58 protein-coding genes and 2 tRNA genes (1 of these 60 running past the window's edge) are annotated in these 57671 nt (G+C 44.4%); 4 read left to right on the top strand and 56 right to left on the bottom strand.

Features of this window, described 5'->3' with window-relative positions; all coding sequences use genetic code 11:
* The 19 genes from lysS to spoIIE all read right to left on the bottom strand — a co-directional run.
* Nucleotides 1-1499: the 5' portion of a lysine--tRNA ligase gene (gene lysS / locus ACTHRG_RS20765; RefSeq protein ID WP_035333329.1), read on the bottom strand. The gene continues 1 nt to the left of window position 1, outside the view; only the first 1499 of its 1500 coding nucleotides appear in the window; it begins with the start codon at nucleotides 1497-1499; only part of the stop codon is in view: it crosses the left edge, with 2 bases visible at nucleotides 1-2.
* 200 nt (nucleotides 1500-1699) lie between these two features.
* Nucleotides 1700-2701 carry a tRNA dihydrouridine synthase DusB gene (gene dusB / locus ACTHRG_RS20760; RefSeq protein ID WP_440231883.1) on the bottom strand — a complete coding sequence of 334 codons (1002 nt, stop codon included), beginning with the start codon at nucleotides 2699-2701 and terminating at the stop codon, nucleotides 1700-1702.
* A 37-nt stretch (nucleotides 2702-2738) separates the two neighbouring features.
* Nucleotides 2739-2954, bottom strand: coding sequence for a helix-turn-helix domain-containing protein (locus tag ACTHRG_RS20755; RefSeq protein WP_035333327.1), 216 nt, complete (start codon nucleotides 2952-2954; stop codon nucleotides 2739-2741).
* The gene (gene folK, locus ACTHRG_RS20750) at nucleotides 2906-3433 is read right to left on the bottom strand and encodes a 2-amino-4-hydroxy-6-hydroxymethyldihydropteridine diphosphokinase (RefSeq protein WP_076262429.1); all 528 of its coding nucleotides are present in this window, start codon (nucleotides 3431-3433) and stop codon (nucleotides 2906-2908) included. The genes ACTHRG_RS20755 and folK overlap by 49 nt, the downstream gene beginning before the upstream one ends.
* Complete coding sequence (gene folB / locus ACTHRG_RS20745; RefSeq protein ID WP_076262427.1) at nucleotides 3430-3792, bottom strand: dihydroneopterin aldolase; 363 nt, start codon at nucleotides 3790-3792, stop codon at nucleotides 3430-3432. Before folB ends, folK begins: the two co-directional genes overlap by 4 nt.
* Complete coding sequence (folP, locus tag ACTHRG_RS20740; RefSeq protein ID WP_076262425.1) at nucleotides 3785-4621, bottom strand: dihydropteroate synthase; 837 nt, start codon at nucleotides 4619-4621, stop codon at nucleotides 3785-3787. Before folP ends, folB begins: the two co-directional genes overlap by 8 nt.
* Before the next feature lie 11 nt (nucleotides 4622-4632).
* Nucleotides 4633-5490 (bottom strand): aminodeoxychorismate lyase, encoded by an 858-nt coding sequence (gene pabC, locus ACTHRG_RS20735; RefSeq protein WP_076262423.1) that lies wholly within the window; start codon nucleotides 5488-5490, stop codon nucleotides 4633-4635.
* 3 nt (nucleotides 5491-5493) lie between these two features.
* A complete protein-coding gene (gene pabA, locus ACTHRG_RS20730; protein WP_076262421.1) occupies nucleotides 5494-6087 on the bottom strand; it encodes an aminodeoxychorismate/anthranilate synthase component II in 594 nt (197 codons plus the stop codon).
* Nucleotides 6084-7499, bottom strand: coding sequence for an aminodeoxychorismate synthase, component I (pabB, locus tag ACTHRG_RS20725; RefSeq protein ID WP_076262419.1), 1416 nt, complete (start codon nucleotides 7497-7499; stop codon nucleotides 6084-6086). Before pabB ends, pabA begins: the two co-directional genes overlap by 4 nt.
* Nucleotides 7500-7613: 114 nt before the next feature.
* On the bottom strand, nucleotides 7614-8543 hold the full coding sequence (gene cysK, locus ACTHRG_RS20720) for a cysteine synthase A (protein WP_076262417.1): 930 nt from the start codon (nucleotides 8541-8543) through the stop codon (nucleotides 7614-7616).
* A 195-nt stretch (nucleotides 8544-8738) separates the two neighbouring features.
* The gene (locus ACTHRG_RS20715; RefSeq protein WP_076262415.1) at nucleotides 8739-9605 is read right to left on the bottom strand and encodes a peptidyl-prolyl cis-trans isomerase; all 867 of its coding nucleotides are present in this window, start codon (nucleotides 9603-9605) and stop codon (nucleotides 8739-8741) included.
* Nucleotides 9606-9759: 154 nt separating this feature from the next.
* Nucleotides 9760-10638 carry an Hsp33 family molecular chaperone HslO gene (hslO, locus tag ACTHRG_RS20710; protein WP_076262413.1) on the bottom strand — a complete coding sequence of 293 codons (879 nt, stop codon included), beginning with the start codon at nucleotides 10636-10638 and terminating at the stop codon, nucleotides 9760-9762.
* 52 nt (nucleotides 10639-10690) lie between these two features.
* Nucleotides 10691-11470: a type III pantothenate kinase gene (locus tag ACTHRG_RS20705; protein WP_175609169.1), complete on the bottom strand. Its 780-nt coding sequence runs from the start codon at nucleotides 11468-11470 to the stop codon at nucleotides 10691-10693.
* Nucleotides 11471-11624: 154 nt separating this feature from the next.
* On the bottom strand, nucleotides 11625-13616 hold the full coding sequence (gene ftsH, locus ACTHRG_RS20700) for an ATP-dependent zinc metalloprotease FtsH (RefSeq protein ID WP_076262409.1): 1992 nt from the start codon (nucleotides 13614-13616) through the stop codon (nucleotides 11625-11627).
* Nucleotides 13617-13758: 142 nt separating this feature from the next.
* A complete protein-coding gene (hpt, locus tag ACTHRG_RS20695) occupies nucleotides 13759-14304 on the bottom strand; it encodes a hypoxanthine phosphoribosyltransferase (protein WP_175609168.1) in 546 nt (181 codons plus the stop codon).
* Between the two features lie 23 nt (nucleotides 14305-14327).
* Nucleotides 14328-15716, bottom strand: a complete 1389-nt coding sequence (gene tilS, locus ACTHRG_RS20690) for a tRNA lysidine(34) synthetase TilS (protein WP_440231882.1) — start codon at nucleotides 15714-15716, stop codon at nucleotides 14328-14330.
* A 161-nt stretch (nucleotides 15717-15877) separates the two neighbouring features.
* Nucleotides 15878-16855, bottom strand: a complete 978-nt coding sequence (locus ACTHRG_RS20685; protein ID WP_076262405.1) for a serine/threonine protein kinase — start codon at nucleotides 16853-16855, stop codon at nucleotides 15878-15880.
* The gene (locus tag ACTHRG_RS20680; protein WP_061793575.1) at nucleotides 16824-17561 is read right to left on the bottom strand and encodes a VWA domain-containing protein; all 738 of its coding nucleotides are present in this window, start codon (nucleotides 17559-17561) and stop codon (nucleotides 16824-16826) included. Before ACTHRG_RS20680 ends, ACTHRG_RS20685 begins: the two co-directional genes overlap by 32 nt.
* Nucleotides 17562-17651: 90 nt before the next feature.
* Nucleotides 17652-20132 carry a stage II sporulation protein E gene (gene spoIIE, locus ACTHRG_RS20675; RefSeq protein WP_076262403.1) on the bottom strand — a complete coding sequence of 827 codons (2481 nt, stop codon included), beginning with the start codon at nucleotides 20130-20132 and terminating at the stop codon, nucleotides 17652-17654.
* A gap of 356 nt (nucleotides 20133-20488) precedes the next feature.
* Here spoIIE and ACTHRG_RS20670 point away from each other — a divergent pair.
* Together ACTHRG_RS20670 and ACTHRG_RS20665 are read left to right on the top strand one after the other, a co-directional pair.
* Nucleotides 20489-20562: transfer RNA gene (locus tag ACTHRG_RS20670), tRNA-Met, on the top strand.
* Nucleotides 20563-20603: 41 nt separating this feature from the next.
* Nucleotides 20604-20675, top strand: a tRNA-Glu gene (locus ACTHRG_RS20665).
* A 125-nt stretch (nucleotides 20676-20800) separates the two neighbouring features.
* Here ACTHRG_RS20665 and ACTHRG_RS20660 read toward each other — a convergent pair.
* From ACTHRG_RS20660 to metG, 26 genes are all read right to left on the bottom strand, one after another.
* Entirely contained in the window at nucleotides 20801-21256 is a 456-nt protein-coding gene (locus ACTHRG_RS20660) for a S1 domain-containing RNA-binding protein (protein WP_076262401.1), read from the bottom strand.
* Between the two features lie 83 nt (nucleotides 21257-21339).
* A complete protein-coding gene (locus ACTHRG_RS20655) occupies nucleotides 21340-21750 on the bottom strand; it encodes an FtsB family cell division protein (protein WP_076262399.1) in 411 nt (136 codons plus the stop codon).
* Between the two features lie 15 nt (nucleotides 21751-21765).
* Nucleotides 21766-22398 (bottom strand): spore cortex biosynthesis protein YabQ, encoded by a 633-nt coding sequence (gene yabQ / locus ACTHRG_RS20650; protein ID WP_076262397.1) that lies wholly within the window; start codon nucleotides 22396-22398, stop codon nucleotides 21766-21768.
* On the bottom strand, nucleotides 22395-22697 hold the full coding sequence (yabP, locus tag ACTHRG_RS20645) for a sporulation protein YabP (RefSeq protein ID WP_076262395.1): 303 nt from the start codon (nucleotides 22695-22697) through the stop codon (nucleotides 22395-22397). Before yabP ends, yabQ begins: the two co-directional genes overlap by 4 nt.
* Nucleotides 22698-22951: 254 nt before the next feature.
* Nucleotides 22952-23218: an RNA-binding S4 domain-containing protein gene (locus tag ACTHRG_RS20640; RefSeq protein ID WP_076262393.1), complete on the bottom strand. Its 267-nt coding sequence runs from the start codon at nucleotides 23216-23218 to the stop codon at nucleotides 22952-22954.
* 17 nt (nucleotides 23219-23235) lie between these two features.
* Nucleotides 23236-24690, bottom strand: coding sequence for a nucleoside triphosphate pyrophosphohydrolase (mazG, locus tag ACTHRG_RS20635; RefSeq protein ID WP_076262391.1), 1455 nt, complete (start codon nucleotides 24688-24690; stop codon nucleotides 23236-23238).
* Nucleotides 24691-24698: 8 nt separating this feature from the next.
* Entirely contained in the window at nucleotides 24699-26306 is a 1608-nt protein-coding gene (locus tag ACTHRG_RS20630) for a putative polysaccharide biosynthesis protein (protein WP_440231884.1), read from the bottom strand.
* A 533-nt stretch (nucleotides 26307-26839) separates the two neighbouring features.
* Entirely contained in the window at nucleotides 26840-27376 is a 537-nt protein-coding gene (gene spoVT, locus ACTHRG_RS20625; RefSeq protein WP_009336655.1) for a stage V sporulation protein T, read from the bottom strand.
* 299 nt (nucleotides 27377-27675) lie between these two features.
* Complete coding sequence (mfd, locus tag ACTHRG_RS20620; RefSeq protein ID WP_440231881.1) at nucleotides 27676-31215, bottom strand: transcription-repair coupling factor; 3540 nt, start codon at nucleotides 31213-31215, stop codon at nucleotides 27676-27678.
* A 425-nt stretch (nucleotides 31216-31640) separates the two neighbouring features.
* Entirely contained in the window at nucleotides 31641-31871 is a 231-nt protein-coding gene (locus tag ACTHRG_RS20615) for an anti-sigma-F factor Fin family protein (protein ID WP_048009787.1), read from the bottom strand.
* 130 nt (nucleotides 31872-32001) lie between these two features.
* Nucleotides 32002-32562, bottom strand: a complete 561-nt coding sequence (pth, locus tag ACTHRG_RS20610; RefSeq protein ID WP_076262385.1) for an aminoacyl-tRNA hydrolase — start codon at nucleotides 32560-32562, stop codon at nucleotides 32002-32004.
* A 700-nt stretch (nucleotides 32563-33262) separates the two neighbouring features.
* A complete protein-coding gene (locus tag ACTHRG_RS20605; protein ID WP_076262383.1) occupies nucleotides 33263-33913 on the bottom strand; it encodes a 50S ribosomal protein L25/general stress protein Ctc in 651 nt (216 codons plus the stop codon).
* 160 nt (nucleotides 33914-34073) lie between these two features.
* Nucleotides 34074-35030, bottom strand: coding sequence for a ribose-phosphate diphosphokinase (locus ACTHRG_RS20600; protein WP_035332965.1), 957 nt, complete (start codon nucleotides 35028-35030; stop codon nucleotides 34074-34076).
* 44 nt (nucleotides 35031-35074) lie between these two features.
* Entirely contained in the window at nucleotides 35075-36448 is a 1374-nt protein-coding gene (glmU, locus tag ACTHRG_RS20595) for a bifunctional UDP-N-acetylglucosamine diphosphorylase/glucosamine-1-phosphate N-acetyltransferase GlmU (RefSeq protein WP_440231880.1), read from the bottom strand.
* Nucleotides 36449-36720: 272 nt separating this feature from the next.
* Nucleotides 36721-37011, bottom strand: a complete 291-nt coding sequence (spoVG, locus tag ACTHRG_RS20590; RefSeq protein ID WP_009336662.1) for a septation regulator SpoVG — start codon at nucleotides 37009-37011, stop codon at nucleotides 36721-36723.
* A 166-nt stretch (nucleotides 37012-37177) separates the two neighbouring features.
* A complete protein-coding gene (locus tag ACTHRG_RS20585) occupies nucleotides 37178-37552 on the bottom strand; it encodes a RidA family protein (protein ID WP_440231879.1) in 375 nt (124 codons plus the stop codon).
* Between the two features lie 24 nt (nucleotides 37553-37576).
* Nucleotides 37577-38395: a pur operon repressor gene (gene purR, locus ACTHRG_RS20580; protein ID WP_076262377.1), complete on the bottom strand. Its 819-nt coding sequence runs from the start codon at nucleotides 38393-38395 to the stop codon at nucleotides 37577-37579.
* A gap of 59 nt (nucleotides 38396-38454) precedes the next feature.
* Nucleotides 38455-39324 carry a 4-(cytidine 5'-diphospho)-2-C-methyl-D-erythritol kinase gene (gene ispE / locus ACTHRG_RS20575; protein WP_076262375.1) on the bottom strand — a complete coding sequence of 290 codons (870 nt, stop codon included), beginning with the start codon at nucleotides 39322-39324 and terminating at the stop codon, nucleotides 38455-38457.
* Between the two features lie 318 nt (nucleotides 39325-39642).
* Nucleotides 39643-39816 (bottom strand): small, acid-soluble spore protein, alpha/beta type, encoded by a 174-nt coding sequence (locus ACTHRG_RS20570; RefSeq protein WP_026041722.1) that lies wholly within the window; start codon nucleotides 39814-39816, stop codon nucleotides 39643-39645.
* Nucleotides 39817-39937: 121 nt separating this feature from the next.
* Nucleotides 39938-40201, bottom strand: a complete 264-nt coding sequence (gene veg, locus ACTHRG_RS20565; RefSeq protein WP_009336667.1) for a biofilm formation stimulator Veg — start codon at nucleotides 40199-40201, stop codon at nucleotides 39938-39940.
* 309 nt (nucleotides 40202-40510) lie between these two features.
* A complete protein-coding gene (yabG, locus tag ACTHRG_RS20560) occupies nucleotides 40511-41395 on the bottom strand; it encodes a sporulation peptidase YabG (protein ID WP_076262373.1) in 885 nt (294 codons plus the stop codon).
* Nucleotides 41396-41785: 390 nt separating this feature from the next.
* Nucleotides 41786-42664 carry a 16S rRNA (adenine(1518)-N(6)/adenine(1519)-N(6))-dimethyltransferase RsmA gene (rsmA, locus tag ACTHRG_RS20555; protein ID WP_076262371.1) on the bottom strand — a complete coding sequence of 293 codons (879 nt, stop codon included), beginning with the start codon at nucleotides 42662-42664 and terminating at the stop codon, nucleotides 41786-41788.
* Nucleotides 42657-43217 (bottom strand): ribonuclease M5, encoded by a 561-nt coding sequence (gene rnmV, locus ACTHRG_RS20550; RefSeq protein ID WP_076262435.1) that lies wholly within the window; start codon nucleotides 43215-43217, stop codon nucleotides 42657-42659. Before rnmV ends, rsmA begins: the two co-directional genes overlap by 8 nt.
* 550 nt (nucleotides 43218-43767) lie before the next feature.
* Nucleotides 43768-44961 (bottom strand): G5 and 3D domain-containing protein, encoded by a 1194-nt coding sequence (locus ACTHRG_RS20545; protein WP_076262433.1) that lies wholly within the window; start codon nucleotides 44959-44961, stop codon nucleotides 43768-43770.
* A 634-nt stretch (nucleotides 44962-45595) separates the two neighbouring features.
* Nucleotides 45596-46363 carry a TatD family hydrolase gene (locus tag ACTHRG_RS20540; RefSeq protein ID WP_076262369.1) on the bottom strand — a complete coding sequence of 256 codons (768 nt, stop codon included), beginning with the start codon at nucleotides 46361-46363 and terminating at the stop codon, nucleotides 45596-45598.
* A gap of 212 nt (nucleotides 46364-46575) precedes the next feature.
* Nucleotides 46576-48543 carry a methionine--tRNA ligase gene (metG, locus tag ACTHRG_RS20535; RefSeq protein ID WP_076262367.1) on the bottom strand — a complete coding sequence of 656 codons (1968 nt, stop codon included), beginning with the start codon at nucleotides 48541-48543 and terminating at the stop codon, nucleotides 46576-46578.
* 610 nt (nucleotides 48544-49153) lie between these two features.
* Between metG and ACTHRG_RS20530 the strand changes: the two genes are divergently transcribed.
* On the top strand, nucleotides 49154-49438 hold the full coding sequence (locus ACTHRG_RS20530) for an AbrB/MazE/SpoVT family DNA-binding domain-containing protein (RefSeq protein ID WP_048009776.1): 285 nt from the start codon (nucleotides 49154-49156) through the stop codon (nucleotides 49436-49438).
* Between the two features lie 38 nt (nucleotides 49439-49476).
* Here ACTHRG_RS20530 and rsmI read toward each other — a convergent pair whose 3' ends face one another.
* The 10 genes from rsmI to ACTHRG_RS20480 all read right to left on the bottom strand — a co-directional run bounded on the left by rsmI (nucleotide 49477) and on the right by ACTHRG_RS20480 (nucleotide 56988).
* On the bottom strand, nucleotides 49477-50355 hold the full coding sequence (rsmI, locus tag ACTHRG_RS20525; protein ID WP_076262365.1) for a 16S rRNA (cytidine(1402)-2'-O)-methyltransferase: 879 nt from the start codon (nucleotides 50353-50355) through the stop codon (nucleotides 49477-49479).
* Entirely contained in the window at nucleotides 50333-50617 is a 285-nt protein-coding gene (locus tag ACTHRG_RS20520; RefSeq protein ID WP_076262363.1) for a GIY-YIG nuclease family protein, read from the bottom strand. The genes rsmI and ACTHRG_RS20520 overlap by 23 nt, the downstream gene beginning before the upstream one ends.
* A complete protein-coding gene (locus ACTHRG_RS20515; protein ID WP_076262361.1) occupies nucleotides 50607-51347 on the bottom strand; it encodes a tRNA1(Val) (adenine(37)-N6)-methyltransferase in 741 nt (246 codons plus the stop codon). The genes ACTHRG_RS20520 and ACTHRG_RS20515 overlap by 11 nt, the downstream gene beginning before the upstream one ends.
* Nucleotides 51348-51710: 363 nt before the next feature.
* Nucleotides 51711-52085: a DNA replication initiation control protein YabA gene (gene yabA, locus ACTHRG_RS20510; protein WP_076262358.1), complete on the bottom strand. Its 375-nt coding sequence runs from the start codon at nucleotides 52083-52085 to the stop codon at nucleotides 51711-51713.
* Nucleotides 52086-52097: 12 nt separating this feature from the next.
* On the bottom strand, nucleotides 52098-52925 hold the full coding sequence (locus ACTHRG_RS20505) for a PSP1 domain-containing protein (protein ID WP_076262356.1): 828 nt from the start codon (nucleotides 52923-52925) through the stop codon (nucleotides 52098-52100).
* The gene (holB, locus tag ACTHRG_RS20500) at nucleotides 52918-53925 is read right to left on the bottom strand and encodes a DNA polymerase III subunit delta' (protein WP_440231878.1); all 1008 of its coding nucleotides are present in this window, start codon (nucleotides 53923-53925) and stop codon (nucleotides 52918-52920) included. The genes ACTHRG_RS20505 and holB overlap by 8 nt, the downstream gene beginning before the upstream one ends.
* 13 nt (nucleotides 53926-53938) lie before the next feature.
* Nucleotides 53939-54379 (bottom strand): YaaR family protein, encoded by a 441-nt coding sequence (locus tag ACTHRG_RS20495; RefSeq protein WP_076262351.1) that lies wholly within the window; start codon nucleotides 54377-54379, stop codon nucleotides 53939-53941.
* Between the two features lie 42 nt (nucleotides 54380-54421).
* Nucleotides 54422-54751: a cyclic-di-AMP receptor gene (locus ACTHRG_RS20490; protein ID WP_009336682.1), complete on the bottom strand. Its 330-nt coding sequence runs from the start codon at nucleotides 54749-54751 to the stop codon at nucleotides 54422-54424.
* Between the two features lie 153 nt (nucleotides 54752-54904).
* Entirely contained in the window at nucleotides 54905-55531 is a 627-nt protein-coding gene (gene tmk / locus ACTHRG_RS20485) for a dTMP kinase (RefSeq protein WP_076262349.1), read from the bottom strand.
* Nucleotides 55532-55551: 20 nt separating this feature from the next.
* Nucleotides 55552-56988: an aminotransferase class I/II-fold pyridoxal phosphate-dependent enzyme gene (locus tag ACTHRG_RS20480; protein ID WP_076262347.1), complete on the bottom strand. Its 1437-nt coding sequence runs from the start codon at nucleotides 56986-56988 to the stop codon at nucleotides 55552-55554.
* A gap of 258 nt (nucleotides 56989-57246) precedes the next feature.
* Between ACTHRG_RS20480 and ACTHRG_RS20475 the strand changes: the two genes are divergently transcribed.
* Nucleotides 57247-57450, top strand: a complete 204-nt coding sequence (locus ACTHRG_RS20475; protein WP_076262345.1) for a sigma factor G inhibitor Gin — start codon at nucleotides 57247-57249, stop codon at nucleotides 57448-57450.
* Between the two features lie 26 nt (nucleotides 57451-57476).
* Here the strand turns inward: ACTHRG_RS20475 and ACTHRG_RS20470 are convergent.
* Nucleotides 57477-57671: hypothetical protein (locus ACTHRG_RS20470; protein ID WP_440231877.1), on the bottom strand; the 195-nt coding region annotated here is incomplete at its 5' end.

The following is a 57671-nucleotide window of genomic DNA, read 5'->3' as shown; positions in this document are numbered from 1 at the left end:
TAACGATGACGCATTAACGGGAATAATAGTACATCTCTGATAGAAGGTGAATTTGTCAGCAGCATGACAACCCGATCGATTCCGATGCCCAGTCCGCCTGTTGGCGGCATGCCGTATTCAAGAGCTTCAATAAAATCATCATCCATCATATGAGCTTCATCATTGCCCTCTTCACGTTCTTTCAGCTGTGCTTCAAAGCGCTCGCGCTGATCAATCGGATCATTTAGCTCAGTGAAGGCATTTGCATGTTCACGGGCTACAATAAATAATTCAAAACGATCAGTAAAACGCGGGTCTTCGTCATTTTTCTTCGCGAGCGGCGAGATTTCAACAGGATGTCCATAGATGAAGGTCGGCTGAATTAATTTCTCTTCAACCTTCTGCTCGAAGAATTCATTAACAATATGACCATATTCCATATTGTCTTTGATTTCAACACCATGCTCCTTCGCAAGCTGCTGGGCTTCTTCCTTACTTGTTTCTTTCCAGAAGTCTACCCCAGTGTATTCCTTAATGGCATCTACCATATGAAGCCTTTTCCATTCAGGCTTTAAATCCACTTCGTACTCGCCGTATTGCACAGTAGTTGTTCCAAGCACTTCCTGGGCGATATGGGCAATTAGGTTTTCAGTAAGGCTCATGATATCTCTATAGTCAGCATATGCTTCGTATAATTCAATCATAGTGAATTCAGGATTGTGACGTGTAGATACACCTTCATTACGGAATACCCGGCCAATTTCATATACCTTTTCAAGGCCGCCCACAATCAGACGCTTCAGATGAAGCTCAATGGCGATACGCATATAGAGTTCCATATCCAGCGCGTTATGATGAGTGATAAATGGACGTGCAGATGCTCCCCCTGCAATGGAATGCATCATAGGTGTTTCAACTTCAAGGTAGCCATGGCTGTCAAGGTAGCGGCGCATGGATTGGATAATGCGGCTTCTCGTGACGAAAGTCTTTTTGCTTTCCTCACTCATAATGAGATCCAGGTAACGCTGGCGGTAGCGCTGCTCAACGTCCTTCAGCCCGTGGAACTTATCCGGCAGCGGACGAAGGGATTTTGTCAGAAGGACAAATTCCTCTGCTTTAACAGACAGTTCGCCTACTTTTGTTTTAAAGAGCTTGCCGCTGATTCCAACAATATCTCCCAGATCCGCAGTTTCGAAGATGGCATAGCTTTCTTCTCCAACAGCATCTTTGCGGACATAAATTTGAATTTGCCCTGATAAATCCTGTACATGGGCGAATCCGGCTTTCCCTTTTCCGCGCTTTGTCATAATGCGGCCTGCCAGTGTAACAGAAACATCCTTTTCCTCAATTTCTTCCTTCTCAAGCTCACCGTACTGCTCAATTAATTCATTGCTTTGATGTGAACGGTCGAAACGTTTCCCGAAAGGATCCATTCCCTGTTCGCGCAAGCTGTTCATTTTCTCGCGTCTTACTTTCAACTGGTCATTTAATTCTTCATGACTCTGGCTCACTGAAATCATCTCCATTTTGTAAATCTTTTTATGTACGCACAATTCTGCGGTCCTTCAAAAATGTATATCTCTATTATTTTACACAAAGCGGGTAAATCAGACATCCTAAATAGTTAAATAGAATAAAAACTGCCAGTTCATGCACTGGCAGTTTCCATTTATCAAAAGTATTATAGGCAAAGATTGTCAGCCTGTCAAACTTTACGCAGTTATACAGCCTGTATCTGGCTTCTTTCTTTTTCTTCTGCATCAATGACAAGAGCGTTAAGAACGCTTACCAATTCTTCTCTTGTATTGGATTCATTGATTCCATTGCGGACCTTCGCATTGCCGCGGATTCCTTTCAGGTACCATGCAGCATGCTTTCGCATTTCGAGTACAGCGATATGTTCACCCTTTAATGAAATCAGACGGTCCAGATGGAGGATGCACACATCCATTTTCTCGCGTACAGAAGGCTCGCCCATTAATTCGCCAGTCTCCAGGTATTTAACTGTACGGTAAATCATCCATGGGTTTCCCAGTGCAGCCCGTCCGATCATGACACCGTCACAGCCTGTTTCATCCAGCATGCGCTTGGCATCCTGCGGTGTTTCCACATCACCATTTCCGATTAACGGAATGTTAATGTTCTGCTTTACTTCGCGGATAATATCCCAGTTCGCTTGTCCTTCATACAACTGGACACGCGTACGGCCGTGAAGAGCTACAGCTTTGCCGCCTGCCCGTTCAACTGCCTGCGCGTTTTTAACAGCGTAGATGTGGTCTTCATCCCAGCCCATCCGCATTTTTACAGTAACCGGCTTTTCAACAGCGTCTGTTACAGCTGAAACCATTTCATAAATTTTATCCGGGTCAAGAAGCCACTTGGCACCCGCATCACATTTGGTGATTTTAGGGACAGGGCAGCCCATGTTAATGTCGATGATATCTGCATTCGTATTTTGGTCTACAAATTTCGCCGCTTCTACAAGCGTTTCTTTTTTACCCCCGAAAATCTGCAGGCTTAGCGGCTTTTCTCTTTCATCAATATAAAGCATGTTCATCGTCTTTTCGTTCTGGGAGACAATGCCTTTGTCGCTGACCATCTCCGCACATACAAGTCCGGCACCGAATTCTTTTACAGTCAGTCGGAAAGCGGAATTGCATACTCCGGCCATCGGAGCCAGTACTACACGGTTTTTCAGCTGGATATCACCTATTTTGAACATAATTGCACCTCCCTCTGTAATTATTCAAACTTATATATTAATCCTGCTCCTGTCTGGGAGCCAATTCTTCCTGTGTCACTTTAAGCGCCAGAGCGATCTGCTCGATTAAAGCCGGTGCTGGCATGCGGTTTCCTCTTTCAATTTCACCTAAAATTGAAACCGATACACCGAGCTCTCTTGCAAATCCTTCTTGTGTAAATCCTTTTAGCTTTCGAAAAGCGCGAATACGTCTTCCCCATTTTTCTGCTTCCATATCCGTACTCCCTCTCTGTCAGGTATATCTTCCAGTATTGAAATTAAAGGCCGCTCCATCTTCGGAAGCCTGATGCTGGAATCAACCTCTAAAAGAGGAACAAGGACAAACGCTCTTTCATGCATCCGAGGATGAGGAACTATTAGCTTCTCTGTTTCAATATTTTCGTGACTATACAGCAAAATGTCAAGGTCTATTGTCCGCGGGCCCCAATGAATTTTCCTTTTTCTCCCAAGTTTTAATTCGATATCAAGGCACGCATCCAGCAATTCAAAAGGATCTAAGCCGGTAGAAATTTGGATTGCCATATTCAGAAATTGTTCTTGATCTTCATAACCGACAGGATCTGTTTCATAAACAGATGAAGTATTTACCACTTGGGTTTCCGGTAGCTGATCAATCATCTCAACTGCTTTCTTCAAGTGGTCAAACCGGCTGCCGATATTTGAGCCAAGCGCAATAAAAGCGGTGTTCCTCATGATCTGCCTCTTGTAATTTCGATGGCTACTGATTGATAGTGGCCCGGAATAGGCGGATCAGGCTTGATGACTTTGACCGTCAGCTGCAGAATCAGCGGGAACCGGGAAAGAAGTTCGGCTGCCAGCTTTTCTGCCACAGCTTCAACCAGCTTATAGGGCTTACCTTCCACCACCTCTTTGCACACTGCATACAGCTCACCATAGTTAATGGAATCGTCAAGATTATCGGTTTCCCCCGCCTTTTTCAGGTCTGCTTCGACAGTAAGGTCTACAGCAAAGCGCTGGCCAAGCCGTGTTTCTTCCGGGAAAACACCATGGTAGCCGTAAAACTCCATTCGGTTCACATAAATTTTATCCATTGTAATCACCTTTTCCCATTAAAGCGTCCATCATTTTAGCCATTCGGCTCATTTCCTTTACATCATGAATGCGGATCATCTGGCAGCCCTTTTGGATGCCGTAGCACACCGTCGCTCCCGTTCCTTCTGTCCGCTCCTCAACCGGAAGGTCCAGGATGGTTCCGATCATCCGCTTCTTCGATGTGCCAAGCAGCACAGGATACCCGATAGCCACAAGCTTGTCCAAATCCCTCATCATTTCCAGGTTATAGTTCAAGTCCTTAGCAAAGCCGATGCCCGGGTCAAGGATAATATTCTCGTCTTTAACACCTGCAGACTTTACTAGCGCAATGCTTTCGTACAGGTCATTCATGACATCCCGGAAAAAGGATGTGTATTCCATATCCTTGCGGTTATGCATTAAGATGATCGGCGCTCCTGTTTCTGCTGCAGCTGCCGCCATTTCATTATCCGCTTTGGCTCCCCACACATCATTGATAATGTGGGCCCCGGCTTCAATGGCCTGCCTGGCGACTTCCGCTTTATAGGTATCAATGGATATCGGAACATCCACTTCCTTTGAAATTGCCTCGATAACTGGAAGAACACGTCTCAGCTCTTCGTCTGCAGGCACCGGATCAAATCCCGGACGGGTTGATTCTCCGCCAACATCGATGATATCTGCTCCGTTTTCAACCATTTCAAGAGCATGCTTGACTGCCAGATCCTGCTGACTGTATTTGCCCCCATCCGAAAAGGAGTCAGGGGTTGCATTTAAAATTCCCATCACAATGGTTTTCTTCCCGTAATCTAGCGTATATGGCCCACACTGAATTGTTGTTTTAGACATTATGAATCCTCCTACAGTTCATTCCTGCTCCATAAGTGTTCACAGCGGTTTTCATAGTGCACCTGGAGCTCCGATGTTTTCTTCCCGGATAACCCTGGCATGAAATGGCCATCAAACGAGGAAATCGGCACAATTTCCTGGATGGAGTTCGTGACAAAAACTTCATCCGCATCCTTTACAGCTTCTGCTCTGTACAGGCCTTCCTGCACATTCATCCCCAGCTTTCCGGCAAGCCTGATCACAAATTTCCGGGTAATGCCGTTTAGTATGCCGGTTTGAAGCGACGGGGTAAATAAATGGCCATCACGAATCCAGAATAAATTCGAAGTGACCCCCTCTGCCAGATAGCCATCCCTGGTCAAGAAGATCCCTTCAATGCCTGGATCGTCCCCCGCTTCCTTTTTAGCCAGAATGTTATTTAAATAATGGTGGGACTTCAGCCGTTCGGCCCCTTCAGGTGTATTGCGGGGAATCTCAAGCAATACTGCCTGCTTTTCTGCACCGGCACTTCTTGGCAGAAGCGGTTTGCAGAAAATGATCGTATTCGGGTTAGTGTACGGTGCTGTCTGCAGGCCAATCTCCCCGTTCCCCGCTGAAACATTCATCCGGATATAGGCATTATGGTATCCATTTTTTCCAAGCAGCAAATCCAGCGCCGCGAGCACTTGTTCCCTGGCATAAAATGCTTCAATATTTATCGCTTCAAGGCTTCTGTTCAGCCTCTCCAGGTGATCATCCAATAAAAAGGGATGCCCATTATAGATACGGAACGTCTCAAACAGCCCCATCCCATATATAAAGCCATGATCAAAAGGAGAAATCCTGGCCTCCTCTTTCCTGACAACTTCCCCATTCATATAAATATACAAGGTTTACAGCCCCTCTGCCTGCAGTGAGGCTTTGTAATGCTTAATAAAATTTTGAAGGAGTTCCTTTCCGGCCGTAGTCATAATCGACTCCGGATGGAATTGGACACCTTCTACAGGCAGTTCCTTATGGCGGATGGCCATAATCTCTCCCTCAGCTGTCCATGCTGAAACCTCAAGACATTCCGGAAGTGTTTCCTTTTTGACAATCAGCGAATGGTAGCGGGTAGCAGGAAAAGGGTTGGGCAGGTCTTTAAATATGGTTTTCCCATCATGAAAAATGTCAGAAGTTTTTCCATGCATCAGACGCTCTGCCTGCACCACATCCCCTCCGAATACTTGAGCAATCGACTGATGTCCCAGACAAACACCAAAGACCGGGATTTTGCCTGCAAAAGCTTCAATGGCTTTCAGGCTGATGCCTGCTTCATTCGGACTGCACGGCCCCGGAGAGATCATCAGGAACTTCGGCTGCATACTGCCTATTTCAGAAATCGATGTTTCATCGTTTCTTTTGACAACCAGCTCTTCGCCTAATTCACCGAGATACTGCACGAGATTATACGTAAAAGAATCGTAATTATCGATCATATAAATCATAGCTGATCCCCTTTTGCCTGTTCTGCGAGTTCTTTTGCTTTCCATAGAGCAATCGCCTTTTTCAGTGACTCTTTGTATTCATTTTTCGGATTGGAGTCAATGACAATGCCTGCACCTGCCTGCACATGAGCCTGTCCATCTTTAACGAGCATAGTGCGGATGATGATATTCAGCTCCAGATCACCGCTGAAATTGATCCAGCCAAGAGAGCCGGTGTATGGTCCCCTTGTGACCGGTTCAAGTTCTTCAATGATTTCCATAGTGCGCACCTTAGGGGCACCTGTGATCGTCCCCCCGGGAAATACAGCGTCAATGATATCAACCGCATTCTTGCCTTCTGCCAGCTCGCCTTTTACATTGGAAACGATATGCATCACATGTGAGTATTTTTCAATGACCATGAACTCATCCACTTCAACAGTCCCATATTCGCATACTCTTCCCAGGTCATTTCTCTCTAGGTCAACCAGCATTACGTGCTCTGCACGCTCTTTCTCATTTTCAATCAGTTCACTGGCGAGCTTGAGGTCCTCCTCATGATCCTTCCCGCGGGACCTTGTCCCGGCAATCGGCCGCGTGCTGACGGTGTTTCCTTTTTTCTTAATCAGCAGCTCCGGTGATGCGCTCACAAGCTGGTATGCAGGTGTGTGGAAATACCCCATGTATGGAGACGGATTTAACACTCTCAGCTGCTCGTATACATCCATAGCCTGAATATGCATCGGGCGGCTTTGTCGTACGGAGAGATTCACCTGAAAGACATCTCCCTGTGAAATATATTCCTGAACACTCCGTACAGCAGACTGGAATTCTTCTTCGTTCATGGATACCCTAAGTGTTTGTTCCGCCTGACTGCATCCCGCTTCCTCAGAAGGCTCTCCGCTCTCATTCTTCCATCTCTGCTCCCAATTCTCTGCCCGTTCCTCGATCGAGTGCTCTTCCCCTTTTTCATATAAGAATAGAAGCCAGAGCTGTTCCGTTTCATGATCAAAGACAAAGCAATCTTTATAAATAAAAAAGTGGATATCAGGTATTTGCAGATCATCCCGGGCTTCATCTGGAAGCTTTTCGATATATCGTGCGTAGTCATAGCTGATGAACCCGATGGCCCCTCCCTGAAAATCCGGAAGTTCTTCAAGCTTATCTGCTTTATATCGATTCAGCCATTCCTGCATCAGGTGAAGGGGGTTGCCTTCGAGCACTTGTTTTTCACCGTCTGCAGTGATTTCAAGCTGTGAATTTTTGCCTGTTAAAATGGCTTCAGGCTCAAAAGCTGCAATACTGTACCTGCCGCCCCGTCCGCTTTCCAGTAAAACATGATGCGGCAATCCCTCAGACAGCGAGCGGTATGTGCGGAAAAACCGGTTATATGTATATGGTATTTTTTTTGCATGAATCTGAAGATGCTTCACTAAAAGTCACCCCTATATAGTTCTCTTTTTTCATCATACATGATACGGGGCATGCTTTCATAATTTTTATTGTACGCAAAAAACAGCGGCCAATGTAGACCGCTGTCCTATCAATTATTCAGCTTCAAATTGATATAAAGGAGTACTTAAATAACGTTCGCCGTTACTTGGGAGAATGGCCAGAACTTTTTTGCCCTTGCCAAGCTCTTTGGCAACCTTCAAGGCCGCACTGATTGCCGCACCGGAGGAAATCCCGCCCAGGATTCCTTCTTCCTTGGCCGCACGGCGGGCATAATCAAATGCCTCATCATTCGTAATTTGGATCACTTCATCATAAATCTTTGTATCCAGTGTATCCGGGACAAATCCCGCTCCAATTCCCTGGATCTTATGCGGGCCCGGCTTTCCGCCTGATAGTACAGGTGAATCAGTTGGCTCCACTGCGTAAATTTTGATGTTTTTATATTTTTCTTTAAGCACCTGACCGGCACCAGTAATGGTTCCGCCTGTTCCGATTCCGGAGATGAAAGCATCCAGCTGGTCGCCCATTTGCTCAGTGATTTCAGGTCCTGTTGTTAAACGGTGAATTTCAGGGTTCGCAGGGTTTTCAAACTGCTGAGGCACGAAATAGCCATGTTCCTTTGCCAGCTCCTGCGCCTTGCGGATTGCACCGTTCATTCCTTCCGGTCCAGGTGTGAGGACAAGGTCAGCCCCGTAAGCACGCAGCAGGTTGCGGCGCTCCATACTCATTGTCTCCGGCATCACAAGAACTGCTTTATAGCCTTTGGCTGCGGCAATCATCGCTAATCCGATTCCTGTATTTCCGCTTGTCGGTTCAATGATGGTATCACCTGGTTTAAGACTTCCATCTTTCTCTGCAGCCGTGATCATTGCCAGGGCAATACGGTCTTTTACGCTGCTCCCCGGATTCATGTATTCCAATTTCAGATAAACATCTGCGCTATTATCATCAACTAGACGGTTTAGTTTCACAATTGGCGTATGGCCAACAAGATCTGCAATTGAATTTGCTACACGTACCATTTTCCCCACTCCTTATTTCCGACTATTTTTATTGGTTTAATATAAATTTACCAATTTCCAATGGGAATGTCAATGAATTTGACTGCCATTTAAAAGAAAATTCATACTTTTGTCATTATAGATAATTACCCATCTCTATTCATGATACTCAATTTAGGCAGAAAAAAACACGGAATTCGCTCCGTGTTTTTATATTTACTGCTCACCGTAAAACCATTCTACATCCGTCTCTTTCCAAAACGGCTTGGCTGAGACAGGAACATCCATCTGCTCAAGAGCAATCTGGCGGCGAATCATGTTCTTCACCTCTTTAAAGGAATACTGCTCTCCCTTTAAATGCTCATGAAGCATGACAACAGCATAGCCATCTTCTGTTTTAACCGGTTTGGTCCATTTGCCGGGCTTCAGGTCTTTGACCTGTTCCAGGACTTCTGCCGGTACGTGCTCATCATCTTCACTGACATACCCTGCATTTCCCCCAAGGTTGGCAGTGAATTCATCAATGGATCGCTCCATCGCCAGCACAGAGAAGCTGGAGCCTTCTTCCAGCTCTTTCACGGTCTGTTCTGCTTCTTCTTTTGTTTTTACAATGATTTGAGAGATGTGATAGGTGTCAGGAACATGAAATTGGCTGCTGTTCTCTTCATAATAGCTCTTCATTTCCTCTTCTGAGACAGAGACATCAGCCGTCAGCAGCTCTTCAAGAATAAGATTGTTCTTGATTTGCCTGCGCCACTTGTCTTCACTCATCTCATCAGTGATATTGCCGCCATACATCGTCTTGACCATTTTCAGCTCAAGATCTACTGCCTTATTAGAGATTTTCACCCCGTATCTTTTCCCGGCTTCTTCAATGACCTTCTGATCGATTAATTCGCTTAAGGTGCTTTTTCCGTACTTCGTTTCCATCTCACTCATCCATTCCTGGCGAGTGATTTTTTCTCCGCCGATTTTGGCTACTGCTTCCCCGTTGCCATCGCCTTTAAAAAGCAAAAAGGTCAATGTGATAAGATTCAGCAGCACTAAACCGGCAATGATCATTAAAAGCTGTCTCTTTTCCAAGTGCTCCTCCCCCTAAGAAAAGCGCAAGCACCTGTCCCCCGACACTCGAGGGGGCAGGCACTGAAGCTGGACATTTCTCTAAGTTCAAAAAACAAAAGCGTTTGGCCCCGGCCTAAAGGGCGAACCTTAAGGAGACCGGCAAACGCTTATTTTATCACTTTACTTCGTTTTTCAATTCTTCCAGTTCTTCTTTTGTGTAATGATATTTCTCATTGCAGAAGTGACAGGATGCTTCAGCCTGTCCGTCTTCATCGATCATCTGCTGGATTTCGTCTTCACCGAGGCTGATAATCGCATTGGCAAAACGCTCTTTTGAACATGTGCAAGTGAAGGATACAGGAAGCTTCTCAAGGAACTTCACATTATCTTTGCCAAGAATCGTTTCCAAAAGCTCTTCAGGTGTTAAGCCCTGCTGAATCAATTTGGATACAGGCGGGATTTCTTTCAGTCTGTTCTCAATTAAAGTAATCGTCTCTTCATCTGTTCCCGGCATAAGCTGAAGAATGAATCCCCCTGCAGCAAGAATAGAGTTATCAGGATTAACAAGAACCCCCACTCCAACGGAAGAAGGAACCTGTTCAGAAGTAACAAAGTAATAAGTGAAATCTTCCCCAAGTTCTCCAGAAATCAGCGGAACCTGTCCTGTGAAATGTTCTCTCATGCCAATGTCCTTCACGACAGTCAGGGTTCCTTCAGTGCCGACCGCACGGCGCACGTCAAGCTTGCCCTGCTCATTAAGATCGAAGTGCGTCTGCGGGTTTGTTACATATCCGCGCACCTCTCCATTTGCATTGCTGTCTACCAGAATGGCGCCAATTGGACCGCCGCCTTCGATTTTGATCGTCAGTTTGTTATCGCCCTTCAGCATGGCACCCATCATCACGCCTGCCGTCATGGCTCTTCCTAAAGCAGCTGAAGCGGTTGGCCATGTATAATGTCTGCGCTGGCCCTCCCCAACTGTTTCGGTAGTGCGGGATGCATAGGCACGGACTTGTCCATCATATGCAAGTGCTTTTACTAAATAATCGCTCATTTTTTGCTCCTTTCCAGAGTACTGCTTTAATGGCAGCAGCTGATTAAGCTTACTATTTTTTTATGTTCTCCATATTTCGTTTATAAATAATCTGCAGGCCCTTTAAAGTTAAAAATGGATCCACAACATCGATGATATCCGACTCTTGCGCGATGAGCCCCGCAAGTCCTCCCGTGGCAATGACAGTCGGCTTTTCATCTGCCTGATCTTTCATTCTTTTAACTATACCTTCCACCTGGCCGACGTAACCATAAAGAATTCCCGCCTGCATGGCAGATACAGTATTTTTTCCGACAATATGATCAGGACGGGCAATTTCTATTCGTGGAAGCTTCGCTGCACGGGAATAAAGAGCCTCTGTTGAAATTCCGATTCCCGGGGCAATGGCGCCGCCCATATATTGTTTACTTTCATTGATATAGCAGTAGGTAGTAGCTGTTCCAAAATCGACAATGACTAACGGGCTTCCATATTCATGAATGGCAGCTATAGCATTGACGATTCGGTCTGCCCCCACTTCTCTCGGGTTATCATACTTGATGTTTAAGCCTGTCTTGATGCCAGGACCCACAACAAGAGGCTTCACATGGAAATATTTCTGGCACATTCTTTCAAGCGAAAACATGATTGGCGGCACTACTGAGGAAATGATAATGCCATCTATATCTGAAAAGGAAAGATTCTCATGCTCAAACAGAGACTTCACAATCATTCCATATTCATCTTCTGTTTTATTCCGGTTGGTTTCAATTCGCCAATGATGCTTTAATTCATCTTGGTCATAGACACCCAGAACGATATTGGTATTCCCTACGTCGAAAACAAAGATCAACATTCTCACCACTTTATGATTATTTAAAACGCTTTTTTCACTGAAAACATCATATCACAACTGCTGTTGTTTCGTGTAATCGAAAATTCCGGGCGGTCTGGGAATTGATATTTTTCGTCAAAAAAAAAGCGCCCCTGGAGGCGCTTTTCGATTATTATTTGTCTTTGCGTTCTTCGTCGATGGCAGGAGGCACATCCGCTTCTGCGGGGCTTGAGCCTTCCCTGGTTTCAGGGATTTCGCCTGTTTCAGCAGGATCCTCTTTTTTGATGCTGATGTTTACTTTCACATCTTCATCCGTTGAAATGGAAGTTGCTGGACGGTCAGGCAGTCTGCCATGGTCTGATAAGTGCTTGATTTGTTCCGCATCAAGCGTTTCAACTTCAAGCAAAGTATTGGCGATCAGATTCAGCTTATCGCGGTTTTCTGTTAAGAGCTTTCTTGCTCTTTCATAGGATTCCTTGATAATGCGCTGGATCTCAAGATCGATTTCATATGCGATTGCATCTGAATAATTCTGTTCATTATGGAAGTCACGTCCAAGGAATACCTGGCCGCCCTGAGACTGTCCAAACTGCAATGGTCCAAGCTTGTCGCTCATTCCGAATTCGGTTACCATGCGGCGGGCAATGCCTGTCGCACGCTGGAAGTCATTATGGGCACCTGTGCTTACTTCACCAAAGACGATTTCTTCAGCCACACGTCCGCCAAGCAATCCGACAATTTTGTCGAGGAGCTCAGGCTTCGTCTGGAAGTAGCGGTCTTCTTTCGGAAGCATTACTGCATATCCTCCGGCCTGGCCGCGCGGCACGATTGTAACCTTATGAACCATTTCTGCTTCATCAAGCACTAAACCGATGACTGTATGACCTGCTTCATGGAAAGCAACGATGTTTCTTTCTTTTTGGGAAATAACACGGCTCTTCTTGGCTGGTCCCGCAATCACGCGGTCTGTTGCTTCATCGATATCTTCCATATCGACTTTTTTCTTATTGCGGCGGGCAGCTACAAGCGCTGCTTCATTCAATAGATTTTCAAGGTCTGCACCCGAGAATCCAGGAGTACGCATCGCAATGCTCTTTAAGTTAACCGACTCATCTAAAGGCTTGTTGCGGGCATGCACTTTAAGCACCGCTTCACGGCCTTTAACATCCGGGCGATCAACCGTAATCTGTCTGTCAAAACGTCCCGGACGCAATAATGCCGGGTCAAGAATATCCGGACGGTTAGTGGCAGCAATGATGATAATTCCTTCATTTGCTCCAAATCCATCCATTTCAACAAGAAGCTGGTTTAGGGTCTGCTCGCGTTCATCATGTCCGCCCCCAAGGCCGGCACCACGCTGACGCCCTACAGCATCAATTTCATCGATAAAAATAATACATGGTGCGTTCTTTTTCGCATTTTCGAATAAGTCGCGGACACGGGAAGCACCCACACCGACGAACATTTCAACGAAGTCAGAACCGCTTATAGAGAAGAACGGAACGCCCGCTTCACCGGCAGCTGCCCGTGCAAGCAAGGTTTTACCTGTTCCCGGAGGTCCCACAAGAAGAACCCCTTTGGGAATTCTGGCTCCCAATTCAGCAAACTTGCGCGGGTCTTTAAGGAATTCAACGACCTCAACAAGCTCCTGCTTTTCTTCATCGGCGCCTGCAACATCTTTAAAGCGCACTTTCTTTTTGCTTTCATCATACAGCTTGGCTTTGCTTTTGCCGAAGTTCATCACACGGCTGCCTCCGCCCTGCGCCTGGTTCAGCAGGAAGAAGAATAGTATGAAGATGATGATGAAAGGAATGATTGACGTAAAGAATGTAACCCAGCCGCTTGTTTCTTTAGCCGGCATAACATCGACATCCGATGTCTGGGCTAATTGATCCACACGGTCAAGGATATTATCATTGTTCATGATATAAGTCAGGAAGTATTTGCCTTCCTCATATCCCTCAAGCTGACCCCGTACTTCAAAAACACCTCTCTCAGGCTGAAGGGAAATAGACGTGATATCGCCGCTTTCCAAGTGATCAACAAATTTATTATAAGAGATGTGCTCCGTTGGTTCATTGTTGCCGTTAAAGAAGCTGACAACTCCAATAATGACTAAAAATATTAATAAATAAAAGATGGTATTCCGGAAGATCCGATTCATCCCTTACCTCCTCCCACGGTAAACAAACTATAGTGTATAGTATCATAGAAAATTGTGCCAATACAAGGAATTAGACTTCTTAAAACCGGGTGATTCTTGTTTCAGTAAAGGGCTTTAATCCAAGATCATACTTAGGATTTCCTTAATCGTTATTGCTGTATACTTCCGGCTTAAGCACTCCAATATATGGAAGGTTGCGGTACTTTTCCGCATAATCAAGGCCATAGCCGACTACGAACTCATCAGGAACTATAAATCCTACATAATCAGCTTTGATATCAGCCTTTCTTCCAGTTGGCTTGTCAAGCAGTGTTACAATCTTAATGCTTTTCGCTTTTCTGTAGCGGAAAAGCTCAACCAGGTAGCTGAGTGTCAAACCGCTGTCAATGATATCTTCAATGATCAGAATATCTCTGCCTTCAACAGAAGTATCAAGGTCTTTCAGAATTTTTACTTCTCCTGAAGATACCATGGAATTTCCATAGCTCGATACATCCATGAAATCCATCTCAAGATATGTATCCACACGCTTTAAAAGGTCGCTCATGAAAGGCATTGCCCCTTTTAAAACTCCAATGGCAAGCGGGAATCGGTCCTGGTATTCTTCAGTAAGTTCGGCAGCAAGGGATTTAATCTTATCCTGCAGCTCCTCTTCTGAAATCAGTACTTTTTCAATGTCATTTTTCATCATTTAATGTGCCCCCTAGAAGATCATTGCTTTATGTATTTTAAAATAATATAGCTGGTGCAGGATTGCTGCTGCCTATCATCATGCGATTTCTTCAAACCAGGCACCCATAGGATCCTGCCTTGTGCATCTGTCACGATTGGCCAGGTTTTCCGATCATGCAGCGGAATTTTATGATCGATGAAAATGTCCTTAATCTTCCGCGACCCCTGCATTCCTTTAAGCGTCATGCGGTCTCCCTTTTCTCTTGTCCTGATAATGATTGGAAAAGAAACACTCTCCCTGTCTATTGCCAGGGTATCATTATTTAGAATTCCATCAGGACAGTCAGCATATTCAAGGATAATCGATCCGCCGTTTGGGAGTTTAATGCTTGCAGGTTTGAAGATTTCATATCGATAGGATTGTACAGGTTCCTTCGGGAATAAAAAGTGGCATTGCCGGTAGGAGCGTACAATATGTAAACCGCCTGGAAAATCTAAATTTCCCGATGGATGAGGACTTTTCATTAAGGAAAAAATACTCTCTATATGAGATGCCGCTAACGATGCCGGCCTTTCCTTATAAAGATAGTTTAATATTAGTTGAATCCCTCTTCTTTGTAAAGGCATTGGCATTGCCTCAAAAGCATCGATATCCACACTAATTTCCTCATTGGCATTCTTTTTCATTACTGTATTCATTTTATGGACGGTTAATTCCTGCAGATATGCTTCATCACTTTGCAAATCTTCACTAAATCTTTGAAAATGCTCATGCACCTGAGGGTTTTCTTTTCTCAGGAATGGGAGCACTTCCTGCCTGAAACGGTTGCGGCTGTATATGCCTTTTTCATTGCTTGGATCCCGCCTGGGGTTCAGGCATTCTTTCAGGCAGAAGCTTTCGATTTCAGCTCTATTCAAGCACAGGAAAGGGCGGATGATCGTATAATCGCCAAATGGACGCTTGAAGGGGATCCCTGCTCTTGCGCTGCCGGCGCTTCCCCTTGTGAGACGCATTAAGATGGTTTCAACCTGATCGTCGCCATGATGTCCAAGCGCTATATAGTCTGCCCCATATTTCTCGGCTGTTCTTTGAAAGAAGCTGTAGCGGCAATCCCTGGCAGCGGTCTGTGAACTCTTCCCGGACTTCTCCATATACTCAGGCACATTCACTCTTTCCATTTCAAACGGAATGGCTTTGTCCCTGCAGTAATCCTTCACAAACATGGCGTCCTGAAGGGATTCTTCGCCTCTGAACATATGATCGACATGTGCGGCAATTACTTCTGTCTGATAATGCCGCTGCCTGCTCCAAAAATAATGGAGCAGGGCGATGGAATCCGGCCCTCCTGATACACCGATTACTATTTTTTTGTTTTTTAAATCTAATCCCTTTTTCTTAAGGAAAGCACTCACTTTCTCTTCGAGCATAGGCTTCTTCCTTATCCAAATTAAATATATTTACTACTACCCCTGCAAAGGGCAGCATAATCCTTCCTATAGAAAAGCATATCATTATTAAAGGGTAAATATCAAAAGGGATTAAGCTTATAATACGGATCAACGAAAAGAAAGTTTCATTTATTTCATTTTCAAAGCAGCTGCCCATAAATATATAAGAAATATAGCAGGCTTACAATAAGGGTAATCAGCAGGGTTTCAAAGAAGCTCCCTTTCTTTTTTTTCTGCCTTTGTCTGTGCCTGCTGGCAGGCTGAGGGCTGGCGGTTTGTCCGGAATTCCTGCTTACCGTCGTCCTTTGCGCCGGATTTGCACGTGTGAGCTGGAGCATATCGTTTCTCATTTCACCGGCTGAGCTATAATGGCCCTGCAATGCATTCAGAATAACATCCTCGTATTTAAGCAGTTCTTTCTTTTGGCGGATCATCATTTTTAGCTGTTTAAGGTCACCTGTTGTCTTGGCAAACCTTTTTGGATAGGCCGTATTGATTAAAATCATAGCTGCAGCAAAGAGATCATAGGCTGGATCAGCCTTTCTGGTGCCGAGCCCCCAATAGCCGCGATCATAAAACTCGGTAAATTCCTTTATTGCCCTGCCCTGAATGGTGGTGCCGCCCACATCAATGGTGCGTATTTTCGATGGAGGGCCTGTTACAATCAAATTATCCGGCTTTAAATCACCGAACACCCAGCCCGCTTTATGCAATGCATCCAGATCATTCAGGAGCTGTACAATTAATACACCAGTCCAGGATGGCCCCTTCTGCTGTATGAATGTCAGCAAATCAGGACCCTGTATATATTCCATTACATAGAATGAAACCTTACCGCTCCTTCGTTCCCAATCATCGACATCAAGCAAAGAAGGCCCGAGGGCAGAGCCTTGGACCTTTGCAAAGGATTTAAGGACGTTCACCTCGGACGTGATGGACATCCCGTTATCACTCATTTTCAAAGCAACCTGCTGATTTTGGTTTTTGGCGAGATACACAATCCCATTAGCACCATACCCCAATTCTTTAATAATGGTATATCGGCTGCGGTGCCACTTTCCTTCAATCACAGTACCAGGGCTTACTTTACACTGACTCTTCAAAGAATGATTCATCATCACGGGAAAGCAGACTCCTTAATGAACGTTTTTTCTTGAAATGGTTTAGTGCCTCATGAATGGCCGGGCCTGTTGGCGTAATTCCGCCTGTTGTCAATTTCGAGAATATGCTGGTGAGCGATTCAAGATTCGGTGTCCAATCCAGCAATTTTTCGACATCTTTCTTTTTCCCGGGAAATACGAATACAGAAAATCGGTTATCACCAGAGCGGGCATTAAGGCTTAAGGACAGATCCAGCAGGGCTTCCTTAACGGTCGGGAGCTTATGTTTCATGCTTGCACTGGTATCCACGAGGACCAGCACTTCAAGCTCGACCGTCTCACCCAATTCATCTACGACCTCCATCACTTCGCCGCGCTGATCAGGCGGGAGGTCCTCCATCGTTTTCGAACCGCCCAGAATCTGCTGGAGCTCTTTGTTCACCACTCCCTGAAGGGTCTGAGTCATGGCTTTTCTTGTCACCATCTGTACCGTCTGGGAAAGCTGCTGAGAGTAGACTACCTGACTGACTCCGCCTCCTGACATGGCGATTCCTTCAATTTCGTTCATTCCCTGTTCATCAATGACATCCTGCTCCATGACTCCGATTACATTCACGGTTATTCCCTGCTCCTTGGCGAGTGCCGCCATGGCAATGGGATCTTCACCCTGATTTGAACAGCCATCCGTTATCAGTAAAATCTGCTTCAGTGTTCCTGTTTTCATTTGAAACTCCCCTCCACATATGAGTTGTTAGCATTTTCGACTGTTTGGAGAGGAAATATACATATAAACGCATCATGATGAGCAAATTAATCAGTTGGCTTTTTGGCGGATGGCATGCACAGGGATGCTTGTCCATTTCGGTGTATTGTGCTTAACCTTGGAGACCACAACCGTCATATCATCCTCTATATTTCCGGACCTTGACCTGATCACCTCTTCCATAATGAGATCGGCCACTTCCTGAGGATCGTCCGTCTTCAGCTCGGATATTTTGCGCTTCATCCACAAATCAAAGTTCTCCACATGCTTCGGCCCTTCAAACACGCCATCACTCATCATGATCAATAAATCACCGGCTTTAAGCTGCTCACTGACCACATCGACATCAAATTCTTGAATGATGCCCATCGGGAGGTTGCTTGCCTGAATTTTCATTACCTTAGGACCTCTTTTTACGAAGCTTGGAGTTGATCCAATTTTCAAAAATTTTGCGTCGGCATTCTGCAGATCAATCATGGCCAGATCCAATGTGGAGAAAATTTCGTCTGTGGTCCGTAAAGAAAGAACGGAATTGACGGATTTAATCGCAACCTGCTCTTCAATGCCCGATTGAAGAATTTTTTGCAGAAGCTGAAGTGTTTCCTGGCTTTCTGCGTGGGCCCTTTCCCCGTTGCCCATTCCATCACTGATGGCAATCGCATACTTTCCGCAGCCCAGCTCGATGGTGGAATAACTGTCCCCAGACACTAAGCCCCCGTCCTTCGCTGCATGTGCAACACCTGTTTCAACCACGAAAGCCTTGGCTGACCGGAAAGTTACATGGCAGTATCCATTCGGAAACGCGGCACATTCCTCTGAATTTACTAATATCGTTTCTCCCAAAATATCAGATAGCATCGGTGCAATGAGCTTTTCACATTCCCCATGTCCCTGGCAGTATGGGATGGTCATATCAATGTCGACATTTCCCTGCTCCAGGCTGTAGATTTCCACCTGCTCGATATGAATGCCAAACTCCTGAAGCGCTTCAAGGATCTGTTCTTCCTGTTTATGATGATTTTCCCGCTCTCTCTGAATTTCCTTGGCAAAGTCACCCATCACCTCCGAAACACCCTTAAGCTGGTCGGCTACCAGCCTCCTGCTTTCCTGAACCTGTTTCTTCAGTTTTTGGTTCGCTTTATAATAAGTCAGCTCCTGCTGAACGGCTTCTGTCACTTTTTTCGATCTTGTGCAGTACTTTTCCCAATCCCTCGCAAGCTTTGGAGAAAGGGCACCTTCGTTATTGTCCACATCATGCATAATATCCATCATATAGTCATAGGTTGTATTAAAGTTCTTTGACCAGCAGTGATCCTTCTTAAAGCAGGTCTGACAGGTTTTTTCCGTTACATTGCTTAAGAAATAATCCACTTCCCTGTCACTGTCTTCTTCCCATTGGGACGGTTCATCATGGGAGGAAAAGCTTTTGGAAAGAGCCTGAAAGACGCTCGAAAACTGGGCAACGCGCTGTGCCGTCACATCACGCATTTTTCTCATATATTGCTGTTGCTCAGCGGCATATTCAGGCGTTCCCGGGACTTGCTTAGCCAATTTCATTGTAAGTGCCTGCGGTGTCAGTAAAAATAAGAGAATGGCCGCACCTGTTTCTGACAGAGTTTTCATGAGGTTTCCGCTGCCCTCTCCATACATGCCCATCAGGAGTGTCGCAACCAGCAGGCCGAATGCCACTCCAACCTTCCTGCCTTCTTTCAAAAGGCCTCCTAAAAGGCCCGCAAAAGCAAGCAGACTCATATGATAAAAGCTCGATATATTCGCAAGGGAGAAGATCAGGCCGGTTACCACCCCTACTGTAGAACCGACTGTAGCTCCTGCCACAAAGGCGAAGAGCAGGACAAGGTAGCGTGACATAATATGCTCGACCGAAAGATCATAGACCGTCCAGCCGATGGTTCCCGTCATGACAGAAGCCAGCATAATGATCAGGCAGACGATTTCTTCGGTTTTCAGTGATTGTCTGCGTTTATTTATAGAAAGCAGCGGCAGTCCCTGCAGAAAAATAAGTGTCAGGATGAAGCCAAGGCTCGACTCGACTCCGGCCATCATGCCATCATATAAAGTCAGCTGCCCCTTCATAATGAAGGCCTCCAGGAGCTTGCCTGCCAGGAGAGTGAAAAATACATAAAAAGGCAGTGCCCTGATTTCATTAGACAGCCATTTCTTTGAGACCCGGAAAGCGAATAAAAAGATAAAGGTGATTCCAAAAGCGGATACCGCATTGGATATGGATAATGTGGCGGCTCCTGCCATTAATCCCACCAGTGCCAGGGGCGCCTTATCTCTTCGTATGAAATAAACCGCTGCAAAAAACGGAAGGCTAAATGGGGTAAGCTTCGCCAATATCAAGGCTCTTCCAAGCAAAAAGCCAATGATCAGCAGAACATAGCCTTTTTTCAGAAAGAAATTCTCCAGCCCTGATTGGAGCTTTTTTAAGCCTTTGGCAATATCCAGTTTCGGTTTGTTGAAGGGCACTTCCCCGATCGGCTCCATTACATTCCTTTCTACCTTTTCCATTAAACTACACTCCCCATATTTTTATCGTTGCTGACAATTATAAAATCAAGCGCTCCAGAAGTTTGTCAAAATAGCGGACAAGCCCCGGCTTTTCGTTCGACGGTTTTCCACTATATATGGGGATAGATAACAAGATTTAAAATGGAGCTTCCTGAGGTTCAGCTTAGTTCTGACAAAAAAAGTAAACAAACCGTTGGAATGACAGCTTTCTGCGAAAAGCGAAGCATGGAAGAAATTGACGAAGAGGCAAGTGAGAGTTACGACATATTTCTTTTAATATCTTATTGACTTCCTTTTTAAAAATTTGTATTATAAATCTTGTGCTTCAGAGCACATCTAGTAATCTATTGAAATTTGGCGGTGTAGCTCAGCTGGCTAGAGCGTACGGTTCATACCCGTGAGGTCGGGGGTTCGATCCCCTCCGCCGCTATCAGAGAAATGCGGAAGCGCGTTGCCTAAATTTATTATCCCGGCCCGTTGGTCAAGCGGTTAAGACACCGCCCTTTCACGGCGGTAACACGGGTTCGAATCCCGTACGGGTCATTTCAAAAGAGCGTCAGCCTTAGGCTGGCGTTTTTTTGATGGCTGAATTTGCGTTAAACAGCATAAAAAAACAAGCCCAACCGGACTTGTTTTTCATCCTGCTATATAGATCGATCAGCAGCAAGTTAGCCTCGCTTAGCTCCTCTTCCTCCGCGCTTGGATTCAGTATGGCGTTTTAGCGATGACAGACGATCTTCGCTGTCCTTCAGGAAACGGGCCATTTTGGCTTCAAAGTTTTCTTTAGGGCGATGGTCGTTTGGTCGATTATGGCGAGGGCGGCCAGAATTGGAATTCGGTCTGAATTCTTTTCTGTCTCCTCTTTCAGGTCTTTCAGAACGCTCAGGCCGGTCTTTTGCCTTTTTGATGGATAATCCAATCTTGCCGTCCTTTTCGACATTAATGACTTTCACTTCAACCATGTCACCCACTTTTAGGTGCTCATTAATATCTTTTACATACTTGTCAGCGACTTCACTTATGTGCACCAGACCGGTTGAGCCTTCCGGCAGCTCCACAAATGCTCCGAAATTTGTAATGCCTGTGACCTTTCCTGTTAACTTGCTGCCTGCTTCGATTGACATTAAAAAAACTGCCTCCTTGAAAGATTTAAAGTGAAACTTTTTATATATTATACAGAAACCAAAAAAAAAGTGTCAATATAGCGTCAGTCGGCCTTTTTTTCTTTCTTTTTTTCTTTTTCTGTCTCTTCTTCAGGGAGGTTGAAAATGATTTCGTTATTGTCAGATAGGAAATAATCTTTGCGGGCAAGCTTCGCGATATACTCATCATCATTCAGCTTAACAATTTCTTCCTCGAGCATAACTTCTTTTTTCTTCAGGTCAGAAAGCTCCTGATCCAGCCTGGTTTTCTCTTCCACTTTTTCTTCCAGAGCAGCAGACTGCGAAACGAGTGTTGTGATCATAAAGAATGAAACGACGGCTGCCAGTGTGAAAAATGCTGCTAATCTGCGAAATAATAGCTTTTTCTTCCGGCCGGCACTGATCTCTGCTGCTTCCTGCTGTTTGACATAGCTTGTTTCCATTTTGGCTACATTTTTCTTCTTGGTGACACTCATTTCCGCACTCCCTCCTTACTCTTTAGGTTTTTTCCACTTAGCTGTCCATTTTAAAACATAATTCTTTATCCGCTGTAAATATCCTGCCAATTTATTATATAACTTCTCGACTGTTTTTTTAATCTTTTTCGGCAAAAGTTTCCACAAAAGTGACAAAATCCATTTGACAGGCAGAAATACGATCTTCAATGTGAACCAAAAGACTCGAAGAATGACTTTTAAAAGGGAATAAAGTCCTTTTCCAAGCATGACAGCAATCGCAATTAACGCCATAATCAGACCCTGGATGGGTTTATAGACGAGCAAAGTTAAGGTCTTCACGAAAAAGCGGTATATGGAGATCGCCATTCGGATGGATATCTCCAATACCCGCAGATACATTTTCTTAAATAAACTTTGATAAGCGGCAAACCCGCACAGCAAAGCAATGAAAATATAAAACCTCAGTTCACCCTTATTCACCAGGAATAAAATATAGAAGATTGCCAGACCCTGTACGATCCAAAAAAGAATATCATTAATGAAAACAAGCCAGCTTTTCCGCTTCGTCCTTTGCAGGAAACGATTATACGTATCAAGGGCAGCCCCAAATACACTTCCCATGCCAATCATCGCCAGCATGGTCACAAATTGAGTGGTCAGTGTCATCGGAACAACTTGCTAAAGAAACCTTTAGCTTTATCTCCATTCTGATCATCAATATAAACAAGGTCAAATACCTTCCCTTTGATGGAAACAATTCCCTTATCCACATCCAGATTCTTCATCTGCAGATTCTGCCCTCTAATCGCAAGGAACCCCATCACCGTCTCCAGCAAAAACTCTTCATTATCAAAGCTTTCCACCTGTTTAACACCCGTAATATCAATCAGCCTTCTGCCTCTCATAATAACATCATGTTCCTGAGCATTGGTTTTGTTTGAATTTGACTCATAATATTGACTCATTATTCATCCCCCGCAATCACATAGTACAACCTTTTTGTACATGTTTATGAATGGGGGGATTAAAATAGAACAAGCCATCAAGAAAAGCGCAAGGCGCCCGCCTTTCGGCGACAAGCATAAGACGAGCCGGCTGAAAGGTTGTTCTTTAACCTTTTAGACGGATACCTCGAGACGATGGCGCCTGGAGCTAGACAGTTATCGAAGTTCAATGATATAGATTCTGATAATATAAAAAAAGCGGGAGTTCATAAGCCTTATGCTTCTGATTCCACTTTTTCTTCCTTTACAATCGAGTACATGCCGGCTGCTTCTTCCTTGCGGGTCGTTTCCTGCAGGCGTTCCACCTTGACCGTTACCAGCTTCTGGCCGAAGCGGACTTGAAGTTCATCTCCCACTTTAACCGTGGAGCTTGCTTTTGCCTGCTGTCCGTTTATCGTGATCCTTCCCTGATCGGAGACCTCTTTTGCCAATGTTCTTCTTTTGATAAGTCTTGATACTTTTAAAAATTTATCTAATCTCATGTAACGCCACTCCTCTATTAATAGCCTTTTGATTTTGCCTCATTCCAGAATTCATCGAGCTGTTCGAGCGTAAAGTCTTCAAATTTTCTGCCGCTCATCATTACCCGTTCTTCCAAATACTTAAAACGGCGGATGAATTTTTCATTTGTTTTTCTCACAGCTTCTTCGGCATCGATTTTATAAAAACGTGCAATATTCACAAGAGCGAACAGGATATCGCCAAATTCCGGCTCCATCTCCGGGCTGAAGTCCGCGGCTTCCTTCTCGAATTCGGCAATCTCTTCTTTTACCTTCTCCCAGGCAGGCTCAACTTCCTTCCAGTCAAAGCCGACTTTTGCTGCTTTCTTCTGAATTTCAGCTGCTCTCATTAAGTTCGGGAATGATTTCGGGACAGAATCCATCTTGGATTCCTGTTTTTCACCCTTTTCTTCCTGCTTAATGCTCTGCCAATTTTTCAGGACATCTTCTTCATTTTCTGCCTGCACATCTCCAAAGACATGGGGATGACGGCGGACCATTTTTTCGGAAAGGCCTTCAATCACATCATCGATGGCAAAATAGCCTTCATCCTCGCCGATTTGAGCATGAAGCAGCACCTGGAGAAGGACATCGCCCAGTTCTTCCGTCATATGCTCGCTATCTTCATTATCAATCGCTTCAATCAGCTCATAGGCTTCTTCGATTAAATATTTCTTTAATGATTCATGGGTTTGCTTTTTATCCCATGGGCAGCCGTTTGGTCCGCGCAATTCAGCGATAATGCTGCGCAGTTTAGAAAAGTCTTTATAGAGGACAGCCTCATCTTTTACAGGGGGCACATAAACGGAAGTTAAATTATTCAGCTCCATATTATGATCCATTTCATGCAGCTGCACCTTTTTGATCACTTCTTCGCTGCTTCCAGCAGCTGTTACAATATAAACCTCGTAATCGTAAGGGAGCTTTTCCATCAATGTCAGCTTGACGTCACTCGCAATAAACTGGTCATAAACCTGTCCAATGATGACGTGCTGTGCGACCTGAATCTCATCCCTTTTCAGATCGGTTCCATCGAGAAGCTGAAAACCTTCGATGGGATCGATCTTCAAAGCCTGAAATAGTGGATCCAGGAAGCTTTGTCCTCCTCCAATGATAATCTCAATGCCTCTCTGCGGCGCACGCTCTATGAGAAGCTGCACCGTACGCTCCGCAACAAGCGGATGCCCTGGAACTCCATATGTAATCTCTTTGGCAAGAGCTTCATTCAGGAGAAATTCACAAATCTCCTCATATACTTCTTCAAACTGCTCATGCTTTTCGTAGATATGATCAAAAGACTGATACGTCAGCCCTTCTTGTTCGAGATCACGCAGAACCGGATGCTCTCTAGTCCGCAGGTAAAGAGCCCCTGTATTTGTAAGCTGTCGATATACGCCAAAAGGAAGCTGATCCAGATCTCCTGCTCCAAGTCCGAGAATGGTTATTTTTTTCATAAAGCGATTCATCTCCTAGTCTTTTTGGGAAGCAAGAACATAAGTTTGCTTCCAAGCGGCAGCAAAGCAAGCTCTTCCTCTTTAAAAGTATTGCCTTTAAACATGATATACAAATACGTAAAGCCTCCGAGCGCTACACCGCTCAATGCCTGGAATCCGGAAAACATTCTGCCCGGTTCCGGGATGGGCAGCAGTGCTGTGGCGTGCAGGTACAGCTGCAGAACAACTGACATCATAAGTGCTGCGAATCCAGCCGCAAATAGAAAGCGCAGTGAAATCAATGAAATTTTCAAGTATACCTGAAGCTTTGCTATAAGAAGCATGAGGACGGCCGTAAGAGCTATGCATGATGCCACGGCTGCACCGATTGTGCCGTATGATGGCACCAATAGCGTATTCAGGACGAGTTTTGCCGCAAATCCAAGCAGAATGGCTCCTGCCGGGAAAAAGATGAACCCAAGTCCCTGTAAAATGCCGGTAATGGTGATGATCAGGCTGCTCAGCAAAATCAGCAGACTGAGAATCGCCAGGACATCCGATCCTGATGAGTTTTCAAACAGCATAATATTTGCAGGCTTTATGATATTCCAGAGCCCAACGGTTGCGGCAGCTCCAACCAGAATGCCGATTTGAAGGGCAAGTCTGATTTTACTATAAAGGAATGCGGGCTGATTTCTCATTTTTTCTTTGGAAATGAGCGGCACCAGCGACAGGGACATGGATGTTGCCACAACAATGCCCAGCTGGACAATAGGCTGTCCGCGGTCATACACGCCTTTTAGCGCCTTGGCCTCTTCCCCTTCAATTCCGGATGCCAAGAGGAGCGAGTATAGATTAAACGAATCTGCCAGCTGAATGAAAATAAGCACCAGACTGCTGATGCAGATAGCAAATCCCTGTATGATAATCGTTTTGGCCAGCTTGCCGCCTTGTTTAAAATCAATTGAAATGGCGGACGGCAGGCTATTTCTTTTTTTAATATAAAAAAAGGTAATCAAAATCAGGACGGCGATGACTCCCCCGGTAACAGCCCCGAACATGGCCCCGCCTCCCACCATGTAGAGAGAATTTCCTCCCTTAACCAGCAGATAAGCGGCAAGCAGGATCGTAACAACCCTGACAAGCTGTTCTCCTACCTGGGAAACCGCGGTTGGAACCATGTCCCCTTTCCCTTGAAAATACCCCCGGAAAAGAGACAGGACTGGAAAAATAAGAAACACAGCTGCTACCACTCTGAGCAGAATTGCCAGCTGCGGATCGCCCATCCTGACTGCCAGCCATTCTGAACCCCAGTACAGGGTGGAAAACCCGATAAAACCTATTATGAATAGAACAAAGGCAGATACAGCAAATAAATTTTGAATATCCTGCTCTTTCTTTAAAGCAGCCTGTTCGGCATAAAGTTTAGAAATAATGACCGGAAACCCGTATGTAGATAACACAATGATGATTCCATAGAACGGATAAACCTGCTGATATATATAAAACCCCACATCCCCGACAATATTCTGAAAGGGGACCCGGTAAATTGCGCTTAAAATTTTTGTGATCAGGGCAGCGACCGTCAGGATAAACGCACCTCTAAACAAATCGCCGGATGTCTGAACGGGCCTCAGGTTGCCCATCTCCTTCCAATTGAATTCGAAAGTATTATAGCATATTGGGGCTTTGTGCGGGATTTTTCGGTTGTGCGCGGATGCTTCTTTGTGCACTGTGACACTGAGTTTACACGCCAAGAACAAAAGCACAAGCGCCTTGCTCACGAATGAACGCAGACTAAGAACGCCACGTCCTGTGGCAACGTCTGCATGACCCCCATCCTGGGGGACTCAAGCACAAGACGAGCTGCACGGAAAGGTGTCCTTTACCTTTCTGGGCAGATTGCCCGAAATGTGGAGGCGACTGCTTAGGGACGACAGGCATAAGACGGTTCCTGTAAGAAGGTGTATTCCCTTCTGGAAGGAAACGGCTTATGATCCCGAGTCCCTAGGAGCCGAAACAAGACAAGCTTGTGACCTCGAGGGGGTAGGCGCTGGAGCTAGACGTAGATAAACTTATGCACAAAGTTATAAACATGCGGCGATTTTATAGCTTCCTAAACAAAGAAAAAAGGCAGCATTCCGCTACCCCTTTCATTAAGTATTCATTTTTATGATTCCATTTGTCTGGCCAGGAAGCCGGCTGCTGTTTCAACTGCTTTTTGTTCCACGTCGCCAAGTGAATCCTCTTTTGCAAAAATGATAACTGCACCAATTGGGTCGCCGTTTGCAATGATAGGGCCAATTGTATAAGCAGAGGAAGATTCAGTATTCCCGTCCACCAGCGAAATATCGCCTGACTGGTTTACCAGAACTGAACTGCGTTCTTCCATTGTTTTTTCAACAAGATCGCTTATATTCTTGTTTAAATAGTCCTTTTTTGAACCGCCTGCAACAGCAATGTAAGTATCTCTGTCACAGATTAACACTGGATTTCCCAGGCTGTCATATAATGCTTCTGCATATTCTTTTGCAAAATCGCTCAGTTCACTGATTGGTGAATATTTCTTTAAGATGACTTCTCCATCACGATCTACGAAAATCTCCAGCGGGTCCCCCTCACGAATACGCAATGTTCTGCGGATTTCTTTAGGAATGACTACACGACCCAAATCATCGATACGACGAACTATACCTGTTGCTTTCATCCAACGTTGCCTCACTTTCATCTGATGATTTTTAGAAAAGAGGAAGCGCCTTGTCGCACTTACTCTTTCCTCTTCTGGCTATGATCCATAATTGGGAGAAAATGAATGCATCGCCATGTTTGAACTTAGTATCTTTCATATGGAAAGTTATATACGTGCACAAAAACTTTTTCTCGTAGATGTTATTCATTCCATTTCCGGATAAACATTCCAAATGGTCCTTCACTTAAAAATACCCTCATCAGAATGAGTTAAACATTACTAATGTTTCATTTTATTGACAGGGCTGTGTCCACGAATTACGCAGTTGGATGTTCTTGTTCCTTTTTCGCTTCCTGCATTCCTTTAATCACTTCGTACGCAATGTTGAGCCATTCATTTGTTTTGACGCCTTTAATATGGAGGACTGCTTTCAGCTTCTTCCCATCCATGCCCAGGCCGATCATCCGGCCGTATTTGCTGGTGATCTGGAAAATTTTCTGGCCGTCTATATGTTCGCTGGCCTTTTCGGATAAAAGAATCAGCACTTCCTGTTTGGATTGCTTCACTGTCTCGACTCCTGCCAGTTCACCATAAGCCTTCATTTCGGCAATCTGGAATAAGTAGCCTACCTCATCCGGATATTCGCCAAAACGGTCGATCATTTCATCCTGAAGCTCTTCTACATCTTCAAGAGAGGAAATGCCGCGGAATCGCTTATACATTTCAATTTTCTGATGGCCATCAGACAAGTAGAAATCAGGAATATAGGCATCAACATCCAGATCGATTTCAATTTTAGCCGGCTTTTCCTCGATGCCATCCAGCTTATCTTTCCGTTCTTCAATCGCTTCTTTCAGCATTTGCGAATACAGATCAAAACCGACGGAGTCGATAAATCCATGCTGTTCGGCTCCAAGCAGATTGCCGGCACCCCTGATGGATAAATCCCGCATGGCAATCTTGAACCCTGAACCGAGCTCCGTAAATTCCTTTATGGCCTGAAGCCGCTTTTCAGCTACTTCTGTTAATACTTTATCTTTTCGATACGTAAAATACGCGTAGGCAACCCTGTTGGAACGGCCAACCCGGCCCCTGAGCTGATAAAGCTGGGACAGACCCATTTTGTCTGCATCATGGACAATCAGCGTGTTGACATTTGGAATATCTACGCCTGTTTCAATAATCGTTGTGCTGACGAGTACATCGGCCTCGCCTTCAAGGAAGCTTAACATAACAGATTCTAACTCATTTTCCGTCATTTTCCCATGGGCATATGTTACCCTTGCATCTGGAACCAGCATGGATATTTCCTCGGCTTTTCGTTCTATATCCTCCACCCGGTTATATAGAAAATAGACCTGTCCATCCCTCGCCAGTTCTCTTTCAATGGCTTCACGAACCAGTGCACCGTTGTATTCCATCACATAGGTCTGAACCGGGAATCGGTTTTCAGGCGGTGTTTCAATAACTGAAAGGTCCCGAACGCCAAGCATTGACATATGAAGGGTTCTCGGGATTGGCGTGGCTGTCAGAGTAAGGACATCCACATTGGTCTTAAGCTGCTTGATCTTTTCTTTATGTGTCACGCCAAAGCGCTGCTCTTCATCAATAATGAGCAGGCCTAAATCTCTATACTGGATATCCTTCGATAAAATCCGGTGTGTGCCGACAACTACGTCAATAGTCCCTGCCTTTAAGCCCTTAAGCGTTTCAGTCTGCTGCTTTTTTGTTCTGAATCGGCTTAATAGCCCAATTTCAATCGGATAATCCTGGAATCGTTCTCTCATCGTTTCATAATGCTGCTGAGCCAGGATCGTCGTCGGAACGAGGATGGCAACCTGTTTTCCATCTGCAATCGCCTTAAACGCTGCACGAATGGCCACTTCTGTTTTCCCGTAGCCCACATCTCCGCATAATAAGCGGTCCATCGGGCGCTCCCTCTCCATATCCTTCTTAATTTCATGGATGGAGCGGATCTGGTCCTCTGTTTCCTGGTAAGGGAAGGCCGCTTCAAACTCTCTTTGCATATCCCCATCCGGATTGAAGGCAAATCCTTTTGATGCCTCGCGCTCTGCATAAAGCTTGATCAGATCATCTGCAATATCCTGAACAGATGATTGAACCTTCTTCTTAACCCTCTTCCAGTCGTTTCCGCCCAGCTTATAAATTTTAGGCTCTTTTGCTTCGGAGCCGACATATTTCTGGACAAGATCAATCTGCTCCACCGGCACATACAGCTTGTCGCTGCCCTGGTAGCGGATATGGAGATAATCTTTATGGACTCCATTAATCTCAAGGGTTTCAATCCCCAGGTATTTTCCGATCCCGTGATTGACGTGAACGACATAGTCCCCAACCTTCAGTTCGGAATAGCTTTTGATTCTTTCCGCATTTGAAAGCTTTTGCCTGCGGGCCTTCTTTTTCGTCCGTTTGTTAAAAAGCTCTTCTTCCGTAATAACGGCCAGCTTTTGCCCTGGAAGCTCAAAGCCGGTCTGCAGACTGCCCTCTGTAATTTGGATTTTCCCTGTTAAAACCGGGTCCTTCTCACTCACAAACGCCGCTTCAATCTCGTAGTCTTCAAGCACTCTCTGCAGCTTTTTGATCCGCTCTTCATCAGGGCCCAGGAATACGACCGAATATCTGCCTTTTTTCCATCTGTCCAGCTCGCTTTTCAGCACATGCATCTGTCCATGGAAATTCTGCATCTGTTTACAGGTGACATTAATGATGTTTTGCGGGTTGGTATTCGGTACATGTCTCAGGAACAGAGACATATACGTGATCGGATGCCTGGAGCGGTGCAGAAACTCTTTTAAGGTGTGGGATACCTTCACATCATGAATGATCTGGCCCTCGCCTAAGAGACTTGTATACCACTCAGCCTCCTCCTTATCAAGGGAGTCGTTCATTTCCTGAACACGGCTGATTTCATCAATGAAAATTAAGCCATTGGCAGGGAGATAGTCTACTAAACTACTTCCTTCCTCAAAGGCAAACGAAAGGTATTTAAAAAGCTGTTCAGGCTTGTTCCCCATTCGCAGCTGTTCTAATTCATAGCCAACATTCTGGGCAAGCTGCGTTTTCGCTTTATCGTCTTTCAATTTTTTCAGGCTTGATCCCAGGCCTTTTTCCAGTTTTTCAATTATGGTCTCGAAGTGCTTTGAATCAAGAGGGATTTCAGTTGCCGGGCCAATTGAAATCTCGGTTAGTTTTTCTTTTGATCTCTGATCCTCCAAAGAAAAGGTCCGGATCGAATCCACTTCCGTATCAAACAGCTCAATCCTTACCGGGTCTGCTTCAGTCAGTGGATAGATATCAATGATTCCGCCCCTGACACTGAATTCTCCTGGCGAAGAAACCATCTCAGAACGGACATAGCCCATCTGAACAAATCTTTTTAATTGATCATCAGTCAAATCATCGCCTATTTTTAAAGACAGCTGGTATTGTGTCCAGTGGTTTGGAGGCGGAAGAATTTTTCTTAGCCCGGCCATCGGGACGATCATGATACCTGTCTTATGTGTACTCCAATAATTTAAAGCCTCAATCCGCTGGGCCTTTAACTCGGGGCTTGCAATCCCCATTTCAGCTGCGATCAATTCATTGGCAGGATACAAAAACACTTCTGATTCTCCTGCCAGATTGACGATATCATCATATAGCTTCTGTGCCTGCAGAAGGTTGTGCGTTACAACAAGCATCGGCCTTCCCGATTGCTCATATATGGAAGACAAAAACAAGGTGCGTGCCGATCCTGATAAACCGGCAAGCATCTGCTCCCTCAGTCCTTCCTCAATGCCAGACAAGATGGAACTTACATCATCCTGCCGGCTAATAATCTCTTTAAGACCAAACATGAAAGCCCCTCCTATAAGAAAAGCGTAAGCGCCTTGCCCACCCCCGACTCCTCGAGGGGGTAGGCGCTGGAGCTAGACAGTTCTCGAAGTTAAAAGTTATATTTTCTTATCTTTTTAGAAAAGCGCAAGCTCCTTGATCACCCCCGACTCCTCGAGGGGGGCAGGCGCTGGAGCCAGACAGTTCTCGATATTCAAAAATTCATTTATTTTTAAAAAGCGCTCCGGCAGTTTAACCGCCAAAAGGCAGATGTCATTCCAGGCCCCATTGAGCCAGAGAACTGACAGTCTGCAAAATCCATTTTCCTATCATTAATCTTACTAAATAAAATAAGGATCCAACAAGAAACTATAGAACGGTTTCTATTAAATTTGATGATGCCTCAAAACAGAAATAGAAAAACGCTTTGGATTGCCTCCAAAGCTTGTTAATGAATAATAAAGTCCTGCTGATGATAATCCGGATTGCGTTCAAGTGATTCCTGGCAATCCTCACAGATCGCTCTTACATGCATATCTCCTGATTGATCATACGAGATCATCTCCTGGCGTTCCTGATCGTTTAGCTTATGGAAGCCAAGCTGCTCTGAGTAAACAGAGCTGTTCTCTATTGAACCAATCTTTGTTCCGCAATGACGGCAATGATAATGAATAGCCATGCCTGTCCCTCCCGTTAAACTGTCCATATATCCTAGTATGGACTCCGGGCAGGGAACTTATTCACGCATCCGGCGCTGCCGCCAAAGGTGAGATACATTATTCTATGAAAAGATTAATAAAATATGAAGATTATTGGTTAAAATCGTTCATAACCTGTAAAAATGGTTTTCTGAACCATTCCTCACAGGCATCTGCACACTTTTTAGCCGTTTCGTCCATGATGGCCTGTTCTTCTTTCGTGAAGCGGCCGAGCACATAGTCCGGCACCTTCATGCCGCTTGGCGGACGGTCGATCCCCACTCGGATTCTGTTAAACTCCTGTGTTCCCATATGTGCGATGGTCGATTTGATTCCATTGTGGCCGCCGGCGCTCCCTTTTTGGCGGAGCCGAATCTTGCCCACTGGAAGATCCAGATCATCATAGATGACTACAAGTTCATCATCATTAATCTCGAAATAATCCATAACAGCCCGGATGGACTCTCCGGATAAATTCATATATGTAAGAGGCTTAAGCAAAAAGACTTTTTCCCCGTTCACATACCCTGTGCCAAATACGCCTTTCAGCTTGGCCTGATTCAGAGGAATATTCAGCCGGTCCGACAAAACATCAATCACATCAAAGCCAATATTGTGCCTCGTTTTATCATACTGCTTGCCGGGATTCCCCAGCCCTACAATTAATTTCATTTTCTCACCCCATATTAGAAAAGCGCAGGTGAGCCCGCGAATTATCGGGCGTGTGCGCTGACATAATCTATTCTCTTTTTTATTATAGTAGAAAGTGTGTGGTTCGGTAAGAAGATTCTGGTTGGAGGTTGCCTGTTCTGACTCTGCGGGTTCTTTTTTTCGGTCTCTCTGTCCGAAGTTGGGTCAGGTTCGGACTCTGCGGGCGCGTTTCCTGCTTTTTGTGTTCGAAGTTGGACCAGGTTCTGACTCTAACCACACTTTTCCCGCTTTTTGTGTCTGAAGTTGGGCCAGGTTCCGACTCTAACAACCCGTTTCCCGCTTTTTGTGTCTGAAGTTGGGCCAGGTTCTGACTCTAACCACACTTTTCCCGCTTTTTGTGTCTGAAGTTGAACCAGGTTCTGACTCTAACAACCCGTTTCCCGCTTTTTGTGTCAGAAGTTGGACCAGGTTCCGACTCTAACCACTCGTTTCCTGCTTTTTGTGTCAGAAGTTGAACCAGGTTCCGACTCTAACCACACTTTTCCCGCTTTTTGTGTCCGAAGTTGAGCCAGGTTCCGACTCTAACCACTCGTTTCCCGCTTCCTCTGTCCAAAGCTGCCCCAGGCTGTGAAAAGCCGTGCAAATGCAAGCTCATTTCAAACCCAAGCAAACAGGGGCTTGCCATAATGCAAAGCCCCTGTAAGAATAGCGTCTCCCGAGCTTATTCTTCGCCTGATTTATCTTCATCTGCTGTTGTTTCTCTGCCTTCTTCATTTTCAGGTGTTCCCGCTTCCTGTTCTTCACCGCTGTTGATTTCTTCTTCCTGTCTTGGAGGAAGGATGGAAGCAATAACCGTGTCTTCTTCATTGTTTATTTCATAGCCGCGATTTGCTTTGATATCGGCGACTGTCAGGGTCTCATTTACCTGGAGGTTCGTTACATCCACTTCAACAGAGGATGGAATATTATTTGGTGTCGCTGTGACTGAGACTTCATGCATAGATTGCTGCATCACGCCTCCATCTTTCACACCTGCTGCATCTCCAGTTAAGACGACGCGTACATCTGCCGTCATTTCCTTGTTCATGTCTACCGCAAGAAAGTCGGCATGGACAATTGCATTTCTAATCGGATTAGATTGGTAGTCACTAAGCACCACTTCATGCTTGCTTCCATCCACATCCAATGAAAATACGCCATTTCTGCCTACTTCCTTTATCGTCTTCAGAAAATCGGCTTCGCTTAAGTAGATTGATTTGCTTTGCAGCTTTGAACCATACACAACGGCCGGAATATTCCCTTCCTTGCGCAGTGAAGTTAAGTTAGAGTTGCGTGAACCTTTTCTTTCTTTTGCCTGCAATACAGCTGTCATAAAAACGTCCCCTTCCTCATTTTAAAAATAGTCTTGTCTATATAAAAAAATGCCCTAAAACGAGGAAGTCTAAACGTTTTTGTTTTTTACAGATTTATTATTTTCAGAAAGAACGTAAATCAGGCTTGCTTTGCAGCAAGCCTGGGCAGTTATTTTATAATCAATCAAACAGAGTGCTGACAGATTGCTCTTCATGAACGCGGATGATCGCTTCACCGATTAGCGGTGCTACGGAAAGTTCGACAATCTTGTCTGTTTTCTTCTCTTCTGGAAGAGTGATTGAGTTTGTCACAACCAATTCTTTGATGGTTGAGTTTTCAATTCTTTCGATGGCAGGTCCGGATAGAACCGGGTGTGTACAGCATGCATACACTTCTGATGCACCGTTTTCGATCAGGGCATTTGCTGCTAATGTAATCGTTCCGGCAGTATCAATGATATCGTCGATTAAGATGGCCGTTTTTCCATCGATGTTCCCTACAATGTTCATGACTTCAGCCACATTTGGTCTTGGACGGCGCTTGTCAATGATGGCAATCGGCGCTTTTAAGCGATCAGCCATTTTACGCGCACGTGTTACACCGCCGTGGTCAGGTGACACGATTACGATGTCGCCATCCATCATTTTGTTCTTAAAGTAATCAGAAAGGATTGGTACACCCATTAAATGGTCGATAGGAATATCGAAGAATCCTTGAATTTGCGGCGCATGCAGGTCAAGTGTAATCACACGGGTTGCACCAGCAGTTTCCAAAAGGTTTGCTGCAAGCTTAGCTGTAATCGGCTCACGCGCTCTTGCTTTACGGTCCTGGCGGGCATAGCCATAGTAAGGCATTACGATGTTGATGGTCTTGGCAGATGCACGCTTAAGAGCATCAATCATGATCAAAAGCTCCATTAAATGCTCATTGACAGGAGAGCTCGTAGACTGGATCACATACACATCGCATCCACGGATGCTTTCTTCAATGTTAATTTGGATTTCGCCGTCGCTGAAGCGCGTTACGGAACATTTACCAAGCTCCACACCAATCACATTGGCGATTTCTGCAGCCAGCTTGCGGTTTGAATTTAAACTGAACACCTTTAAATTTGGATCTAAATACTGGTTTGACATTTTGGGCCTCCATCGATTTATTTCTAACAAATAGAAAGTTCGGTTTATTTCTTAATGTTTAAGTTTTGCGTGTAGTTTTCCTTGTTCACCTGGCGTGCGCGGGCAATTGATAGGGCTTCTCCCGGCACATCTTCAGTAATCGTCGAGCCTGCTGCTACATATGCACCTTCCCCAATCGTTACCGGTGCCACGAGATTGGAGTTGCATCCAATGAATACACCATCTTCGATTTTGGTCAGGTACTTATTTTTGCCGTCATAGTTAACAGTGATTGAGCCGCAGCCCAGGTTAACATCCTTGCCTACTTCTGCATCGCCAATATAGCTCAGGTGAGAGGCTTTGCTTCCTTTTCCGAAAACAGACTTCTTCACTTCAACAAAGTTGCCGATTTTCACTTCATCATGAATATCTGATTGCGGACGAATGTGAGCAAACGGCCCAATATTCACTTGTGAACCGATATGGCTGTCATGTGCTGCAGACTGGCGGATCACTGTGCCTTCTCCAATATGGCAATCAGAAATCTCCGTATTTGGTCCGATCACACACTCAGAACCAATGATGGTATTACCGGAAATGATGGTTCCAGGGTAAAGAACTGTATCAGAGCCAATTTTCACATCCGCACCAATATATGTGTTTGACGGATCGATAATGGTCACGCCGTTACGCATATGTTCTTCATTAATCCGCTGTTTCATGAATGATTCTGCCTGGGATAAGGCTACCCGGTCATTGACACCCAGAGTCTCGCCAAAATCAGCTGTCTGGTAGGCCGTAACGACCTCCCCTTCATTTTTCAGAATCTCAATTACATCCGGAAGGTAATATTCACCCTGCACATTATCATTTGTTACTTTGTTCAAGGCTTCAAACAAAGCCTTATTATCAAAGCAATAAGTCCCAGTATTGATTTCTTTTATCTTGCGTTCATCGTCAGAAGCATCTTTCTGTTCAACGATTTTTTCAACCATCCCCATGTCATTGCGGATCACGCGTCCATATCCGAATGGGTTTTCCGCATGAGCTGTTAAAATAGTCGCTTTGGCAGAAAGCTCTTCATGATGCTTAAAAAGTGCTTCCATCGTTTCATGCCTGATGAGCGGTGTATCTCCGCAGACTACGATGGTCACACCCTCTTTGCCTTCAAGCATTTCGCGGGCCTGCATAACCGCATGTGCGGTGCCCAGCTGCTCCTCCTGAAGAGCATATTTGCTGCTTGAGCCAAGCTGCTGCTCCACCATTTCTGCTCCGTGCCCAGTAATCGTGACAATTTCTTTTATGTTAAGCTTTGTAACTTGATCAACGACATGTTGAACCATCGGTTTGCCGCATACAGGGTGAAGTACTTTGTAAAGCTTTGACTTCATTCTTGTTCCCTGGCCTGCGGCTAAAATAACCGCGTATCGATTAGACATTTACAGGCCTCCATTTTAACCTTTTTATCCATAACGAATATATCTTAAATGGGCTCTTATTTCAAGAATTGATGACAAAGTACAAATAATTGTCATTACCATAAACGGTATTTTTTGAAGAAATGGTTTATTTTTATTATAGAAAGGGTAATGGACAGAAAGAAAAAAGCCCTAAGCACCGCCATTAACTAGGGGTCTTAGAGCTTGATTTTCCCACAGCTGAAATAAAAAAGAGCCTTACTTATGAAGTAGGCCCTTGTTGATTTATTTTCTTAGGAAGCACCGGCTTCTTCAAATTCCACTTCTAATTCACCTAAACGGTGGTACTCGGCTAATACAGCCTCCTGGATTTTACCTCGCGTTCCTGAATTGATTGGGTGCGCGATATCTCTGAACTCCCCATCCGGAGTACGTTTGCTGGGCATGGCTACAAATAAGCCATTATTTCCATCAATCACACGAATATCATGAACAACAAATTCATGATCCAGCGTAATAGATGCAATTGCCCTCATACGTCCATCCGTATTAACGCGGCGTAATCTTACGTCTGTCACTTCCATTCTGTTCACCACCTTTTCGAGAAGATATAATCCTAATTGTATAAATTCAACATATTTCCTGAATCTCCTTCTTTAATTAAAAATATTTTTTGAATATTTTGTTCAAAGATTTTTCCAAATAAAAAACGCCCGTTACATGAACGAGCGAGTGAGCTGCGGTTATTATTTATTTTACAAGGGCTACTACTTCAATTTCCACCAGGGCATCCTTCGGCAGGCGTGCCACTTCCACACAGGAGCGTGCAGGCTTATGGGTGCTGAAGTATTCTCCATACACTTCATTGATGGCTGAAAATTCGTTCATGTCCTTGATAAATACTGTTGCTTTTACCACGGTATTTAATGACGCGCCAGCTTCTTCAAGCACAGCCTGGAGGTTTTTAAATACCTGATGCGTCTGTTCTTTTACATCCCCATCCACCATAACGCCTTCTGCTGTAAGCGGAATTTGGCCTGAGCTGTAGAATAGGTTATTTACGGTGATCCCCTGAGAATAGGGTCCAATTGCTGCCGGTGCCTGATTCGTTTGAATGACTTTCATGAATTCTCCCCCTAAAAAATATGATTATTTTTTAAAATAGTTGCCTTCACTTACATTGATTTTCTTTTCCCTCACATCAACATCAGATAGACGCACAAGAGAAAGGTACTCATCAACCAGCCGTTCTTCTGCTTTTTCCGCCTCGACCAGGACAGCAATGCCCGCCAGATTTGCTTTGAATTCTTCCAGCATACTGACCATGCCATTAACCGTTCCGCCGGCTTTCATAAAATCGTCAATGATCAAGACATTGGATCCCTCTGCCAGGCTTCTTTTCGAAAGAACCATGGTTTGAATCCTTTTAGCCGAGCCTGACACATAGTTAATGCTTACCGTAGATCCTTCTGTCACCTTGCTGTCACGTCTTACGATGACAACGGGCACATTGAGATAATTTGCGGCAGCATAAGCAAGCGGAATCCCCTTTGTAGCTACTGTCATAACCACATCAACGGGCTTATCCGCAAAGGCTGAGGCAAAAAGCCTGCCTGCACGCTGAACAATTAAAGGATCTCCGAGAATGTCAGTCATATAAAGGTAGCCCCCGGGAAGAAGCCTTTCGGGGCTTGCAATTAAGCTGCAAAGCTCGTCCATAAATGGCCGGGCTTCATCATCGGTTACTTTAACATGGAACTTGACGCCGCCTGCTGCTCCGGAAACAGTCTGCAGCGTGCCTATTCCTCTTTGCTCGAATGTTTCTTTGATGATGGCGAGATCTTCACTGATCGAAGACTTGGCAGAACCATACCTTTCTGAAAAGAAAGTTAAGGATACCAGCTGACGCGGATGGTTCAATAAATAATTGGTCATATCTATCAACCGTTCGCTTCTGCGAAATTTCATTGTGGAACCCCCATTTAAATCCGAATATTTTAACGATAATATACCACTAATATACGGATTTAATCAAGCTTATGTCTTTCTCCAAGCATTCTGACCGCAAAAACCTGGTCGCAAAAACCTCTAAGGCCATTATAAATCCGATGCATTCTTGAGTCATGATGCACAAGCCCAAACACGGTTGGTCCGCTGCCGCTCATCAGGACAGCATCCGCACCAAATCGTTTCATCTGGTCTTTTATTTGCAGGACCTCGGGGTGCATATTCAGTGTGACATCCTCGAGAACATTCCCCATGTTCCGGCATACGTCATCATAGCTGCCGGAATTGATCGCTTCGATCATTCCTTCTGTATTTGGATGCTGCACCTGCTCTACATCGAGTCTCCTGTATACATCCGCTGTCGATACGCCGATGAATGGCTTAGCAAGTATGACCCAGCAGGTTGGAGGAGCAGGAAGCTCCTGAATTCTCTCTCCTCTTCCTGTTGCTAATGCAGTGCCTCCGTATACGCAAAAAGAAACATCAGAACCGATTTCCGTCCCTATTTCAGCAAGTTCATCCAATGAAAGCCCCAGACCCCACAGCTTGTTAAGACCTCTGAGGGCCGCTGCTGCGTCACTGCTGCCGCCGGCAAGGCCAGCCGCAACCGGAATCATTTTTTCTATTGTAATGGACACACCTTTTTTTACTTGAAACCGTTCTTTAAGAAGGTGCGCAGCCTGGTATGCCAGATTCCGCTGATCATCCGGAACAAAACGGTTATGAGAGATAATCCTGATCTCATCTTTATCTAAAAGTGTTAATTCCAGGCGGTCTGCTAAATCAATTGTTGTCATTATCATTTCCACTTCATGATAGCCATCTTCCCGTTTATGTAAAACATCCAATGACAAATTGATTTTAGCAGGCGCCTTAACCATGACCTTCAACATTTCCACCTACTTCTTTCCTTTGAATCGGACTCCTGTCCAGCTCCACAAGCGAAGTGCTTTGCCCTGCCGGTTCGTTTCGAAGGGAAAGCCATACCTTCATTCAGTATTGACTTTATTTTACTTGGCAATAAGCGGCGGCTTAAAGCTTTTCTCATAGAGCGTCTCCATTTTTTGTCCTATTTTACCACAAAATAAACATAAAAGCTCAGGTGTCTTGGAATATAGAGGTTATCGCTATTAGAAAGAAGAAATGCCGAGGCATAAGCCTCGGCAGACGCAGTGCATATTAATGCTTAAACATATTCTGTGCGAATGCTATTTGTTAAGAAGGTTCTGCTGTGCGATTTCGATGGCCCGCTTAACCATATTGCCGGCATCTTTCGCACGGATGCCGCCCCAGCCTTCCTTTTGGACCACATCATAAAAGCCGAGCTCTTTCGCAATTTCTTCTTTTAACCCATCTGACATAACGCCGCGTCTTCTGCCCAACATTAACATCCCCTTTCGCACTGCGGTATGTATAGTATGTGAAAGGGTCCTGCTATTTTATGAAAAAGGGCAAACAAAAAGCAGTAAACAAATTGTTCACCGCCCGCTGTCATATATATTATTAGCTTAAAGCAACCTGTCCTGATGTATCTTCATAGAATGTAATTTGAACCGTTTCTGTTAAAACATCCGCATAGCTGTAAGATACCCGTTCAAATGCATTTTCATCCTGATCTAACTCAATCACAAATACTGAAGGATACGTTTCGGCCAGAACTCCTGAGCGTTCAATGGTCTTTCTGCGCCCGCCATTTGCTTTTAGCAGGAGCCTTTTCCCAAGATTTGAATCAAGAGCTTTTTTAATATCTGATAATGTTTTTGCCATTCGGTCCACCTCACTATGTTAAGTATATCACACTGACACAATACTGTCAAACAAAAATATAAATTATAACAGTGTTTAAATTTAAATGTCAATATGTTTTGTTCTACTTTTTCTTCTAATTTTCAACAATTTTAGGATTGCCTTAATTGGAAAAGATTATGTATCGGTTTTAGAAAGCTTATAAGCTTGCCGTTCATTACCTGGGAAATAGACGAATGACCCCTCGCGAAATTTCTCGAAAAATGCTAAATATCCTATTACAAACAAACATAAAAAAACAAGCCGTAAATAATAAAAACGGCCCGCTCATTAAGATTCATTTAATTCTTCGTCATTGTATGGCATTCCTGTTCTCAGTACTCCCCGGGTTTCGATTCCTCCAAGTCCCTTTTCACCTGTCAGTGTATTTCTTAAGATATCCCATAAATTGATTCTTTCCATAAATGGTGTAAGGCTGACCTTCGCCACAATGTATACAGGGTCAAGGGCATGAATATTCACTCTGGAAGGAGAACTGGCAAAGTTGGCTCCAGCATGGATCAGTGATTCGAAATGTGACTGGCATGCTCCGGCAAAAATGACAAGCTGATCAAGATGCGGTACTTTCTTGCGCGCTTCCCTTACCGCCTGCACAAATTCCCTGGAGTGCCTGTAAGCATTGATATCAGATTTTTTCCCCTTTGCCTTTGAATACGCATCATGACCTGTTACAACGAGGATATCCGGCCTGTAATGATCGATGAGCTGTCCGATTTTCATCGGCATTTCCTTTTCACTGCAATGGATCCCTGTTACGGGTATGCCTATTTTTTCATACACACTCAAGCATTTTTTTAAATAAGAAGGATCACCATCCAGATGAAGCACCCTGCCTGGTATCTGAAAATAGTTAAGCGTCTTGCTGTAGCCGTCTGTCACTTCATACTCCTGCTTCTCCCTCAAGAGAGCCACATCCTGCCTGAATAGCTGGAAGGACTGTTCCTCAAGTGACCTGAACTCCTGTTCAAACTTCATCCGCTGCGCCTGGTTGATGACGATTAAATCCTCACAGGGAGCATCCGCAACAAGACGGATATCCTCTCCGAATAATATGGCAATTTTCTTGCCGCCCTGTTCTTTAATATCAATCACGCGGAATAAAATATCACAATGGTACGAAATTCTTCCGACGATATCCATCGTATTTATAGTCAATGTCGTCACTCCAATTTCCCGAGGGTAAACACGGTCTGCATCTAAGCTCTTGTTTGTGATTTATTATTTATGTCATAAATTATGCATTTGACTATGAACATGTGCGTAGAAAAGGGCGGTTGGGAAGATAGGCATTTGGGCGAAAAAAAGCCCGCTGTATAGTCAGCAGGCTTGGTCTTTTATGAAGGCTCTTTTTCAAGGACTATTTTTTGGTTTATGAATTCAGCCGGTTGATTTCCGCTCCAGGCACGCAGCGAACCCACGGGGAGGAATACGAGCCTCCTCGGCTTCGCCTGCGGGGTCTCACACTTCCCTCTCTTCCCGCAGGAGTCAAGTGCCCTCCGCTCCAATCAACTCAAAGACTAATTTAATTATCTGCCCAATACAGCCTTATGAAAAATGGGGCAGCAGGGCATCACTCAATCGGGCAAATTCTTCGATGGATAAAGTTTCTCCTCTTCTGCCCGGCTCGACATTCGCTTGTTCGAGAGCGGAGAGGATTTTTTCCTTCTTCTGTTTTCCTTCAGGCAGCTGGCTTGTTAAGTTATTCAGAAGCGTCTTGCGCCTCTGAGCAAAGCTTGCTTTTGTCACCTGGAAAAAGAAGGGCTCACTTTTCACCGCCACTGCAGGCTCTTTGCGCTTTGTCAGTTTAATGACGGCTGAATCCACATTCGGCTGCGGCACAAAGACCGTCTTCGGTACGATCATGGCCGTTTCAGCCTCTGTATAGTACTGGACAGCAATGGAAAGGGAGCCGTACTCTTTCGTGCCTGGGCGGGCCGAAATTCTATCTGCCACTTCTTTCTGCAGCATACAGACGATACCCCTGATTGGAAGCTGGTTCTCCAGCAGCTTCATGATGATCGGGGTTGTTACATAGTACGGAAGGTTGGCGACAACCATAATATCGTCAATGCCTTCAAACTCCCGTTCTATCGCTGTCTTTACATCTGCTTTTAATACGTCCTCATTGATGATGGATACATGGGGATACGGCGATAGAGTTTCCTCTAAAATGGGAAGCAGCCGCTGGTCAATTTCAAAAGCCAGCACCTTTTTGCTTCTCCGGGCCAGCTGTTCGGTCAGTGCCCCAATTCCCGGGCCGATTTCGATGGCGCCCGACTCTTCCGTTAAATCAGCATGATCGACAATTCTCCGAAGAATGTTCGTATCGATCAAAAAGTTCTGTCCCAGGCTTTTCTTAAAAGAAAAGCCGTATTTATCCAAAATCGCCTTTGTTCTGGCTGGCGTTGCAATATCTTTATGCATTTTGTTCCTCCTTGCGAATAGCTTCGATTGCCTCAGCAAAATCCTTTTGGCTAATTTGAAACATCATTAAGCGCTTATGAAGCTGCTTGCCGTTTGTGTAGCCGATTTTAAGAAGTCTGCCAAGCTTTTCTCTTCTTTCCTTGGCACCTTCCCCGCCAATCAGGCCTGCAGTGACCAGGTCTTCCTGGGTAATGGCTTCTTCATAGGTCTCCTGCATAACCTGTGCGTCCTTTAATGCCTGGCGGATCATTTCTGGCGATGCATGCTCAACACCCACTCCTCTGCCATGCTTGTGGAGGGCATCCGCTTTTTCTATAAAGGCATGCTTGCATCCCGGAACTTCATTGGTGATTGTATTTCGGATCTTTTGTCCGGGAAAGTCCGGATCTGTGAACACGATGACCCCTCTGGTCTTCTGGGCAAGCTTTATTTTTTCAATCGTGACCCCATTAATGGCAGATCCATTTGTTTCAATTGTATCGGCATCCAGCGCCCTCTTGATCGCTGCTGTATCATCCTTGCCTTCTACAACAATAATTTCCTTGATTTTCATGGTTCCTCCTAAGAAAAGCGCAAGCGCCTTGCCCACGAATGAACGCAGACTAAGAACGCCACCTCCTGTGGCAACGTCTGCATGACCCCCATCCTGGGGGCCTCAAGCAAAAGACGAGCCTCCCGGAAAGGCGTTCTTTGCCTTTTTGGGAGGATTGCCCGAAAGGTGGAGGCGACTGCCCAGGGACGACAGGCATAAAAGGGTTCCTGTAAGAAGGCGTTTTTCCTTCTGAAAGGAAACGGCTTATGACCCCGAGTCCCTAGGAGCCGAAACAAGACAAGCTTGTGACCTCGAGGAGGCAGGCTGCTTGCGCTAGACAATTATCAATGTTCAAAATTAAAGACTTCGCATTCCGTAAAAAAATATAAAAAAATTGAAAAAAACTTGAAACATTTCTGTAATGTAATTCGTCTAAATAGATGTAAGAAGAATATATTTATAAAGAATAGTTCTTATTATATATGAACCAGCTTGAAAATGAAAAATGTTATCCATTAACCTTCTCTGCAATGAAATAAAAAATGCAGGGGAAGCCCCTGCATCATAAAATTTAATTCAGTATTTTAATTTTTACCGTTTTTCTTCCCCACTTGTATGCTTCTGATTTGGAGGAGAAGAATACATCAATTTTGTTTCCTTTAATCGCGCCGCCTGTATCAGCTGCAATGGCATAGCCATAGCCTTCCACATAGACCTTCGTTCCAAGGGGAATGACACTTGGATCAACCGCTATGACCTTAGCACCCGGATTGGCACGCAGGTCCAAACCGGTAGCCGTTTTGCCTGAGCATCCGCTGCAATTAGCCGTATAGGCAGTTGACGATACATAAATTTCTTTACCGCTTGCCTTGCTGCTTGTTCCGCGGGAAACGACTTGTGTTGCTGCAGCCACCTTTGTTCCGACAGCAACGACTTTATCCTGCTTTTCCTTCACTTGCTTTTCACTGATCAGCTTTCTGGAAATTTCTTTGCCATTCTCCAGGACGACTTCAAACTCTTTCGTCTTAAGGCCTTTTTTTCCAGCATTCATCACTTTTTCAGTGCCTTTAGTCAAGCTGTTATCCTTCTTTGTCACAACTGCGAAATTAATTGGTTCTTCCACTACATCGGTGACTTTTTCAACTCGAATGACTTTTATTTTGTCATTGGCTTTGACTGTCTCTTCCAACTTTGGTTCAACGCGGTCTAAATCATTGATCTTGATTCCCTGCTGTGATAAAAAGTCAGCGACCGTAGTCGAAGTTGACCAAACCTGCTTCTCTTTGCCGCCATTATTAAGCGTTAAAGCGAATGCTTTCTCTACTTGAATTTCCAGGTTGTTTTTAACTGTATCCTCTGGCTTTGGCTGAACCTTATCATGTTCAGTCAGCGTAATATTCTGTTCTTTTAAAACGTCCCCGACTGTCTTTGCAGCCGTCCAAATCGTTTTCTTCTCGTTATCTGTTACAACTTTCACCTGTTTAGCCGGTTCATAGACAATTTCTGTATTGTCCTTAACCTCTGTGTTTACCGAGGGAAACACATAATCTTCTGAGCGGAGTGAAATATCTAGATCATCGAATATATCTTGAATCGTTGCTGCATGCGTTTTGATGACTTTCTCTTGGCCGTCTATCGTCAGTGCTACTGTTTTCTTTGTCGTTTCATATGCAATGAAACCGCAGGCAGCAGCAAAAACTACTAAACTAGCAGAAAAAATGGCCAATTTCTTTTTACTCAAAGACTTGGATAACAGGTTTTTCATGTTTTGAATCACGATGAAAAACGCCTCCTTTTCTCTCGGAGTGATTATATAGAGTATCTTGCCGACTGTCAACTCTTTCAATTTTCCAGCTTCCGAAAGGCTGGAAGAATGCAGGCATTGGGCTTTTTTGCCTGTATTCTTAGAACTGCACTCTATCTCTATGTATGAATGATAGTCCCCTTCTATGCATGCCTTCTTGCAAATGCCTGTTTTCAGTCATGCTTGCCTTGGATTAATACTTTTCCACATCCATGTGAAAAATCCTTCTTTTTTTGAATTAGGAATTTTTCACGGATCTGGAAATTCTATATATTCTGCTGACCAGGCGCTCAGCAATCGGGAGCGATTTTCAAAAATCCACTCAAGACTTCAGGCTTCCGGCCCTCCATCTGTCACAATCCCCGATCAGCAGTAAACGCCCTCCGCTCGGCCAGCAGGGGTGCAAAATAGCACCTTTTTTCTAGTAATTGGCAAACACTTCCGTAAACGTATTTCCTATTATGCAAAAAAACCGGATGAAAGGAAAGAGAGACTTATCGACATGGTTATCCTATGAGAAGAAGGAGACATGTAGAACTTTTTAGAATCAGAAAAGATTTGGACAAGCTCCTACAGGCTTCGACAAAATGAGCTATCAGTTTATGCCGAATAATTTTTTTGCATTTTCTGTGGTTGCCTGTGCAACTTCTTCTGTTGAAAGTCCTTTTATTTCTGCAATCTGCTCTGCCACCAATTTGACATAGCTGGGTTCATTCCGTTTTCCTCTGTGCGGATGAGGGGTCAGATAGGGGCAGTCTGTTTCAATCAACAGCTTTTCAAGCGGAATAACATCTGCTACTTCCTTTGGTTTTTTTGCGTTTTTGAAGGTCACTGGACCGCCAAGGGAAATGTAGAAGTTCATATCCACACATTCTTGGGCAATTTCCGGGCTGCCGCTGAAGCAATGCATGATTCCGCCCACTTCTCCCGCTCCTTCTTCCTTGAGGATTTCGACTATATCGGCTGTAGCATCACGGTTATGGATGACGATGGGAAGCTTCACTTTTTTCGCCAGACGGATCTGCTTTCGGAAGACTTCCTGCTGAATATCCTTCGGAGACTTGTCCCAATAATAATCCAGGCCCATTTCTCCCAGTGCCACCACTTTTGGATGGCTGGAAAGCTCTTCAATCCATAGCAAATCTTCCTCTGTCATATCAATGGCATCAACCGGATGCCATCCCACACTGGCATAAATGAAATCGTATTTTTCAGTCAGCTCCATCGCTTTTTCAATGGTTGGACGGTCAAACCCGACGACCACAATGTTGGAAATTCCTTCACTAAGGGCCCGGTCGATTACCTCTTGTAAATCTTCGTTATATTGTTCGGCATTAAGATGTGCGTGTGTGTCGAAAAACATCAAAAAACTCCTTTTCCTTCATATTATTTTTCTATTACTATTATGTCAGTGATGTAACAAAATGACTTTACTGTCAAAATGGTTCCAATTAGATAAACCAACTATAAATACTTTACAAGAATAATTTTTTCCAAAAATAAAAAACATAGAAATGCTTACGGTATACGCTTAACACTTCTATGTTTTTATGATTAACAGGAAAATAAATAATATTATTTTACCCTTGCACCTAGTGGAAGAGATTCAGCAATTGTGGCAAGTGAAAGTTCGCCGTCTTTTCCTCCTGCTAAAATCATTCCTTCTGAAAGCTCGCCGCGAAGTTTAACAGGCTTTAAATTGGTTACACAGATGACTTTTCTGCCGACCAGTTCTTCCGGCTTATAGAATTTAGCAATTCCGGAAACGACCTGGCGCTTTTCATAGCCAAGATCCAGCTGTAATTTCAGGAGCTTATCAGCTTTTTTCACCGGTTCTGCCTCGATGACCTGGGCCACTCTTAAATCGACCTTCATAAAGTCATCAATTGAGATTTCCTCGCTATCCGGCTTTTCCTCTGCTTTTGCTTCAGGCTTTGCTTCTTCTTTAGGAGCAGAAGATCCCTGCATTTTTGTTTTAATGAACTCAACTTCTTCCGTAATATCCAGGCGAGGGAAAATCGGTTCTCCCTTTAATACCTTTGTGCCTTCAGGAATCAGGCCGAATGTCTCAAGGCTTTCCCAGGATGTTAATGCTTCTTCATTTACATTAAGCTGCGTGAAGATTTCCTTCGGCGTACGTGTCAGGAATGGCTGCAGAAGCACCGCGGTTCTGCGCAGGGATTCCGCCAGATGAACCATCACACTTGCAAGCTCTTCCCTTTTCTCTTCCTCTTTGGCCAGAGTCCAGGGCTGTGTTTCATCTATATATTTATTCGTTCTGCTGACAAGCTGCCACACAGCAGATAAGGCAACAGAGAACTCCATTTTTTCCATAGCTTCCTCGTATTTAGAAACCGTCTCACGGTTCATTTGCAGCAGCTGCTGGTCGAACTCACCTTCTGAACCTGTATATGCCGGAATAACACCGTCAAAGTATTTATTCACCATGGCGATCGTACGATTTAATAGGTTGCCTAAATCGTTGGCAAGATCAAAGTTGATTCTTTCCACAAAACCTTCCGGTGTAAATACACCGTCTGCGCCGAATGGCACTTCGCGAAGCAGGTAATAGCGCAGTGCATCCAGGCCATAACGGTCAATAAGGGTAACAGGGTCCACTACATTTCCCTTTGATTTGGACATTTTGCCGTCCTTCATCAAAAGCCAGCCATGGGCAAATACCTTTTTCGGCAGTGGCACATCCAAAGCCATCAGCATGATTGGCCAGTAAATCGTATGGAAGCGCACAATTTCTTTTCCAACCAGGTGAACATCTGCAGGCCAGTAGTTCAGATACTTGGAATCATCATCGGTTCCATAGCCAAGTGCGGTAATGTAGTTGGATAGTGCATCAATCCATACATACACCACATGCTTTGGATTATTTGGCACCTTTACTCCCCAGTCAAAAGTTGTTCTGGATACTGCCAAATCCTCAAGGCCCGGTTTAATGAAGTTATTGATCATTTCATTTTTGCGTGATTCAGGCTGTATGAAAGATGGATTTTCTTCATAATATTGCAGAAGTCTGTCAGCGTATTTACTTACCTTAAAGAAATAAGATTCTTCCTTCACTTTATGAACGGGACGTCCGCAGTCAGGGCAGTTGCCGTCCGCAAGCTGGCGTTCTGTGTAATAAGACTCGCAAGGCGTACAATACCAGCCTTCATATTCGCCAAGATAGATATCACCCTGTTCTACAAGCTGGGCGAAGATTTTTTCAACGATCTGCTTATGTCTGTCCTGTGTCGTACGGATAAAGTCATCATAGGAAATATCAAGCTTTTTCCAGAGATCCTGGATGCCGGAAACAATTTCATCTACGTACTGCTGAGGTGTTACCCCTTTTTCTTCTGCCTTCTCCTGGATCTTCTGTCCATGTTCATCCGTTCCTGTCAGGTACATAACGTCAAAGCCGCGCATGCGCTTGTAGCGCGCCATCGCATCACCGGCCACCGTTGTATAGGCATGCCCTATATGTAAATTTCCACTAGGATAATAAATTGGAGTGGTTAAATAAAACGTCTTTAATTTGTCCTCCACAAGATTCCCTCCCTTATTTTATGAAAACATCGATGCATACTTATATGCAGCTATGCTTTTGGCTGTCTAATACTAAAAAATCCCGCCCCATTTGGACGAGAGTATTAATGAGAAAATCGTGCCGTTATTGGGCCTGCTATATCAATATTTTACAAGAAGTTATATTCGTCAGCATAACCTCTTATACCATCAAAATATACCTAAAAACTTGAAATTGTGCAACCAATAGGCAGAAAGGAACGGCAGGATTTTTCTCTAATAAAAAATTTTTTATTTTCTATCCCTAAAAAAGGAAACTGCCTTTCGAATATTATTATAGTAATAGCATGGGTTTTTGTAGAATTTTGTCGAAATGTCGAAAGGAGTCATATATTTAATTTTTGGAAGCTTCTTTCCATATCCCTATTTAAAATGGCTTTTATTTCGTAAATCTCAGTTATACCAACACTTCATTGAGTTTCCTAAAATTTTCTACCCCCTACCAAAATAAAGTAATTGACGTATATGGGAATGGCTGGTATTATAAATGTAACAAAGATTTTGTCGAATAATGACGAAACGATATAGATAGAGAAAAATATTATTGGAGATTTGAGAGGAGACTTTTATTATGAAATCTACAGGTATTGTTCGTAAAGTTGATGAGCTTGGCCGCGTAGTAATCCCTATTGAACTAAGACGCACACTTGGAATCGCGGAAAAGGATGCGTTGGAAATCTACGTAGATGACGAAAGAATCATCCTTAAAAAGTACAAGCCAAACATGACTTGCCACGTTACAGGGGAAGTATCTGATGATAATATCTCACTGGCTAACGGCAAACTAATCTTAAGCCGTGACGGTGCAGAGCAGCTGTTAAAAGAAATTCAAAACACTTTTGAAACCGTAAAATAATAAAGAACAAAGCTTCTCACACAAGTGAGAAGCTTTTTTTATTCTTCGATATGATAAGCATGGTAAACATCCCGCTTATTTATTCCCCGATCTTTTGCGGTTTGCTTGATGGCTTCCTTGCTCGCGAGTCCAGTTTCTTCTATATAATGGCTGACGTGATCTTCAATCGAAAGATTCTCCCACCAGGAAGCTTCTGCATCCTGCACAGTCTCGGAAGTCCCTTCAATAATAATTACAAATTCTCCTCTCACTTCGCCGGTTGAAGCCCATTCTATCACTTCTCCTACAGTTCCCCGGATAAATTCTTCATATCTCTTCGTCAGTTCACGGCATAACGCAATATTCCTGTTACCCATGATGTCCGACATCAGTGAGAGGGTTTCCTTCAGGCGATGGGGAGCTTCATATAAGATGATGGTTGCCGATAGCCTGGAGAGATCCTCGAGCTCCTGTTTCTTGAGTTTCTTCTGCCTGTTCAGAAACCCATAGAAATAAAAAGGCTGGGTGTTGATGCCGGAAGCAATCAGGCCGGTTAAAGCAGCATTCGCACCGGGAAGGGGCACCACTGTCAGTTTTTCTTCAGCAGCCGCTGTTACAAGGTCATAGCCCGGGTCTGAAATCGCAGGCATCCCTGCATCACTGACAAGGGCAATTTTTGCGCCATTTGCCACTTTTTCAAGCAGCTTCTGTCCGCTGATTTCCTTATTATGTTCATGATAGCTGATGATGGGGGTGGCAATCTCAAAATGATTGCATAGCTTCTTTGTATTGCGCGTATCCTCTGCTGCAATAAAGTCCGCTTCCTTCAGTATTCTAACCGCCCTGAAGCTCATGTCTTCCAGATTGCCGATCGGAGTCGGGACTAAATACAGAATTCCTTTTGTTTCTTCATGTTCAAAGCTTTTTTGCTGCCACATATGTACCACCCGTCTCTTTCATTAAAAACTCGTCCTTCTTCTTCCGGGACCATTGCTTGAATTCATATTCCGCTCTCATCGCTTCCCCTTTTTCCGGGTAAGAACGGGAGAAGACCAGCTCAACCGGTCCTCTTCCTCTGGTATACTTTGCCCCTTTTCCTTCATTATGGGCCCTCACCCGTTTTTCAAGATCATTGGTGTAGCCTGCATATAAGCTGCCATCACGGCAATGGAGAACGTAAAAAAAATGGCTATTCTCCATATAAAATCTCTCTCATTTCGGGTGTGTATTCATTTTCTTCATTATATACAAATAAAGGAGGCAGGATTTTCAGGTCTGGATTGCCGTTTTTGACTGCCTCAATCAGCAGGGTGTTTGCTTCTTTTCCGGCCTTGGGATAGACAAATTGCACCCTTTTCGGCTCCAGCTTATACTTGCGCATGAGCGTGACAATATCCAGGAACCTGCCCGGCCTGTGCACAAATGCCACCTTGCCTCCCTGTTTCGCAAGCCCGCTTGACGCTTTCACCGCATCCTCGAGTGTACACAGAATTTCATGGCGGGCAATCGCCAAATGCTCATTCTCATTGATTTCATCCTTTGAAGGAGTAGGAAAGTAAGGCGGATTGCAGGTGACAACATCAAATTTTCCATAACCTAATTCCTGATGGATCTCTTTAATATCTCCGTGAATCATCTTAATCCGGTCTTGAAGCTTATTGTATTCAATGCTTCTGACCGCCATATCATGCAGACGCTCCTGAATTTCGACGCCTGTAATGGCACCCTTGGTTCTTGTGCTTAAAAAAAGCGGAATCACGCCATTTCCGCTGCACAAATCAACGAGATTGCCTTTTTGAATCGGCACATACACAAACCGGGCCAGCAGGACAGCATCCAGTGAAAAAGAAAAAACGGCCGGGCTTTGGATGATCCTCATATCTTCAGCCAGCAAATAGTCCAGCCGCTCCCCTTCTTTTAAAAAATCCATTCTTGATCCTCCATGCTTCTCTGATTCTTTGCTTTTATGGAAAGGCTCTTTTCGTATAAATCGTTGTTTATCGCTAACAATATTGTCCGTTGATTTCCGCTCCAGGCTGCTCGCTTTCCGCAGGGCGTGCGGTGAGCCTCCTCGACGCTGCGCGTCTGCGGGGTCTCACCTGTCCCGCTACTCCCGCAGGACGTTGAATAAACTTCCCCGAAAAAACATCGCACGAAGAAAATGCGATAGCATTTTCGAGGATCTCGCACCTTCCGCTCCAATCAACTCTATAAATAATAAAAAAAAAGCAACAAACCCTGCGAAAACAGCCTATGGAAAAATAGCCTTCCTATCATCAGGAAGGCTAAAAGTTTACTTCTTATTCAGGAAAGACAGGCAAAACAGACAGTCTCCCTCTTTACGCGGGCTGCCGAAATGGAGATTGCAAATGTGAAAGCCTTCCTGATAGAGGCGGGCCAGGTTATCATAGCCTTCGCCAATATCAATCACCTTATCATCATCTGCAGCATCGGCCGACTGCTCTGATTTGCCTTTTTTCGCCGATGTGCTTTCCTTTTCTGCAGGTATGTCTAAATGACGTCGTAAATGTTCATTTTCCAGCTTCAAAGAGTTATTCTCTTCAAGTATTTCTGCCAAATGCTGCTTTAACTCACCAAGCTGCTGATATAACTCTCCAATTTGGGTTTCCATATTACTCACTGAGTCAAAGATTTCTTTTTTATCCACGACTTCCACCTCTTAATCTGTGGACTGAACTGATACAGCACCTTGTTTTAAAATTTCATCCAGTGTATATTCGAGGACGCGCTCGGCTTCTTTCACATCAACCTGCAGCACACGCTCCAATATATTTAAGCCTACCACTTTTCCGGCTCCATCCGGGGTTTGAATCCATTCCCCAAGGTCCGGAAGCATTTCTTTTGCTGCTTCATACTCATCATTTTCATATTTCAGGCAGCACATTAAGCGGCCGCATAAACCCGATATTTTCGTTGGATTCAGCGATAGATTCTGGTCCTTTGCCATCTTAATGGATACAGGGTCAAAGTCACCCAGGAAAGTGGAACAGCAAAGCATTCTTCCGCATGGGCCAATTCCGCCCAGCATTTTTGCTTCATCCCTCACACCTATCTGGCGAAGTTCAATCCTTGTCCGGAAGATGGCTGCGAGATCTTTGACAAGCTCGCGGAAGTCAACCCGGCCATCAGCCGTAAAGTAGAAGATGACCTTATTTCGGTCAAATGTATATTCAACATCCACCAGCTTCATATCAAGCTGATGTGTTTGTACCTTTTCACAGCATACCTCGTATGCTTCCTTGGCGGCCTGCTTGTTCTCCTCGACAATCATGCGATCCTTTTGATCTGCAATACGAAGAACCTTTTTTAATGGAAGGACAACATCATTCTCATCGACCTGCTTCGGGGCGATTACCACTTTTCCGTATTCAACGCCTCGGACAGTTTCGACAATGACAAAGTCATCCTTTTGTATTGAGAGATCTCCGGGATCAAAATAATAAATCTTGCCCGCTTTTTTAAAGCGCACTCCTACTACATCATACAAAGGAAGATCCCTCCTGCAATTTTAGCACAAGCTGTTCCATCAACAGCTGCGGATTCATATTTGCCTGCAATTTTCTTTTGGCTTCCAAAACAGCCGTCATCTGTTCCGTCAGGCGTTTGGTGGAAGATTGCAGCGCAAACTGCTCTAAACGTTTTCGTTCGTTCAGATGGACAACCTGGTCTTGTTTCCCAAGCTGAATATATAGTAAATCTTTAAAAATAAGAAGTAATAGATCCAAGCCGCGATCAATCTGCTCTTTTTCTTTAAAGTGCAAGAACCAATCCTCCTGAAGGGCAACCATTGCCTCAAGGGGATTCTTCTTTACCACTTCATATAATTTTAACACTATTTTTTGTGCTTGTACAAACCAATCATCTGAACTATATTGTAAAGCTTCATCCAAATTATTGGTAATTTGTGCAAGTAATGGTGCCTGGGCAGGATCCACTCCATTATTTTTTAATTGCTGAATCATTTCAGCAGGAGATAATGGTTTAAAAGAAATGGACTGACAGCGGGATAGAATAGTAGGAAGCATCTGCTGCGACTGCTCGGTAATCAGCACAGCGGTCGTCTCTGAATGGGGTTCCTCCAGAAATTTAAGCAGACTGTTGGCAGCGTTCACTGTCATTTTGTCAGCATGAACAATCACATACAGTTTCCGCCTGGATTCTACCCCGGTCTTTGAAAACTCTTCCTGCAGGCTTTGAATCTGATTTTTTTTGATAGAAAGCCCGTCCGGCTCCAGAATATGAACATCCGGATGATTTCCGCTGTTTATCCTTTTGCAGTTTGAACATGTTTCACATGGAACATACCCTTCAATCGGCTCATGGCAGAATCGGCTTTTCGCCAAAAGCATGCTTGCCTCCCGCTTTCCTGTTCCTTTCATCCCTTCAAATAAGTAGGCGTGGGCCAGCCGATTCTTCACTATGCTATTTTTAAACATTTTTAATACAACTGGCTGTACGGCCTCCAGCTGTTCCCACGTTTTTTCCACAAGTATCACTCACTTACATATATAAATTTATTAGGAGTCCCTTAATCTCTCCGACTTTACCTAATATATCAATAGAAGATTCTTCTTTTTTCATTAATTCATCTGTCAGCTCTGAAAGCTTTTCATCAACCTTTTCCACCACTTTCAGAGACCGGCCCTGTCCATGCTGGTTCCAGCTGTGCGATTGCCTCAGCTCCATTCCAAAATCAACCGCTTCCTTCACAAATCGTTTCACAAGCGTTTTATATTTGGCCAGGTCCTTAAAGGTTCTGGAGCGGGCCAGCCGTTCTCCTGCGGCATCTATATCCTTTAACAGACCCTGAAGCTGGGAAGCCTGCATTTTCTGGTCCTGCTTCTGCACCATTTCAGAAAATTTAACGCCGTTCATTGCTGCCTGCTTCTGCTCATTGCGGACATTTTCCATCTTGAGCCGAAGTTCCTGATTAATTTTCATACCTGATCCTCCGCAAAGGGCTCAAAGCTCCCTCTGTAATGATTAAAAATGATGGAACTGCTCGACTGGCAGAACAAACACTGTCGCACCGCCAACCTCAACTTCAACAGGGTATGGCACATAAGAATCTGCGTTGCCGCCCATCGGCGATACCGGTGCAACCAGCTGGTCTCTTGCTCTGCAATTTTCCTTAATAATCTGCAGGGCTCTCTCCACACGGATATCCTCTGTCCCGATCATGAACGTTGTATTGCCTGATTTCAAGAATCCGCCCGTGCTGGCCAATTTTGTCGCACGAAAGTTATTGTCAACCAGCGCATTCATTAGCTTATTGCTGTCCTGATCCTGAATGACTGCCAGAATTAATTTCATAAGCCCATCCCCTTTACAAAGTTTTCATCCGTTTTGTCTTACTTTTATTATATCAATTATTTTATCTTCAAGCAGAAATTAAGGGAATACAGGAAAAATAATTTTATAGCCTGTAAAAAAACCTTAAAGATATCCCATCTTTAAGGCGAGTTTTTATATTCGTTCTTTCAGCTTGCTCTCCGCCTGCTGATACACTTCCTCCAATGGCTTTGAAGCATCAATCTTAAAGATGCGCTCCGGGTAAAGCTCCATTAGCTTCAGGTAGCCCTCCCGCACTTTATGGTGAAAGTCGAGCTTTTCCAGGTCCAGGCGGTTCACTTCCCGTCCTTTATGCTGATTGATTCTTTCCAATCCGGCCGCAGGATCAATATCAAAATACAGTGTCAGTTCAGGCATCATGCCTTCAATGGCAAAGCTGTTGATAGAGTAGACCTCCTCAATGCCAAGTCCTCTTGCATATCCCTGATAGGCAAGAGAGCTATCAATAAACCGGTCACATAAAATGATATATCCCTCATCCAATGCCGGCTTTACTTTCTCGGCCAGGTGCTGCCTTCTGGCTGCCGCATACAGCAGAGCCTCTGTTCTCGGGTCCATCTTTGTATTCTTTTTATCAAGTATGACACTTCGGATTTGCTCAGCAATCTCAATTCCGCCAGGCTCTCTTGTCTGAAGCACCTGATAGCCTTCCTTTGCCAGATTGCTTGCCAGCATATCAATAATTGTTGTCTTTCCGGCACCCTCAGGTCCTTCGACCGTAATAAACTTCCCATTTTTCATTTTACTTCCTCCAGCTGCTGTTATAGATCCTTATATATGTGGATGCTGCCTTTTTTAATATTGTCTCCATTTTGAAACCGTGCTCCGGCCTGAATTTGAAATCTGATGTTTGCGATATCTTCAGCCTCAATGATTTCACCCGGGTATAAGAGCGGAATGCCTGGCGGATAAGGAATTACCTGCTGAGCGCATATTTTGCCGGCCGCCTCTTCCAGTGCCACCATTTTAATGGTGTGCTGACTCTGTTCCTTTTGCTCAAGGGCAAGGCCGGAAACAGGCTTTTTACTGAAAGTGATTCTTTCCTGGCGGTCTGCCGGTCCGAATGAGGTCAATTCCTCTTTCAAACATTCAATCACCCGGTCAAATGGATAATCCATATCGTTCTTCAAAAGTGGCAAAACAAACAGGACATTATAGGGATCCGCCATTTCCGTAAAGATCCCGTGTTTCTCCAGTAGAGTCTGCAGGTTAAATCCGCTGAGTGAGGTTTCCGACTGGATGGTTACCTTTAAAGGGTCACCGCTGTGATGTTGGAATGGCAGTACCTTAATGCCTTTAATACCGTTAAGACTCTTCCTGAAATACCTAATCTTTTCAAGCAGTGCTTCCTCATCCTTTTTCGAAAATGAAGCTAAATAAGCCCTTGCCAAATCAAGAGAAGCCATAATCGGATAGGATGGGCTGCTTGATTGGAGTATCCCCAGATAGTTGGACACCTTCTCTTCCTTTATAAAACGACTGTTAAAATGCAGATAAGCACCCATTGTCATAGCAGGCAGCGTTTTATGTGCCGATTGTACAGTAAGATCTGCCTGAAGCTGAACGGCCGAAGCGGGAAAATCGCTCCCGCCTATTAAATGCGCTCCATGTGCCTCATCCACCAGCACTGGAATACCATAATCGTGAGCGCACTGAATAATACTTTCAAGGTCGTATACCATTCCATAATAATTCGGATAGGTTAAGATGATTGCTTTTGCATCCGGATATTGCCTGATTGCCTCTTTAACCGTTTCTAAAGTCACTCCCCCGGCGACGCCCCACTCTTCATTAAACTCAGGCGCTAAAAAGACAGGCTTCGCCTTAGCCAAAGTAATGCCATTCAGGATGGACTTATGGCAGTTCCGCTGGACCAATACAGTCTCACCTTCCTCTGCGGCTGACAGGACCATGGCAAGATTCCCAGCAGTCGATCCGTTCACAAGGAAAAAGCTTTTTGAAACTTCGTACAGGCCGGCAAGCAGCTCTTGTGCCTCCAGGATGACTCCCTCAGGAGAATGCAAATCATCCAGTCCGCTGAGCTCCGTAGCATCCAGCTTTAAAATATGTTTAAAATAATCTGCTCCCTCACAGCCTGCAAGAAACCCGTTCTTATGGCCAGGCACATGAAAGGATAACGGCTGGTGTGAAGCATGTATTTGTAATTGGTTCCATAATGGAGTGTTTTTCTGATTCATATGTTCATCACTTTCCTATGATTCTTCTCCTATTTTAACAAAACAAGTATGTAACTGCTACATATGGCAGATATCTGCGCCAGTCCCTGAAGCATCTGGCAAAATATTAAAAGAAATCCTTTATAGACATACACCCAAATTAGATTTCCATCATACAATATTAATCAAGTAACCTCAGAAAAACCCGCCAGCGAAAATTCAAAAAATTGTATACAATACTGTTAATCTGGGCAGACTAAGGGTATGGAGGTGGAGTGATTGGGTTCGCTATTAGCAAAGAAACAGGCAGGGGAAGAATGTGTCATATGCGAGCAGGAAAAAACCAGGGGAATACATCTATACACTTCTTTTATCTGCACAGATTGTGAAAATGATTTACTCACCACGGATACAAGTCATCCAAAATATAATTATTACTTAAAGAAGCTGCGGAAAATAACAATGCCGGAGATATTTTCTTGAAATGTAAGCCCTTTGATAGGGGCTTTTTATTTTTTTGCTGATAGGGCAGCTGGGATGTCGCGGAATTTCAGGTTTGCTGGGAATTTATTTGGGCACGTGCATGGGATTGGCGGTATATCTAACAGATTTTGGAGTTTATCTAGCATGTTTTGGGTTTTATCTAACAGGTTTATGAATTTATCTAACAGGATTTTTGATTTATCTAGCAAGTTTTGGAGTTT

It is taken from the genome of Cytobacillus sp. SAFR-174 (assembly GCF_051964675.1).
Lineage (GTDB): Bacteria > Bacillota > Bacilli > Bacillales > Cytobacillaceae > Cytobacillus.
Note: the sequence above shows the minus strand (reverse complement) of the source record. Positions and strands in the feature narration are given on the sequence as shown.

Bases quoted from the DNA above. Each gene is read 5' to 3' on its own strand.
- dusB (WP_440231883.1), bottom strand. From the start codon at position 2,701: ATGTTCAAAATAGGTGATATCCAGCTGAAAAACCGTGTAGTACTGGCT.
- ACTHRG_RS20755 (WP_035333327.1), bottom strand. From the start codon at position 2,954: ATGGAAGCAGAAAAATGGGGAAGACGTATTCGCGCTTTTCGAAAGCTA.
- folK (WP_076262429.1), bottom strand. From the start codon at position 3,433: ATGAGGAACACCGCTTTTATTGCGCTTGGCTCAAATATCGGCAGCCGG.
- folB (WP_076262427.1), bottom strand. From the start codon at position 3,792: ATGGATAAAATTTATGTGAACCGAATGGAGTTTTACGGCTACCATGGT.
- folP (WP_076262425.1), bottom strand. From the start codon at position 4,621: ATGTCTAAAACAACAATTCAGTGTGGGCCATATACGCTAGATTACGGG.
- pabA (WP_076262421.1), bottom strand. From the start codon at position 6,087: ATGATTTATATGATCGATAATTACGATTCTTTTACGTATAATCTCGTG.
- cysK (WP_076262417.1), bottom strand. From the start codon at position 8,543: ATGGTACGTGTAGCAAATTCAATTGCAGATCTTGTTGGCCATACGCCA.
- hslO (WP_076262413.1), bottom strand. From the start codon at position 10,638: ATGAGCGATTATTTAGTAAAAGCACTTGCATATGATGGACAAGTCCGT.
- ftsH (WP_076262409.1), bottom strand. From the start codon at position 13,616: ATGAATCGGATCTTCCGGAATACCATCTTTTATTTATTAATATTTTTA.
- hpt (WP_175609168.1), bottom strand. From the start codon at position 14,304: ATGAAAAATGACATTGAAAAAGTACTGATTTCAGAAGAGGAGCTGCAG.
- tilS (WP_440231882.1), bottom strand. From the start codon at position 15,716: ATGCTCGAAGAGAAAGTGAGTGCTTTCCTTAAGAAAAAGGGATTAGAT.
- ACTHRG_RS20685 (WP_076262405.1), bottom strand. From the start codon at position 16,855: ATGATGAATCATTCTTTGAAGAGTCAGTGTAAAGTAAGCCCTGGTACT.
- ACTHRG_RS20680 (WP_061793575.1), bottom strand. From the start codon at position 17,561: ATGAAAACAGGAACACTGAAGCAGATTTTACTGATAACGGATGGCTGT.
- spoIIE (WP_076262403.1), bottom strand. From the start codon at position 20,132: ATGGAAAAGGTAGAAAGGAATGTAATGGAGCCGATCGGGGAAGTGCCC.
- ACTHRG_RS20660 (WP_076262401.1), bottom strand. From the start codon at position 21,256: ATGTCAATCGAAGCAGGCAGCAAGTTAACAGGAAAGGTCACAGGCATT.
- ACTHRG_RS20655 (WP_076262399.1), bottom strand. From the start codon at position 21,750: ATGAGTGTCACCAAGAAGAAAAATGTAGCCAAAATGGAAACAAGCTAT.
- yabQ (WP_076262397.1), bottom strand. From the start codon at position 22,398: ATGACACTGACCACTCAATTTGTGACCATGCTGGCGATGATTGGCATG.
- yabP (WP_076262395.1), bottom strand. From the start codon at position 22,697: ATGAGTCAATATTATGAGTCAAATTCAAACAAAACCAATGCTCAGGAA.
- ACTHRG_RS20640 (WP_076262393.1), bottom strand. From the start codon at position 23,218: ATGAGATTAGATAAATTTTTAAAAGTATCAAGACTTATCAAAAGAAGA.
- mazG (WP_076262391.1), bottom strand. From the start codon at position 24,690: ATGAAAAAAATAACCATTCTCGGACTTGGAGCAGGAGATCTGGATCAG.
- spoVT (WP_009336655.1), bottom strand. From the start codon at position 27,376: ATGAAAGCAACAGGTATAGTTCGTCGTATCGATGATTTGGGTCGTGTA.
- mfd (WP_440231881.1), bottom strand. From the start codon at position 31,215: ATGTTTGGTCTTAAAGAGATTATTAGCCGGCAGGATGATGTAAGTTCC.
- ACTHRG_RS20615 (WP_048009787.1), bottom strand. From the start codon at position 31,871: ATGGCTATTCATTATCATTGCCGTCATTGCGGAACAAAGATTGGTTCA.
- pth (WP_076262385.1), bottom strand. From the start codon at position 32,562: ATGAAATTAATTGTAGGGCTGGGGAATCCCGGCAAGCAGTATGATAAA.
- ACTHRG_RS20605 (WP_076262383.1), bottom strand. From the start codon at position 33,913: ATGACAGCTGTATTGCAGGCAAAAGAAAGAAAAGGTTCACGCAACTCT.
- ACTHRG_RS20600 (WP_035332965.1), bottom strand. From the start codon at position 35,030: ATGTCAAACCAGTATTTAGATCCAAATTTAAAGGTGTTCAGTTTAAAT.
- glmU (WP_440231880.1), bottom strand. From the start codon at position 36,448: ATGTCTAATCGATACGCGGTTATTTTAGCCGCAGGCCAGGGAACAAGA.
- spoVG (WP_009336662.1), bottom strand. From the start codon at position 37,011: ATGGAAGTGACAGACGTAAGATTACGCCGCGTTAATACGGATGGACGT.
- ACTHRG_RS20585 (WP_440231879.1), bottom strand. From the start codon at position 37,552: ATGAAAGTCATTCAAACGAATCAGGCACCGGCAGCAATTGGACCCTAT.
- purR (WP_076262377.1), bottom strand. From the start codon at position 38,395: ATGAAATTTCGCAGAAGCGAACGGTTGATAGATATGACCAATTATTTA.
- veg (WP_009336667.1), bottom strand. From the start codon at position 40,201: ATGGCAAAAACATTATCAGATATTAAAAAAGCTCTTGATTCAAATCTT.
- rsmA (WP_076262371.1), bottom strand. From the start codon at position 42,664: ATGCATAAAGATATTGCAACGCCAGCCAGAACAAAGGCGATTTTGGAT.
- rnmV (WP_076262435.1), bottom strand. From the start codon at position 43,217: ATGAAAATCAAGGAAATTATTGTTGTAGAAGGCAAGGATGATACAGCA.
- ACTHRG_RS20545 (WP_076262433.1), bottom strand. From the start codon at position 44,961: ATGAAAAACCTGTTATCCAAGTCTTTGAGTAAAAAGAAATTGGCCATT.
- ACTHRG_RS20540 (WP_076262369.1), bottom strand. From the start codon at position 46,363: ATGTTTTTCGACACACACGCACATCTTAATGCCGAACAATATAACGAA.
- ACTHRG_RS20530 (WP_048009776.1), top strand. From the start codon at position 49,154: ATGAAATCTACAGGTATTGTTCGTAAAGTTGATGAGCTTGGCCGCGTA.
- rsmI (WP_076262365.1), bottom strand. From the start codon at position 50,355: ATGTGGCAGCAAAAAAGCTTTGAACATGAAGAAACAAAAGGAATTCTG.
- ACTHRG_RS20520 (WP_076262363.1), bottom strand. From the start codon at position 50,617: ATGGAGAATAGCCATTTTTTTTACGTTCTCCATTGCCGTGATGGCAGC.
- ACTHRG_RS20515 (WP_076262361.1), bottom strand. From the start codon at position 51,347: ATGGATTTTTTAAAAGAAGGGGAGCGGCTGGACTATTTGCTGGCTGAA.
- ACTHRG_RS20495 (WP_076262351.1), bottom strand. From the start codon at position 54,379: ATGAAAATTAATCAGGAACTTCGGCTCAAGATGGAAAATGTCCGCAAT.
- ACTHRG_RS20490 (WP_009336682.1), bottom strand. From the start codon at position 54,751: ATGAAATTAATTCTGGCAGTCATTCAGGATCAGGACAGCAATAAGCTA.
- tmk (WP_076262349.1), bottom strand. From the start codon at position 55,531: ATGAAAAATGGGAAGTTTATTACGGTCGAAGGACCTGAGGGTGCCGGA.
- ACTHRG_RS20480 (WP_076262347.1), bottom strand. From the start codon at position 56,988: ATGAATCAGAAAAACACTCCATTATGGAACCAATTACAAATACATGCT.